A 56811-nucleotide genomic window follows, 5' to 3' on the forward strand; every position below is an offset into this window, starting at 1 on the left:
GCTCGACGGCCCAGTCATGGCTGGGCGTGCGGCGTATCGGCCGGAGATCCGGGCCGCGCGACCGGCCGGCGAAGGCGCCAACGGGAACCGGGGTGTAGGGTGGGCGGAAGATCGTCGTTCCCGTCTCCGCGATGGACCTGCCAAGCGTCTCCGCCAGCACGCCGATCGCCGGCACGTTGGCGGTGCGGCCTTGGTCGGTCGCCATGCCGAGCGTGGTATAGCGCTTGACCTGCTCGACGGCACGGTAGCCTTCCTGCGCGGCGAGCCTGACATCCTTGACGGTGACGTCGTTCTGCAGATCCAGCCAGGCGCGGCCCCTGGTTTCCGCGACATGCCAGAGCGCCGTCACCCGGGCAGGTTCGTCCTCGGCCTGCGGCAGGTCCGGCCCGGGCCCGTCCAGGTCGAGCGCCGAGAGCGCCGCCTCCCGGCCCGCACGCAGCGCCGCCGCCAGGGTGAGATCGCCGGCGGCGGCGCCCGCGACCGTCATGCCGGGCGGCAGGTCCGGACCCGGCACGAAGGCGGCAATGTCGTCGCGCCAGACCGGGCGTCCCCGGTGATGGCAGGTCAGGTGGACGTTGGGGTTCCAGCCGCCGGAGACGGCGAGACAATCGGCCTCGATCCGCCGGCCGTCCGCCAGGCGGACCTCCTTCAGGGCATGACGTCCCCTGGTCTCGACCACCCTCCCGCCACGCACGGCTTCCACGCCCGGCAGTTCCAGCGGCGCATTGCAGTCGCGCGCGTCGATCACCGCCGCGACCTCGACGCCCTGTTCGCGAAGGTCGGATGCCGTGCGCCAGCCATCATCGTTGCTGGTGAAGACCGCCACGCGCCGGCCGGGCGCGACGCCGTAGCGGTTGAGATAGGCCCGCACCGCGCCGGCCAGCATGACGCCGGGACGGTCGTTGTCGCCGAAGGCGATGGCCCGTTCGGTCGCACCGGCGGCGAGCACCGCACGGCGCGCGCGGATGCGCCAGAACACCTGCCGCGGCGCGGCCCCCGGATCAGGCAGGTGGTCTGTCATGCGCTGAAGCGCGCCATAGCCGCCATGATCGAAGGCGCCGATGACGGTCGTCCGCGCCATGACGCGGACATTTTCCATCGCGGACAGTTCGCCGGCTGTGGCGGCGGCCCATTCGGCCCCGGCGCGTCGGTCCACCTCGAGCGTCTCCGCGTTGAGCCGGCCGCCGAGACGGAAGTCCTCGTCCGCCAGGATCACCCGCCGGCCGGCGCGGGCGGCGGTCAGCGCCGTCATCAGCCCCGCCGGTCCGGACCCGATCACCAGCAGATCGCAGTGCAGGAAGCCCTTGTCGTAGCTGTCCGGGTCCGCATGTCCGGAAAGGCGTCCCAGACCAGCCGCGTGGCGGATCGCCGGCTCGTAGACCTTCTCCCAGAAGCGCCGCGGCCACATGAAGGTCTTGTAGTAGAAGCCGGCGGTCAGGAACGGCGCCAGCAGGTCGTTGACCGCCAGCAGATCGCGTTTCAGAGACCCGCGGTGGTTCTGGCTTCGGGCCTCCAGCCCCTCGAACAGTTCCGCGACCGTCGCCCTTGTGTTGGGTTCACGCCGGGCGCCGGCGCGCAATTCCACCAGCGCGTTCGGTTCCTCCGATCCGGCGGCGAAGACGCCGCGCGGGCGATGATACTTGAACGACCGGCCGACAAGCCGCACGCCATTGGCCAGCAGCGCCGAGGCAAGCGTGTCCCCCGGATGTCCTTCGAAGGATCGGCCCTCGAAGGTGAAGGAGAGCGTCGCGCTGCGGTCAATCAGCCCGTCATGCAGGCGGAAAGGCTGGCTCATGCGCCCCGGCCTCTGGCGCGGGCGACGTCGCGGGCCAGCTCGACGCGCCTGATCTCGTGGGTGAGCGTGTCGCGCGTGACCACCAGCCAGGAGCGGTCGCCGTGCTCGTGATACCAGAGCTCCCGGTGCACGCCCGCCGGATTGTCGCGCAGGTAGAGCCAGTCGTGGAAACGGTCCATGACGTCTTCGGCCTCCGGGTCCGGCCGTTCGATCAGACCGACGTCGCCCAGATAGACGAACTCCGCAATATCGCGGGGCCCGAGCAGCGGATGGTCGATGATCATCGCGCCGGCCTCAGTGCAGGTTGGGCTGCGGGCCGGCGCCGCGCTCATCGATCAGTGCGCCCGTCCGGAAACGATCCAGCCGCATGGCGGCAGCCACGGGATGCGGGTCGCCTGTCGCCATCAGGTGCGCGAAGCACCAGCCGCTCGCCGGCGTCGCCTTGAAGCCGCCATAGCACCAGCCGCCGTTGAAGAAGAGCCCCTCCACCGGCGTGCGGTCGATGACGGGGGAGCCGTCCATGCTCATGTCCACCACCCCGCCCCACATGCGCAGCACGCGCGCCCGTCCGATGGCTGGCATCATCGCCATGCCGCCCTCGCAGACGTCCTCGACCACCGGCAGATTGCCGCGCTGGGCATAGGTGTTGTAGCCGTCCAGGTCGCCGCCGAAGACCAGCCCGCCCTTGTCGGACTGGGAGACGTAGAAATGGCCGGCGCCATAGGTGACGACGCCGGGCAGGACCGGTTTGAGCCCCTCGGTGACGAACGCCTGCAGGACGTGGCTCTCGATGGGCAGACGCAGCCCCGCCAGCGCCATGACCCGGGAGGAGGAGCCGGCGACGGCGACGCCCACACGGCGCGCCCGGATCGGCCCCCGCGTGGTCTCGACGCCGCGGCAGACGCCGCCCTCGATCAGGAAGCCGGTGACCTCGCAGTTCTGCACGATGTCCACGCCGCGGCGGTCGGCGGCGCGGGCATAGCCCCAGGCGACGGCGTCATGGCGGGCGGTGCCGCCGCGCGGCTGCCAGAGCCCGCCGGTGATCGGAAAGCGCGCGTTGTCGAAGTCGAGGAAGGGGCACATGCGCCGGACTCCGTCGCGGTCCAGCAGCACGGCATCCGCGCCGGACATGATCATGGCGTTGCCGCGGCGCGCATAGGCGTCGCGCTGGGCGTCGCTGTGGCAGAGGTTGAGCACCCCGCGCTGGGAAACCATCGCGTTGAAGTTGAGCTCCTGCTCCAGCCCCTCCCAGAGCTTCATCGACCATTCGTAGAAGGGCTGGTTACCGGGCAGCAGATAGTTGGAGCGGATGATCGTGGTGTTGCGGCCGATATTGCCGGAACCGAGCCAGCCCTTCTCCAGGACCGCGACGTTCGTCAGGCCGTGTTCCTTCGCCAGGTAGAAGGCGGTGGCCAGCCCGTGCCCGCCGCCGCCGACGACCACCGCGTCGTATTCCGCCTTCGGTTCGGGATCGCGCCAGGCCGGCTTCCAGCCCCGATGGCCGGTCAGCGCCTCCCTGACGATCCTGAACGCGGAATAGCCCATCCGCCGATCCCTCCCCATGCCCGCGCGGCATGATCGGCATCCTGAAGCGCCGGGCGCTGTCGGAAAAGAGACGAATTCGCGCCGGCGGACGACAGCCGGGACCGAAACCGGGTCAGGACGAGGCGGCGCCCTCACCCATCTGGGACTGCAGATAGTTCTGCATGCCCACCTTCTCGATCAGGCCGAGCTGTGTCTCGAGGAAGTCTATGTGGTCTTCCTCGGACTCCATGATGTCGGACAGCAGGTCCCGGCTGACATAGTCCTGTGCGCCCTCGCAGGCGGCGATGGCGGCCTTCAGATCGTCATGGCCGGACATCTCCAGCGCCAGATCGCCTTCGAGCACTTCCTTGACATTCTGGCCGATGCGCAGCTTGCCGAGATCCTGCAGGTTCGGCAGGCCCTCCAGGAACAGGATCCGCTCGATCAGCTTGTCGGCGTGCTTCATCTCGTCGATGGATTCGTCGTACTCGACGTCGCCGAGACGATGCATGCCCCAGTCCTTCAGCATGCGGCTGTGGAGGAAATACTGGTTGATGGCCGTCAGTTCGTTGAAAAGGATCTTGTTGAGGTGATCGATGATGTCGCGGTTGCCCTTCATGACCCGCCCTTCTTTTTCTCTGGTTCGGTCTCGGGCCGTGGCCTTGGCTGCGCACGGTCCGCCGCCTCGGCCTGCGCCTTCAGCGCCTGACCCTGCGTGCGGATTTCCCGCGCGGCGGCAAACCAGTGAAACATCTGGCGGCTGGCGAACACAACGCTATTCCGCCGCCATCAACGTCGCATCGCCTGCGCCGTTGAGCTCCGCATCCATCATCTCCACGATCGTCGACACGCAACGGCCGCAGCGGACCTCGCAGCCCAGATGCGGGTGGAGATCCTCGGCGCAGTCCACCCCCTGGCGGATGGCGCCGGTCACCTGATCATCGGAAAGGGCGTTGCAGATACACACATACATACTTCGTCGACTCCCCAGCAGACCTCACCATTTACCTGCAACTGCGAATGACTGTCAATCGCGTGCTCTCTGACAAATGCGGCCGAAGTCGACAAATTTCAATATTGATAATCATTATTAATTATTGAGACCATCGGCGGTCGGCGTTCCCAGCCGGCGCTTGCGAGAATCAGCGCCACGGTCCCAAATGGCCTCATGGAAGAGAACGAAACGAAACCATCGGTCAGTGCCGCGCTGGCCCGGCGAGTGCTGCTGCAACGCCAGGGTCTCGCCGATGCGCCGGGACGGAAGATCGATGCGGGCGGCGTTCGGGAACTGATCGAGCGCATGGGCTTCGTCCAGGTGGACAGCATCAGCACCGTCGAGCGCGCCCACCACATGATCCTGTTCGCCCGCAGCCAGACCTACCGGCCGGACCTGCTGCACCGCCTGCTGGAGCGCGAGCGGCACCTGTTCGAGAACTGGACCCACGACGCCGCCGTCATCCCCACCCGATTCTATCCCGTCTGGCGACGCAAGTTCGCCCGCGACCGGGATCGTCTGGTCGAACGCTGGCGGACCTGGCGCCGCGAAGGCTTCGAGGAGCGGCTGGACGACGTGCTGGCCCATGTCGAACGGAACGGGCCGGTCATGGCGCGTGAGATGACGACGGAGAAGCGGCCCGGCGGCGCGTGGTGGGACTGGCATCCCTCAAAGACCGCGCTGGAATATCTCTGGCGCACCGGCGACCTGGCGATCTGTCACCGCCGCGGCTTCCAGAAGGCCTACGACCTGAGCGAACGGGTCATCCCGGCCGAGCACCGCGCCGACGCGCCGGATCACGATAGCTGGGTCGACTGGCTCTGCCGCGGGGCGCTGGAGCGGCTCGGCGTCGCAACGCCGGGTGAACTCGCCCAGTTCTGGGGCCTGGCTTCGGTCGAGGAGGCGAAGACCTGGGCCTCGGGCCCGGCGGGCCGCGGCTTCCCGCGCGTGATGGTCAACGCCGTCGACGGCAGCCGCCCCCGGGAGGCGCTGGCCGACCCGGCGATCCTGGATATGCACGCCGACGACATCGCATTGCCGCCGCGCCTGCGCATACTCAGCCCTTTCGATCCCGTGCTGCGCGACCGCAGGCGCGCACTGCGGCTGTTCGGCTTCGACTACCGCATCGAGGTCTTCGTACCGGCTGCGAAGCGCCGCTACGGCTACTACGTCTTTCCCATGCTGGAGGGAGACCGTCTGGTCGGCCGCATCGACATGAAGCGCGAGGACGGCGCGCTCGCCGTCCGCCAAATCTGGTGGGAGCCGGGTGTCCGGGCCTCGAGCGGCCGGCGCCAGCGGCTGGAGGCGGAACTGGATCGCGTCCGCCGCTTTATCGGCGCCGACCGCATTGTCTTCGCGCCCGGGAGCGACAGCCCCGGCTGAGCCGCCATCTCAGGGCGGCCAATTGCGGCGAGCCCGCCCGCACATGACCCCGACTTCGCCTCAATTCGGCACGGCTTCGCCCCATTGCCGTAGTGCCATGGTGCCCGCACGAGGACAAACGATGGAGGTGGGCCATGCGGATCGGGTTTCGAGAATTTCTGCGGCAGGGGATGCGGGCGGCGCTGCTCGCGGTGGTCGCCGCACCGGCGCTGGCCCAGACGCCGGGCGGCGGGCTGGTCGCGCTGAACGATGTGGCCTCGGGCAGTCTGCTGCTCCGGACGGACGAGCCCGGCCGCTATGTCCGCGCGCCGCTGGTCTCCTCCAGCTTCGATATCGACGTCTCCGGCCCGGTCGTCCGGGCCACCGTCACCCAACGGTTCCGGAACGTGTCGGACAAATGGGTGGACGGCCGCTACGCCTTCCCCCTGCCCGACGAATCCGCTGTCGACAGCCTGAAGATGCGGATCGGCGACCGCTTCATCGAGGGCGTGGTCAAGGAGCGGGAACAGGCGCGCCGTGACTATGAGCAAGCCCGCGCCGAAGGCCGCAAGGCCGCCCTGGTGGAGCAGCAGCGCCCGAACCTTTTCACCAACGACGTGGCCAATATCGGCCCCGGCGACGTTGTGGTGGTGGAGATCGCCTGGCTGCAGACCCTGGCGCCGACCGACGGCGCGTTCGAACTGCGCCTGCCGCTGGTGGTCGCCCCGCGCTACAATCCGAAGCCGGTCGTTCATGCCGTCGATTTCGGTCCCGGCGGCTGGGCGATCAGCGATCCCGTGCCGGACAGGGACGCCATCGAATCGCCCCTCGCCGATCCGCGCGAACAGCCGGAAGGGACCATCCACAATCCCGTCATCATTTCGGTCGACCTGCAGGCCGGATTCCCGCTGGGCGCGGTCGAAAGCCGCCACCACGATGTGACGGTCGCCCGGGACGGCGGCGAAGCCGCGACGGTCAAGCTGGACGGCGCCGTGCCGGCGGACCGCGATTTCGTGCTGCGCTGGACGCCGGATGTCGGCGCGTCGCCCCACGCCGCCCTGTTCCGGGAAAGCGCCGGCGGCCGCGACTACTACCTCGCCCTGTTGACGCCGCCCGAACCCGCAGCGGTGACGGACGCGCCCGCGCGCGACGTGATCTTCGTGCAGGACGTCTCCGGCTCGATGGACGGCGAATCGATCCGCCAGGCCCGGGAAGGGCTGGCGCAGGCGTTGCGCCGGCTGGAGGCCGAGGACCGCTTCAACATCGTCTTCTTCAACGACCGCATGTGGCGCTACGCGCCCGACATGGTGCCGGCGACGCCCGGCAATATCGCGAAGACGCTCTCGGCGGTCGAAACCATGCGCGCCGACGGCGGCACGGAGATGCTGCCGGCCCTGGAGGAGGCGCTGGCCGACGCCACGCCCGGCGAGACGGACCGGCTGCGCCAGGTGATCTTCCTGACCGACGGCGCGGTGGGCAACGAGGCGCAGATGCTGCAGGCCATCACGGCCGGCCTGGGGCGGTCCCGGCTGTTCACGGTCGGCATCGGCTCCGCGCCCAACAGCTATTTCATGACCCGGGCGGCGGAACTCGGCCGCGGCTCGGTGGTCTATGTCGACGACCTGACCGCGGTGGCCGGCCAGATGGCGGCGCTGTTCGCGAAGATCGAGAACCCGGTGCTGACGGATCTCCGGGCCACGCTGCCCGGCGGCGCGGGCGACCTCTCTCCCGATCCCCTGCCCGATCTCTACGCGGGCGACCCGGTCGTCTTCGCCTTCCACACGCCGGAAGGCGAGGCGGGCGCGGTGACGCTCACCGCCGGCCGCGGCGCCAACGCCTTCGAATGGCGGATCGACCTGGCGCAGGCCGCGCCCCGAGCCGGTATCGCGAAGCTGTGGGCGCGCAAGCACATCCGCAAGCTGGAGGCGCTGGCCTCAAGCCAGGTGGGCTGGGAGATGGGCCGAGAGAAGCTGGACGCGGCGATCCTGCAGACGGCGCTGGATCATCACCTTGTCAGCCGCCTGACCTCGCTGGTCGCCGTCGACGTCACCCCCAGCCGTCCTGACGGCGTGGAATCGACCGCCATCGAAGTGCCGCTCAACCTGCCTGCCGGCTGGAACCCGGAGCGTTTCCTCGACGCCCCGGCCCCGGCCCCGCAACTTCGCAAGGCGGCCCTGCCGCAGGCGGAACTTGCCCGGCTCAGCACCGCCGCCGCGCCCCCGCCCTCCGGCGCGCCGGTTCCCCGCGGCTCGCTCGACTGGCGGGCCCGGGTGCTGGCCGGGCTTCTTCTTCTCCTGATGGCCATCGCCGGCTGGCGGCTGCATCGCCGCTGGCCGGGCGGCCGGACAGCCTGATGACCGGGGGCCGCATGAACCTGCGGCGCTGGCTGGCGCGGAGCGCGGTGCTGGCGTCTGCCATCGGCGGCCTCTGGCTCGCCGGCGAGGGCGCGTGGATGGCCGCCAAGGCGGAACTGGGACAGGTATTGCTGCAGCGCGCCTGGGACGGGAACCGGGACGCGCCCTGGTCCGGCGCCGACATGCGTCCGGTGGCGCGGCTCTCGGCGCCGGCGCTCGGCGTCGAGGCGATCGTGCTCGACAGCGCCTCGGGCGAGGCCATGGCCTGGGGACCGGGTCATGTGCGCGGCACCGCCCTGCCGGGCGCGCCGGGACTGGCCGCGATCGCCGGACACCGCGATTCCCACCTTGCCTTTCTCGGCGATCTCGGACCGGGATCGGAGGTCGTCATCGAACGCGGCGGCGAGACCCACCGCTTCCGCGTCACCGGCGCCGAGGTCGTCGACAGCCGGACCTGGCGCTTCCCCACCGACCGGAGCGGTCGGCCGCGGCTGGCGCTGTCCACCTGCTGGCCGCTGGACGCACAGACGCCGGGGCCGCTCCGGCTGATCGTCCATGCCGAGGACATCCGCGCCTGAGCTACCCCATCGCCAACCCGTTCGCCCTCCTCTAGTCTCCCCCGATCAACGCCAATCACCTGGGGAGGAACGACACATGGCGCTGGAACATCCGGTCATCCTGACGGGCTCGGCTTCGGGCATCGGCGACGCCACGGCGAAGCGGCTGCTGGACCGCGGCTGCAAGGTCATTTCCGTCGACATCAAGGAGCCGAAGCAGAAGGTCGCCGAGCACCATCACTGCGACATGGGCGACCCCGCGGCGATTGATGCGCTGGTGAAGAAGCTCGACGGCACCTATTCGTCGCTGCTGAACGTGGCGGGCGTGCCCGAGTCCGTCGGCGGCGACACCTGCATGGCGATCAACTTCTTCGGCCTGCGCATGCTGACCGACGCGCTGTTCGACCGCATCGCCGACCAGGGCACCGTGGTCAGCGTCTCCTCCATCGCCGGCAACAACTGGCGCAAGCGCCGCGGCCCGCTGAGCGAGTTGCTGGCGACCGAGGGCTTCGAAACCGGCATGGACTGGTGGCGCAAGAACAAGGACGCGGTCGGCACCGACCCCTATACCTTTTCCAAGGAAGCGGTCGTGGTCTACACCATGGCGCTGGCCGGCCGCGGTCTGACGCGCGGCATCCGCGTCAACGACGTCGGGCCCGGCCCGGTGGACACGCCGCTGCTGCCCGCCTTCACCGAGTTCGCCGGCGCCGAGACCATGAAGACCATGATCGGCATGGCCGGCCGCGCCGCCCAGCCGCAGGACATCGCCGAAGCGCTGGTGGTCCTCGCCGAGGGCGAAATGGGCTGGGTCAACGGCCATCACCTGATCGTCGACGGCGGCATGTCGGCGGGCTTCTCGGCGGGCTGGCAGACCGCCGGCAAATGATGGGCGCCAAGGGCGCCGGCGCCACCGCCATCGCCAAGGCGAGCCGGACGAAGATCCGCATCCGCGGCCAGGATCTCTGCGACGACCTGATCGGCAAGGTGGACTTCACCACCTTCTTCTTCCTGCACCTGACCGGCGAGATGCCGAACGAGAATCAGGTCTTCTTCCTCGACGCCATGCTGGTGGCGCTGGCCGAGCACGGCCTGACCCCCAGCGCCCAGGCCGCGCGCATGACCCTGCAGGCCGGTCCCGACGCCATGCAGGGCGCGGTCGCCGCCGGCATCCTGGGCTGCGGCTCGGTGATACTGGGCTCGGCGGAGAGCTGCGGGCGGTTCCTCTCTCGGGGAGTCGCCCGGGTCCGCGCGGGGGAGACCAATGACGAGGTCGCCCGCGCCATGGTTCAGGGCCTGCGCGATCAGAAGAAGTTCCTGCCCGGCTTCGGCCACCCGCTGCACCGGCCGGTCGACCCGCGCGCGGTCAAGCTGCTGGCGCTGGCCGACGAGAAGGGCGCGGCGGGCGATCACGTCGCGTTCCTGAAGGCCGTGGCCGGCGTCGCCGACGAGATCTACGGCCGCGAGATGGTCATGAACGTCAACGGTCCCCTGCCGGCGATCCTGCTGGACCTCGACTTCCCCGAGGCGGCGCTGAAGGGCATTTCCATCCTCTGCCGCACGGCCGGGCTGATCGGCCATTGCGTCGAGGAACTGGAGCGGCCCATCGGCTTCCGGCTGGCGCATCTGGGCGACGCCGGCACCGTCTATGACGGACCGAACCCGCCCGAGGACCTCTGAGGACGGCGGCAATGGGCGGCAAGGTCCTCATCGCCGGAGCGAGCGGCATCGTCGGCGGCGCGGCGGTGCGCCACTTCTCGGCCCTGCCGGACTGGGAGGTGGTGGCGCTGTCGCGGCGCGCGCCGGACTACGAACATTCGGCCCAACACCTCTCCCTCGACCTGATGGACGCGGAAGCCTGCGAGAAGGCGGCCGCGGAGCGCTTCGGCGACGTCACGCACCTGGTCTATGCAGCGCTCTACGAGAAGGAGGACGTGATCGCCGGCTGGCGCGATCCGGAGCAGATGGCGGTCAACGACCGGATGCTTCGCAACCTGCTCGGACCGCTGGAGCGCGAAGCGAAGGGCCTGCGGCACGTCTCCCTGATGCAGGGGGCGAAGGCCTATGGCGTGCACGTCCACCATCTGGAAAGCCCGGCGAAGGAACGCTGGCCGCGCGACCCCCACGACAACTTCTACTGGCTGCAGGAAGACTATCTGAAGGAACGCCAACAGGCCGGCCACGGCTGGACCTGGACGATATGGCGGCCGCATCTGGTCACCGGCTTCTCGCCCGGCAGCCCGATCAACATGCTGTTCGCCATGGGCGCCTACGCGGCCATCTGCCGGGAGGAAGGCCGGCCGATGGAATTCTCCGGCGGGCCGCCCTTCATCCAGCAGATGTCGGATTCCCGGCTGATCGCGCGCGGCTTCGAATGGGCCGCCGACAACCCTGCGGCGGCGAACCAGCACTTCAACATCGCCAATGGCGATATCGTCATCTGGCAGCATCTCTACCCGGCCATCGCGCGGCATTTCGGCGTCGAGCTGGCCCCGCCGCGCCCCTTCCCGCTGGCCGAGGCCATGCCGGCGAAGGAAGATATCTGGCGCCGGATCGTCGAGACGCACGGGCTGAAACCGCTCGGCCTTGCCGAGACCGTTGGCCCGTCGTGGCTGTTCGCGGACTTCGTGCTGGGCTTCGGCAAGAAGCCCTCGGCGACGGTGCTGTCGACGATCAAACTGCAGCAGGCCGGCTTTCACGACTGCATGGACAGCGAGGACGCCATGATCGAGTGGTTCCGCGACCTGCAGGCGCGGCGGATACTGCCGGAGTAGTGGCGGGGCAAAGAGAATGCGGCGTCCTGGGCTTTACCCCAGGACCCAGTTTTTTTGGTTCGCTGGGCCCTTGGATCAAGTCCAAGGGCGCCATGGTCGAACAGGAGGCAGCGATGAACGAGAACCGGCCGATGCGGGAGACGGACGCGGACAATCCCTACGCGTCGGGCTGCGGCTTCCAGGACGGGGTCTACAAGCCGATCCACGAGGTCACGGTGAGCGTGCTCGACTGGGGCTTCAACAAGTCCGACGTCACCTATGACGTCGTTCACGTGAAGGACGGCGCGTTCTTCCGCCTGGGCCATCACCTCGACCGTTTCCGGGCCTCGATGAAGGGGCTGCGCATGTCGATACCCTACGGCCGCGAGGAGATCGCGGAAATCCTCAGCGAGTGCGTGCGCAAGGCGGGGCTGCGCAACGCCTATGTCGCCATGGTCACCACCCGCGGCGTGCCGGCGCCGGGGACGCCGCGCAAGCCGAGCCTGATCGAGAACCGCTTCATCGCCTACGCCGTTCCATGGGTCGACGTGATCTCGCCGGAGGTGCAGGAGCGCGGCGCGCACCTGATCATCGCCCGGACGCCGCGCATCCCCTCGGCCTCGGTCGATCCGACGATCAAGAACTACCACTGGGGCGACATGATCCGGGCGCTGTTCGAAGCCGAGGACGCGGGCGCCGACACCGCCGTGCTGCTCGACAGGGAAGGCCACGTCACCGAGGGGCCGGGCTTCAACGTCTTCGCCGTGATCGATGGCGTGGTGATCAGCCCGGACCGCGGCGCGCTGGAAGGGATCACGCGGCGCTCGGTCCTCGATCTCTGCGCCGAGCTCGGCATCCCCGCCGAGATCCGGGCGCTCACGGCGGACGAGCTGCGCGAGGCCGACGAGGTCTTCACCTCGACCACGGCCGGCGGGGTAATGCCCTGCAGCCGCGTCGACGGCCGCATCATGGGCAATGACCGCCCCGGTCCGATCTCGCTGAAGCTGAAGGAAGAATACTGGCGCCGCCACGGCGAGGGCTGGGACACGACGCCGGTGGCGTACTGAGAGACCTCCAGGGCCGGCGCCCTTGGACTTGATCCAAGGGCCCAGCCAACCAAAAATCTGGGTCCTGGGGTCAAGCCCCAGGACGCCGCACTCGTGAACGCGTTGGCCTCACCCCAGCCACGTCTTCAGGCGCGCGGCCGCTTCCTCCATCTCCTCCGTCGAACCGGCGAAGGAGAAGCGGACATAGCGGTGGCCGCGCGGCGGGTCGAAGTCGATGCCGGGCGTCGCGGCGACGCCGGTCTCGGCCAGCATCCGCTTGCAGAACTCCGCCGAGTCGTTGGTGAGCCCGGCCACGTCGGCGTAGATGTAGAAGGCGCCGTCCGCCGGCGCCAGGCGGTCGAATCCGGCCCTGGGCAGTTCCCGCAGCAGCACCTCCCGGTTGGCGCGGTAGCGCGCGACGTTCGCCTCCAGTTCTTCGGCGCAATCGAAGGCGGCGATCGCGGCCCTCTGGGAGTGCGCCGGCGGCGAGATGAAGTGGTTCTGCGCCAGGCACTCGACGGAGCGGTGCAGGTCCTCGGGCACCACCATCCAGCCCAGCCGCCAGCCGGTCATGGAGAAGTATTTCGAGAACGAGTTGATGACGATGACCCGGTCGGAGAGCGCCGCCGCGGTCACCGCCCGGCCGTGATAGGTGATGCCGTGATAGATCTCGTCGACGATCAGCCGCGTCTCCCGCCCGTCGCACCAGGCGATCAGGGCGCGCAGATCGTCGGCGCCCAGCATCGTGCCGGTCGGATTGGCCGGCGTCGCCACCAGCAGCGCGTCGAGCCGGCCCGGCACCCCGTCCAGTATCTCCGGCGTCGGCTGAAAGCGCGTCTCCGGCCCCACGGGCACGCCGACGGCCTCGACGTCCAGCGAGGTCAGGATATTGCGGTAGGCGGGATAGCCGGGTTCGGCCAGCGCCAGCCGGTCGCCGGCGTCCATGCAGGCGAGGAAGGAGAGCAGGAAGGCGCCCGACGAGCCGGTGGTCACCGCGATCCGCTCCGCCGGCACCCGGACGCCGTAATAGTCGCGGTAGTGGCGCGCGATCCGGGTGCGCAGCTCCGGCATGCCGAGCGCGTCCGTATAGCCCAGCCGCTCCTTCCGGAGCGCGGTCGTCGCCGCTTCGATCACGCCCTTCGGCGCCTGCGTCGAGGGCTGCCCCACCTCCAGGTGCAGCACGTCCTTGCCCTCGGCCTCGCGCCGGGCCGCGGCCTTCATGACCTCCATCACGTAGAAGGGCGGCACCGCGCCGCGCTTTGACACTTTCATGCCCAATTCCACTTACATAAGGTGAACGAGACGCCGCCGTCCCGCCCCGCGGGCGGCGCGCCGGCCAATTCGTGGGAGCAAAAAGGCGTGCGATATCCACGCCGCATCATCGCGGCCGCCCTGATCTGCATGGTCACCCTCATCTCCGGTCCCGCCGCCGCGCAGGACCGCGGCCTCGCCCTCGTGCGCGACGCGGAAATAGAGCATATCCTCTCGATCTACGCCAAGCCGCTGTTCCAGGCCGCGAATCTCCAGGCCGGGGCGGTCAAGGTCTATCTGGTGCACGACGACAGCATCAACGCCTTCGTCGCCGGCGGACAGCGCATCTTCGTCTTCACCGGCCTGATCCTGCGCACGCGCAGTCCCGGCGAGCTCATCGGCGTGATGGCGCACGAGACCGGCCATATCCGCGGCGGACACCTGTCGCGCACCCGCGACGCCATCGCCAATTCGCAGACCATCGCCATCCTGGCAACGCTGCTGGGCGGCATCGCGGCCGCAGCCTCCGGCGACGGCAACGCCGCCGGGGCCGGCATACTGGGCGGTCAGGGCGCAGGCCAGCAGATGTTCCTCAGCTATTCGCGCACCCAGGAATCGGCGGCCGACCAGGCCGCGATCGACCTGATGGAGCGAGCCGGCTGGTCGCCGCGCGGACTGATGACCTTCATGGAGGTTCTCGACCAGGAAGAGCTGATGATGGGTCTGCGGGGCAACCCCTACATGCGCAGCCATCCGCTGGGCTACGAGCGCATCCAGGCCGTCGAGCACATGGTCCGGAACTCACCGGTCGTCGACAAGCCCTATCCGCCGGAGCTGGTCCACGCCCACGAGATGATCAAGGCGAAGCTGTTCGGCTTCACCAAACCGCCGGCCGAGACCTTCCGGGAGTTCCCGGTTTCCGACAATTCCGACCCGGCGCGCTACGCCCGGACAGTGGCGCTGATGCGCCAGGCTCGCACCGACGAGGCGCTGGCGGAACTGCAGCCACTGCTGGAGGCAAAGCCGGACAACCCCTATTTCCACGAACTGAAGGGGCAGATCCTGCTGGAAGGCGGCCGCGTGGAGGAGAGCCTGCCGCCGCTGCGCCGCGCCGCCGAGGCGACCGGTCACGGCGCGATCAAGGTCATGCTGGGCCAGGCCCTGCTTGCCCGCAAGCTCGAGACGACCGACGCGGAAGCGGTGGAGATGCTCGAGGGGCTGGTGCGCGAGGACCCGGAGTTTCCGGGCGCCTGGCAGCAGCTCGCCGTGGCCTATGGCCGCCAGGGCGACATCGGCAAGTCGATGCTCGCCAGCGCCGAGCAATATTATCACTCCGGTCAGCCGAAATACGCGCGCGAGCAGATCGACCGGGCGCTCAGGACGTTGAAACCCGGCACGCCCGAGCATTTCCGCGCCCAGGACCTCGACAGCGCGATCCGGGCGCTCAACGGGTAGCGCGCGGCCCCCGACAACCGGTTTCACGCCCATGTGGCTTGTCCGGGCCCCGGCGCTCGGGCATGCAGGGTGCTGCATTCAAGGAGCCTTACATGTTGCGATCCCTCTGCGCCGCGCTCGCGCTGTGCCTCGTCCTGCCCTTCACGTCAGAGGCGGCGGATTCCGATCCTGCCGCCGGCCTGAGCCGGGCCGAGATCGAAACCATCGTCCGCGAATACCTGATCGAACATCCGCAGGTGATCGTGGAAGCCCTGCAGAAGATGCAGGAACGCGAGGAGATGGCGCAGGCCGAGCGGACGCGCCGCATGATCATCGCCCACGCCGACCGGCTGGACGATCCGACGGGGCGCTTCGTCGCCGGCAACCCGGAGGGCGACGTCACCATCGTGGAGTTCTTCGACTACCGCTGCGGCTACTGCAAGCGGGTGATGCCGACGCTGTTCGACGAGGTCGAGCGCGACGGCAATGTCCGCCTGGTGTTCAAGGAGTTCCCGGTGCTGGGCGACGATTCGGTGCTGGCGGCCCGTGCCGGCATCGCCGCGGCGGCCCAGGGCCGCTACCGCGACATGCACATGGCCCTGATGCAGACCCGCGGCGGGCTGACCGAGACGAAGATCATGTCGATCGCCGGCGATCTGGGCCTCGATACGGCAGAGCTCAAGCGGCAGATGTTCAGTTCCGCGACCGAGGCCGAGATTTCCGCCAACTACGAACTCGCGCAGATGCTGGGCATCCGCGGCACGCCCGGCTTCGTCATCGGGACGGAGGTGGTGCCCGGGGCCATCAGCCCCGAGCAGTTCCGTCAGTTCATCGACGCGGCGCGGAAATCGAGCGGCTGACGATCTCGACCCGGCGCGCGCCGGCGCTTTCCAGGATTTCGCGGCGGCGGTCATCGTCGACCTTGCGCCATTCGGCGATCTCCGCGCGGCTGCGGTAGCAGCCGAGACAGTAGTCGCGTCCGGGGTTCAGCTTGCAGACCGAGATGCAGGGCGAAGGGATGGCTGGCGTGTCGTCGCTCATGTCCGACCGTTGACCACGGTCCGGCGGCGACTTCAAGTCAATTTGACGTCCAGTCGCCAACGCGGGCGCCCTTGGCGTAACGGACCTCCAGATCCTCCAGCATGGCGAACTGGTCGTGATGATCGACCGAGGTGGCGATGATCTCCGTCCCCTGATCGCGCCAGGTCTTCAGCAGGGTACGCACCAGGAAGCGCCCGTCCTTCTGTCCGATCAGTCCCTTCAGCCGGTCGGCGGCGACCTCGATATAGGCCGAGGGCTCCGATGGCGCGAGGCCGGCGCTGTCGAGGGCGACCTCGCCCTTCAGGAAGGCGTAGAAATCGGGCACCGCTATCCGCCATTCATGGGCCGAGGGACTGTCCAGGAAGACATCGCCCTTCCCGGCGAGCGTACCGCCGAGCGGCGCCTCCGGACGCAGGATCAGGCGTCCCGGCGAGACCTCCGCGCGGCCGATCAGCCTGCCGATCGCCTTCTGCATGTCCGGCTCGCGCAGCGCTTCGGCGCGAACCGACGCCATCACTCTCAATGAAACGCCGCGCCACAGCTTCCAGTCGCGATGCTGCGCCAGCGCCTGTCCGATCACGGCCAGTTCCAGCTCCCTTGCGAGGGCATTGTCGCCGCCGAGCGTGAGCAAAACGTCGCTGTCGACCGGACGGCCATCGACCAGCGGATGCGCCCGGACCTGGCGGATCGCCACCGCCTGTCTTTTGAGGCTGAGAATCGGCCGGGTCTCGACCGCCATCGTTCCGGCCTTGATCGCCTGGCGCACGGCATCCGCCAGCGCCGCCGTCTCCGAGCGGGCCTCGTCGTACCGGCGGCCGAGCCCGAAGCGCCGGAAGCCCGAGGCAAGTCGGCCGCGAAGACCGCGCGCGCCATGGCTGAGGGTCGCACGCACGGCGTCGGCGGGGAGATCGGCGCCGTCCGCCTCGATCTGTTCGGCGGCGAAGGCGTCCCGATCCTTCACCAGGCCGGCGTCCAGCGCCGCGCCGGAAATCTCGTGAAGCATCTTCTCGGCGTCGGCGTCGCGGCCGTGGAGGATGCCGTAGAGGGCGTTGTCGAGCCGCGCGGTGCGCCGCGCGCCGCTGCGCCGGGCGTGATCCTCCACGACGCGGCTCATGCGTCCGTCGGCTTCCGCGTCCAGCCCGCCGTGAACCGAGAACATGGTGACGGACCCGTCGCCGTCCTTCAGCGTCAGCGCCGCTTCGTCGAGAAAGCCGTCGCGGTCGGCCTGTCCGTCCGGACGCGCCACCGCCTCGTCGTGTTCCCACCACTCGGCCTCGCCCGAAAGACGGTAGACGAAAAGCACCACGCCGCCCGGTTCCTCGCGGCCCGCGGGCCGGCCGACCAGCATGTACTCGCCGCCATGGCCGTCGCCACAGACCTGCGGCTCGTCGCCGCCCTGGCGGATGCCCAGCGCCACCCGCGCCATGGCTTCGGCAACCGGCGGCGGAAAGGCCCGGTCGAGCGGCTTGCGCCAGAGCTCCACCGCCGAAGCGCCGAACAGCGCCTCCACTTCGCCCGAGAGCTCGCGGATATGGTCCTCGGCGGAGAGCTTCAACGTGACCGAGGGTTTGCCCAGCCGAACATGGGGGTTTGCATTCATCCTGCCGACCTGTACCGGTATTGCGTCCGCCCCGATACTGGGCGGTAACATTGTACGATCCGTTAACCGGAGGGGAGGCCGGCACGACATGTCAGAGATCCGTATCGTCACCGAGGGACTGCGGTTCCCCGAAGGCCCCATCGCCCTGCCCGACGGCGACGTGCTGGTCGTGGAGATCGCCGCCGGCCGGCTGACCCGCTGCCACCCGGACGGTTCGACGACCGTCGTCGCAGAGCCCGGCGGCGGCCCCAACGGCGCCGCGATGGGCCCCGACGGCAAGTGCTATGTGTGCAACAATGGCGGCTTCCGCATCTTCGAACGCGACGGTCGCATCATTCCCCTGGATCAGCCGGACGACTATTCCGGCGGCCGGATCGAGCGCATCGACATCGAGACCGGCGAAGTCGAGGTGCTCTACACCCATTGCGACGGCGTGGCGTTGAAGGGGCCGAACGACATCGTCTTCGACAAGACCGGCGGCTTCTGGTTCACCGATCATGGCAAGATGCGCAAGCGCGAACGGGACACCACGGGGGTCTACTACGCCCTGCCCGACGGATCGAGGATCGTGGAGGCGATCTTTCCCTCCGACGGACCGAACGGGGTCGGGCTGTCGCCCAACGAGGACGAACTCTATGTGGCGGAGACCCACACCGGCCGCGTCTGGGCCTATACGCTGAGCGGTCCCGGCGAGATCGCCGGCGGCCGGCGTCCCGTGCGCGGACCGCAGGGCCGGCTGCTGGTCGGGCTGCCCGGCCACCAGCTTCTGGATTCGCTCGCCGTCGACAGCGCCGGCAATGTCTGCGTGGCGACCATCCACAATGGCGGCATCACCGTCGTGCCGCCCGACGGCAGCCATGTCAGCCACGTGCCCATGCCCGACGAGATCACGACCAATATCTGCTTCGGCGGCGCGGATCTGAAAACGGCCTTCATCACGCTGAGCTCGACCGGCCGGCTGGCTGCGGTGGAATGGGCCCGGCCGGGCCTGGCGCTGAACTTCCTGAACAAGTAGCCGGCCCCGCCGTCAGCGCGGCCGGGCGCGGCCCCCGCCGTAGGCGGTGACGCCGTCCGCCACGTCGCCGATGACCGCGGCGCCCGCGCCGACCGTCGCCCAGTCGCCGATCCGCGCGCCGGGCCGGGCGGCGACACCGGCGCCCACCAGTGCGCCCTCCCCCACCGTGACATTGCCGGCGAGGCGCGCGCCGACGGCGATGTGGGCGAAGTCGCCGATGACGACGCCATGGCTGGCGCTGGCGGACGTATTGAGGATCGCGTGGCGGCCGATGCGCGCCTCCGCCTGCACCACCGCGCCGGGATGAACGACGGCGCCTTCGGCCAGTTCGGCGCTGGGCGAAACCCAGGCGAAGGGATGAACCAGCGTGGCGAAGGGGCGGCCCTCGAAGCGGCCGGCGATGTCGCGGCGGCGGGCGTTGTCGCCCACGCCGATTACCAGCGCCGTGTTGCGGTCCAGGTCCGACACGGCATCGAGGCCACCGGAGCGGACCGGTGCGCCCAGCACATCGGTGTCCCACAGCGTGCGGTCATCGTCGAACAGGCAGACGACCTCCAGGCCCAGGGCCCGCGCCGTCTCCAGGCACTCCCGGGCGTGTCCGCCGGCGCCGATGATCGCGATCTGATGCATGGCCCGCCCTCTCCGCCGTTCAGCGCCTCATGATACCGGCAAGGCCGCGAGTCGAAAGCGTCGAGTCAGAACAGCCGCTCAAGCGCGGGGCGAAGGTCGCCATAGGTGACGTGGGTCTGGGACGGGCCGTCCTCGGCGACGAACAGGTAAGTAACCTCGCCATTGCGGTCGAAGAGGAAGACCGCCGGAACGCCACGGACGTCGCCGAAGGTGGAGAGCGTCTCCCCGTCGCCCTCGATCAGCCGGAAGCGCGGCGCGGTCTGTTCGATGAAGCGCGCGCGCTGCTCCGGGCTGGATCGGCCGCCGAAGTCCTCATGCACGTTCACGCCGACGACCAGCAGGCCCTTGCCGGCATAGAGATCTTGGATGCGGTTGAAATGAGCGAATTCGTTGCGGCAGGGCGGACACCAGCTCGCCCAGAACGTCACCAGCACCGGACGGTCCTCGATATCCGCCTCCGCCAGGGCGGGGCCGTCAATACCGGGGAGGCCGGCCAGGGTGCGCACGGCGTCGCGCGCCGGCAGACGCACTTCGGCGTGAACCGCCGTCGGCATCGCCAGCATCGCCGTGGATGCGACAAGGAATCGACGTCGGCTCAGCATGTAATCCCGCTACCACGGGGGGTCACAAAAAAGCAATAGCGCCGCGCACGGCTCAGCGCGCCACGACCTCGGGATTGTGAATGACGTCGAAATTGACGGAATTGGCGATGAAACACACCCGGTGGGCCGTGCCGTGCAGGCGCCTGGCGTGCTCCAGCCTGGCCGCGTCGGCGATGACCACCCGCGGCTCGAGCACCACTTCGGTGAAGCGGCCGCCGCTCTTGCCGTCTTCGACCATCGTGCCGCGCGCGTCGTCGCTGTAGTCCAGAACTTCGATGCGGGCGCGGGCGCAGCAGGCAAGATAGCTCAGCATGTGACAGCTCGACAGGGCGGCGACGAGCATGTCCTCGGGGTTCCAGAGCTCGGGAACGCCCAGAAAGGCCGGATCGGACGACGTCGTCAGCGACGGCTTTCCGGGCGCGGCGATACGGTGGGTCCGGTCATAATCCTCGTAGGACCGGAAACCGGCCGCCGCGCCCGTCCAGCGCAGTTCGATGCGATAGTCGTGCCGTCCGTTCGCACTCAACGGATCAACGCCTCCAGAAGGGCTTGCGGCTTTCGCGCCAGGCCGCCTCGCGGTCGATGCCGACGTCCGCCAGCAGGCGGTCGTCCAGCTTGGCGAGCTGCGAGCGCTCGGACTGGCGCTGATGCCAGAGCGAGAGAGTGTTGCCACGCCGCAGCACGCCGTCAACCAGCGAGCTCAGAGGGTTGTGGTGGACGGCGGGTCCAGCGGTTTCAATGATCTTCGCCATCTTAACTACTCCAGTCAGTTCGCGCCGACGTCTTCGGCGCAGGGCTCATCTAGGGGCGTCAAGGGGTACTGACAAACGACAGTTTCTCAGGGTATGTATGAGAAAATCTATTACGGAAGAATCGCCATGGCCCGCCGTTTACCGCCGCTTAACGCAATTCGCGCCTTCGAGGCCGCGGCCCGTCATTTAAGTTTCACGAGGGCATCGGAAGAGCTGAACGTAACCCCGGCGGCGATCAGCCATCAGGTCAAGGGACTGGAGGACTGGTTCGGGTTGAAGCTGTTCAAGCGCCGCAACCGCGAGATCCTGATGACGGAGGCCGGGCAGATGCTGCTGCCGGGCGTGCGGGACGCGCTCGACCTGCTGGAATCGACGACCCAGCGCCTGTCGGCCAGCGACGGCGGCTCGGAATTGCGCATCACCTGCATGCCCTCCTTCGCCTCCAAATGGCTGGTGCCGCGCCTGTCGCACTTCCGGACCCTTTACCCCGACATCGACGTACTGCTGTCGACCGAAGAGCGGATGGTCGATCTGGATGTCGAACCCTTCGACATCGGCATCCGTTCGGGCTGGGGCCAGTATCCCGGCCTGACGGTCTACCGGCTGTTCGACGACGCGGTCTTCCCGGTCTGCAGCCCGGCCCTGCTCAACAGCGACAAGCCCCTTCGCCGTCCCCAGGATCTGGCGGGACACGTGCTGCTGCACGACGACTATCCCGTGGGCTGGACGGAATGGCTGGCGGCGGCCGGGGTCAGCGGCGTCGACCCGAAGCGCGGCCCCACCTTCGACAACTCGGCCATGCTGCTGCAGGCGGCCGCCGAGGGCCTGGGCGTTGCGATGGCGCGCCACGCGCTGGCCTATGCCGACCTGCTGGCGGGCCGTCTCGTCCGGCCGTTCTCGATCACCCTGGCGTCCGACTTCGCCTATTACCTGGTGCACGTGCCGCGGGTGGCCGAGCAGCCCAAGGTGGCAGCGTTCCGGGACTGGCTGATCGCCGAGGCCGACGCCTACCGCGCCCAGCAGGACGCCGGCTGAACCCGGCTCTCAATCCCGCAACAGCAGGTCGGGCACTGGCGGGTCGAAACCGGCATTGACCGTCATCCTGTCCAGCGCCCGGACCGTCGCATAGGGCAGATAGCCGGCGGCCCGGCCCTTTTCGTAGACCCGTGCGATATTGGCGGCGGTTTCGGGATATTCGACCAGCAGCACCGGCTTGCCGGCGGCGCGCGCCAGGTCCAGGTGCTTCTTTGCCCAGTCGAAGGAGTCCCGGGCATTTGGCGTGTCGGGACCGTCCAGACCGAAGAACAGATCCTCCTTGGCCTGGGCGTCGATGGTCCGGCGATAGGCCTCGTTGGCCAGCAGATCCTCGGCGTTCTGGGGCACGATCAGGAAACCGGGCTCGCGACTGCGGGCATGCCGAGCCAGAGCGCGGACGAAGGCGACCATCTCCGCCTCGGCGGTCTTCCGGCCCTTTTCCTGGAAGTACCAGTAGGCATCGACGATATCGAGGTAGACCCCGTCGAAGCCGAAGTCGATGATCCGGTCGAGATAGGCCCCGGGTCCGCCGAAGATGAGGCGCTGCCAGTCCTCATGCCAGAACCGGACCTTGTAGTTGCCGGCCCAGTCGGGGTTCTCCGCCTCCAGCCATGATGGCGGTTTCCGCGACCATGCCGGCTTCCAGTAGTAGCGGTAGTCCTCGGCCTCCCCGATCGACAGATAGGCGAGCACGATGCGCCGGCCGCCATCGGGCTTGCGCTTCATCAGGGCCACGTCCTCGGGCGACAGCGCCCGGGCGCCGCTGCCGTCGCGGGAATAGTCCACGACCGCCAGGTCGAACCCGCTGGCCGCGACCAGCGCCGGATCCGGCCCCGACAGCCAGTAGGTCATCGACCGCGCTTCGGCGATGTCAGCGGCCCGCGCCACGCCCGGGCCCATAGCTGCAACCGCCGCAATCAACAGCAACCGGTACAATACTACCAATGTTGTCATCCGCCGGCTCCGTTATCGTTCTGTTTACTGCCACGCCGCTATAGATCGGCATAGCCAATCGCCTCGCAAAGGTTTCGAGGGCAAGGAGTACGCCATGAGCGAGCCTGCGACCAAGGTCGACGAGAAGAAGACGAAGGATCATCAGATCATCCACGTCCCCAACACGCTGCGCGCCAAGGTGGGCTCGGGCAGCGGCGTCGACCCGGATCTGATCAAGAAGGCCCAGGACGCCATCGACGAGATGGCGGAGGAGTTTCGCGTCTGGGCCGAGAAGGACATCATGAAGGTCCAGGAGATGGTGGCGGACACGCCGAACCAGACCGGCGATCTCGACAAGCACTATGACCGCATCTTCGGCGTCGTCCATGACCTGAAGGGCCAGGGCGGCACCTTCGGCTATACCCTGCTGACCAGCGTCGGCGACAATCTCTGCCACTTCATCGACAATCTCTCCGCTCCGTCCGTGGATGACCTGACGGTGATCGCGCCGCATGTCGAGGCGCTGCGGGCGATCCTGAAGCACGACGTACGCGGCAGCGACGACCCCATCGGCGTGGAGATCGTCGACAGCCTGCACAAGCTGACCCAGCGCCGCCGCTGACGGCCGCGCCAGCGGCGCCTCGCCACGTCCGCGTGGCCTGTGTCACATTGCCGTTCGACGTCAATCCGTTATTGTGATTTCCACAACCAGCGCGCTTGTTCGCGCGCGGGAAGCGGAACGCCGGCTGCGGCCCGCCGCGGCGCAAGGCCAACACGACGCCGAGAAGGAACGGTATCATGGACTACGGCCAGATCTTCTCCGATGCCGTGCGGCAGCTCCATGACGAGCGTCGCTACAGGATCTTCACCGAGCTGGAGCGTCACCTGGGCGAATTTCCCCGGGCGACCAATCACTCCCGCGACGGCCGGCCCGGCGTCACCGTCTGGTGCTCGAACGACTATCTGTGCATGGGCCAGCACCCGAAGGTGGTGGAGGCCATGAAGGCGGCGGTCGACCGCATGGGCGCGGGCGCCGGCGGCACCCGCAACATCTCCGGCACGCATCACGCCATCGTCGAGCTCGAGAAGGAGCTGGCCGACCTTCACGGCAAGCAACGGGCGCTGGTGCTGACGTCGGGCTTCGTCGCCAACGAGGCAGCGATCTCGACGATCGCGCGCTTCCTGCCCGGCTGTGTGATCTACTCCGACGAGCTCAACCACGCCTCCATGATCGCCGGCATCCGCCATTCCGGGGCAGAGAAGAAGATCTTCCGCCACAACGACATCGATCATCTCCGCGAACTGCTGCAGGAAACCGATCCGGCGCGGCCGAAGCTGATCATCTTCGAAAGCGTCTACTCGATGGACGGCGACATCGCGCCGCTGGCGAAGTTCTGCGACCTGGCCGACGAGTTCGGCGCCATGACCTATCTGGACGAGGTCCATGCCGTGGGCATGTACGGCCCGCACGGCGCCGGCGTCGCCGAGCGCGACGGCGTGATGGACCGAATCGACATCATCCAGGGCACGCTGGCCAAGGCCTTCGGGGTGATCGGCGGCTATATCGCCGCATCGGCCGATCTGGTGGATACCGTGCGCTCCTACGCGCCCGGCTTCATCTTCACCACCGCCCTGCCGCCGGGGATCGCCGCGGCGGCGACCGCCAGCATCCGCCATCTCCGCACCAGCGACGCGGAGCGCGAGAAGCAGCAGGAGCGGGCGGCGACGCTGAAGGCGCGGCTGGCCGCGGCGGGACTGCCGGTGATGCCCTCGGTGACGCACATCGTGCCGGTGCTGGTCGGCGAGCCGGCGCTGTGCAAACAGGCCACCGACATGCTGCTGGACGACTACGGCATCTACATCCAGCCCATCAATTTTCCGACGGTCCCGAGGGGCACGGAACGGCTGCGGATCACGCCGGGTCCCGGCCATGACGACGCCATGATGGATCAACTGGTCGATGCGCTGCTGATGGTGTGGGAACGCCTCGGCCTGCAGCTTCAGCCCAAGGCCGACGCGGCGGAGTAGCCCTTCAGGCGGCGCCGACGTCGAAACTCGGCCCGCCGAAACCCGCCTCCACGGGAATGTCGATCATGCGCCGGTCGCCGCGCCGGTAGACGTGCGGCGTGACCACCACCGGCGGGTTGCGCCGGGCGTGCTCCAGTGCGTCGGCCACACTCTCCGTCCGCGCCAGCCGGACCAGGTTGAGCCGCGTGGCGAACACCATCGTGACCTGCCCGGCTTCCGCCTGGCGGATGGCCTCCCCGGGCCGGACCCAGACGCTGTCGACGGCCTCGGTGCCGTCATGGCTGGCCAAAGCCGACTGGGCCTCCGGCATTTCCGCGATGAAGAATGGCGTGTCGAAGCGTTTCGGCAGCACCGGCGGGGTGATCCAGTGGGCGAACGGCACCAGACTCCGCAGCGGAAAGCGCAGATCCTCGCGCTCGGCCATCTCCCCCATGGTGACGCGATTGGCTTCCAGGTCCGCCGCATAGCGGTCCTTCAGCTGCCCGCTTCGCGCCGCGCCAAGGGCGCTGCCATCGGCCTCCAGCGCCAGCAGCACGCCGATCTCCTCGAAGGCTTCACGGATCGCCGCCACGCGGAAGCCGAGGGCGATGTCGTCCAGCGGTTCGGCGTCCAGTGCGCGAGAGCGGGCCCGCACATCCGAATCCTCGGGATCGACCTTGCCGCCGGGAAAGACCATCGCACCGGAGGCGAAGTCGATCTCGTGATGGCGGCGGACCATGAAGACCTCCAGCCCCTCGACCCCGTCGCGGATCAGCAGGAGGCTGCTCGCCGGCTTGGGCTTCACATGGTCGAACTTGCCGCTCAGGTCGGGACCGGACATCCACACTCCCCCGTTTCATGTCAGGTGCGGGGAGGCTATCGCATATCCGCCGCGCCGGGTGAAACGCTGTTTCGGCGCGGGGCCCATGACTTCCCGGCGATCTGGCATGTACCGTGCTACGTAGGGGTCTACGGCGGCGGAATCGTGACCGGGGAATGGGAAACATCTCATCTTGTGATATCCGCCTACCGCGCCAGCATGTCTAGACTGGTAACGGGCGTCATCGCGGGTCCGGCGGCAGCCGGGCCCATCGTCGCAGAAGCAGGAGGACATCCCTCGTGAAACGGTTCCTAATCATCGTCGCGGCCATTCTGGTCATTCTTATCGCCGCCGTGGTCGCGCTGCCATTCGTCGTGCCCAAGAGCGCCATGGTCGACTACGTGGTCGCCAAGATGGAGGAGGCGACGGGCCGGAAGGTCACCGTCGGCGGCGAGCCCGAGTTCTCGGTCTTTCCGGACGTCACCCTGTCGATCAACCAGGTCTCGCTTTCCAATTTCGAAGGCGGCTCGACCGAGAACATGGCCGAGATTCGCTCCGCCGATATCAAGGTCGACCTGATGGCGGCGCTCTCCGGCGAGGTGGTCGTCCGCCGCTTCGTGCTGGTCGAGCCTGTGATCGTCATCGAGAAGAACGCCGAAGGCCGTTTCAACTTCGATTTCGGGGGTGCCACGGCCGCCGCCGGCGACGGCGAGAAGCTGGAGCGCAGCGGCGAATCGGGCGGCGGCGACCTGGTGCTCTCGCTGGACGATTTCCGGATGGAGAACGCGACGGTGGTCTACATCGACGCCCAGACCGGTGAGCGCCACGACATCAGCGGTCTGAACACGACGATGTCCCTGCCCTCCATGTCCGGTCCCTTCGACATGACCGCGGACGCCGAATGGCGCGGGCGAAGGGTCAACATCGTGGCCCATGTCGACGACCCGTCGGCGATCACGGCGGGCCGTCAGACGGCGATCAACGCCGAGGTTTCCAGCGACGACCTGTTCTCCATCGCCTTCAACGGCGCCGCCACGGCCGGCGCCGCGCCGGAGGCCGCCGGCCGTGGCACGGTTTCCGTCGCCAATGTGGCGGAACTGCTCGCCTGGGCGGACATCGTCCTGGGTCCCGACGTCAGGCTGCCCGGCACCCTGTCGCTGGAAGGCGACATGACGGCCTCGCCGACGCGCCTGGCCATCGCCGAGGCCGCCATTCTCTTCGACAAGAACCGCATCGAGGGCTCGATCGCCGCCGAACTCTCCGGCCAGCGCCCGGCGGTCACCGCCGAGCTCACGGCCGGCGACCTGGATTTCCGCGCCTACCTGCCCGAGGGCGGCGGCGCGGCGGCGTCGGGGGGCAACGGCGCGGCCCCGGCGGGAAGCTCCGACTGGTCCGACGACCCCATCGATCTGAGCGCGCTCGGCGCAGCGGACGTGGACCTGTCGCTCAAGGCCAGTTCGATCACGACGGGTATGCTGGATGTCGGCGCCACGGACATCGCCGTGACCGGCCGCGGCAACAGCGCCGAAGTGACGCTGCGCCAGCTCGCGCTCTACGAGGGCAACGCCACCGGCGGCGCGAAGATCGACCTGCGCGGCGCAGAGCCCGGCATGTCGGTGAAGCTGGAACTCGCCGGCGTGCAGGCGCGCCCGGCGCTGCAGCAGTTCGCCGATTTCGGCGACTTCCTCGGCACGGTGAACGCGGACTTCGATCTCACCACCCGCGGCAATACCGAGCGCAAGCTGGTCTCGGCGCTGAACGGCGCGGGCCGGATCACGGTCACCGACGGCGCGATCATCGGCTACAATCTCGCCGCGGCGGTGCGCAATGTCTCCACCGGCGGGCTCGACATGACCTACGACAAGTCGGAGAAGACCGACTTCGCGGAGCTGTCGGGCAGCTTCACGGCGAAGAACGGCCTGATCCACAATCCGGACCTGGCCATGAATGCGCCGCTGCTCCGGGTCACGGGATCGGGCGACATCGCCCTGCCGCCGCGCACCATCGACTACCGCGCCGTGCCGAAAGTGGTGGCCAGCCTGGCCGGTCAGGGCGGCGGCGACGACCGCGGCATCTCGGTACCGATCCTGATCAGGGGCTCCTGGGACGATCCCTCGGTGCAGCCGGACATGGAAGGCATCGTCAGGGGCGTTCTGGAATCGCCGGTGGATGCAGCCAAGGGCGTGGCGGACACGGTCAAGAACGTCGGCGAAGGCGGCGCGGGCGCGGTCAAGGGCGTGCTCGACAGCGTGACCGGCGGCAGCGGTTCGGAGAAGGGCGATGACCCCGTCTCCGGCGCCACGAAGAAACTGAAGGGCCTGTTCGGCGACTGAGGCAGGGCAACGACAACAAGAAATCGGAGAAGCCATTCAATGACGGAAATGGAAGCATCGAACATCGGTGAGTTCCTGACGGCCTACTTCATCGAGTACGGCCTCGCGGTAATCGGCGTGGTGATCATCCTGATCGCCGGCTACTTCGCCTCCAACTGGGTCGCGCGGCTGGTGCGGGCCGGCCTGATGCGCACCGGCAAGATGGACCCGATGGTCGCGCGCTTCACGGCGACCATCGCCCGCTACGGCGTCCTGGCCTTCGCGGTCATCGCCGCGCTCGACCAGTTCGGCGTGGAGACCACCAGCTTCGTCGCCGTGCTCGCCGCCGCCGGCTTCGCCATCGGCCTGGCCTTCCAGGGCACGCTGGGCAACCTGTCAGCGGGCGTGATGATCCTCATCTTCAAGCCGTTTCGGCAGGGCGATTTCATCGAGGGCGGCGGCACCTCCGGCACCGTCGAAGACGTGCATCTGTTCATGACCGAGCTGAAAACGCCCGACAACGTGCAGATCATCATGCCCAACGGTCAGCTGTGGAACACCGCGATCAAGAACTACAGCTTCCATCCCACGCGGCGGCTCGACCTGCTGCTCGGGATCGGCTACGGCGCGGACATCGGCGCCGCGATCGACGCGATCAGGGAGATGGCGAACGCCGACGAGCGCGTCCATCCCGATCCCGCCCCCATGGTGGTGGTTTCGAATCTGGGTGAGAGCTCGGTGGATCTGACCATCCGGCTGTGGTGCAACGCCACCGACTACTGGGGTCTGAAGTGGGAATTCACCCGCGCGCTGAAGGAGAAGATGGACGAGCTGGGCGTCGAGATTCCGTTCCCGCAGCGCACCGTCCACATGGTGAAGGACGCGGCGGACTGACCCACCTGCCGCCGCTCAGAGTACGAAGTCGCCCAGGTGTTCGGCGATTTCGTCCTCGAGGCGGCGGTTGAGGTCGCGCCCCATCTGCTCGACGAATTCCACCAGCACGACATCGCGTTCGTTCAGGGTCAGGTCGTCGCGGACCGTCTGGGAGCGCTCGACGACCGCGTGGGCGAAACCGCGGCCGCGCGCGTTGGCGACGTCGATGCGGACCTCGATACGGCCGGCGAACCGGCTGCCCTGCTGGGTCTTGAACAGCGCCTGCAGGGACTTGTCCGTCGCCAGATCGGTTTCCGTGATCGACGCGTCCAGGATGGCATAGGTCGCCTGCCCGCCCGATCCGGCGGCCCGGAGCCTGTCGCGGGCCCAGTTGGCCGCGACCCGGGCCGGCGGCGTCGGCAGCAGATGCTCGATGTTGGGCGGCTGTCCCGGGGCGACGAAGGGCTGGCGGACGTCCAGCGCCGCGGCGTCCAGCCGGATCGGCGGCAGGTGCCGGAAGGTGACCTGGGGCACCGGTTGCTCGAACGGCTCCGGTGCAGTGCCGCCTTCGCAGGCGGCCACGGCCAGGCCGCCGGACAGGACCAGAAAACCGCGCCTCGTCAGGTTCATTCCGTCTCTCCCAGCAACTCCCCGGCGGAGAAATCATAGGCCCGCGCACAGAACTGGCAGGTGACGGTGACCTTACCCGATTCGTCGGCGAGGTTCCTGATCTCCTCTTCGGGGAAGCGCCGCACAACGGTCACCACCCGATCCGCCGAACAGGTGCATCGGTCCTGCAGCGGCTGCACGTCGTGCAGCCAGACGCCATCCTCATGGAACAGCCGGTAGAGCAGTTCCGGCGCCGTCAGGGACTGGTCCAGCAGTTCCTGCGGCTTCACCGTCCGGGCCAGAACCTGGGCCGTGTTCCAGTCCTCGGCCGCCTTGTCCTCGTCGGGGTCCTTCGGCAGGGACTGCAGCATCAGACCGCCGACCCGCCAGGCGCCATCCGGGCCGCGCGTCGATACCGCCCGGAACAGGGTCGGAAGCTGTTCGGACTGCTGGAAATAGTGCTCGGCGCAGCTCGGCAGATCGTCCCCCAGAAGCTCCACAAGACCCTGGTAGCGCTGACGGTCGCCCTCCCGGTCGATGGTGAGCGCCAGACTGCCCCGCCCCAGCAGGCTCGCGGCGGGACTGGCCTCGGCGGCTTCGCCCTCCTGCTGGCGCAGCCTGACATAGCCGCGCAGGTCGCCGCGGTCCCGATAGTCGCAGACCAGCATGTTCGCCGGGCCGTCGCCTTCCGCCTGGAAGGTGAAGATGCCGTCGAAGTCCAGTGCGCTGCCGATCATCGCCGACAGCGCCAGCGCCTCGCCCAGCAGGGCCGCCGGCGCGGGCGGCAGGTCGTGGCGGTTCAGGATGGCGTCCGCGACCGGCCCGAGACGCACGAGCCGGCCGCGGATCTCTCGGCCGTTGAGGTGGAAAGGCTGGATCAGGTCGTCGTCGAGAGACACCAATTGAGAATGCCCTTCTGTGCGTGGACGCGGTTCTCCGCCTGGGCGAAGACGACGGATTGTGGACCGTCGATCACCTCCGGCGTGACCTCCTCACCGCGGTGGGCGGGCAGGCAGTGCATGAATATGGCGTCGGGCCTGGCCGCCGCCATCAGCGCGCTGTCGACCTGGAAGGGCGCCAGGCGATTGTGCCGGTCGGCGGCGTCGTCGCCCATCGAGACCCAGGTGTCGGTGACGACGCAGTCCGCGCCGTCCACCGCCGCCCTGGGGTCGTTCGTCAGGATCACGTCTCCGCCATTGTCGCGGGCCCACCGCAGCACCTTCGGATCGGGCTCCAGACCCACCGGGCAGGCCAGGCGCAGGCGATAGCCGAAGCGCGCGGCGCCTTCGATCCAGCTGTTGGCCATGTTGTTGCCGTCGCCGCACCAGGCCACGATCTGACCGCGGGAGGGCCCGCGATGCTCCTCCAGCGTCAGCACGTCGGTGACGAGCTGGCAGGGATGGCCGGAATCGGACAGGCCGTTGATCACCGGCACGGTCGCGTGTTCGGCCAGTTCCGTCAGGTTCTGCTGGGCGTAGGTGCGCAGCATGATGGCGTCGCAATAGCCGGAAAGCACGCGCGCGGTATCGGCGATGGTCTCGCCGCGGCCGAGCTGGAGATCGCCGGCGTTGAGGATCACGGTCTCGCCGCCGAGTTGACGCATGGCGGCGTCGAACGACACCCGCGTGCGCGTCGAAGGCTTTTCGAAGATCATCACCAGCAGACGGCCGTCCATCGGCCGGTCGTCATCGGGCGCCGCCTTCGGTCTGCCCTGCCGGGCCGCCTTGCGGCGGCCCGAGTCCTCCAGCACCGCCCGAAGCTCGGCCTCGGGCGTCTCCGCGATGGAGAGGAAATGCGCGCCCTGGATCATGACGCGGAATCCTTGGCCACCAGATCCCGGCAGGCGCCCTCGATCATCTCAAGGGACTCGTCGACCTCTGCGTCGGTCACCACCAGCGGCGGCAGGATGCGGACGACATTGTCGCCGGCCGGCACGGTCAGCAGCTGCCGCGCCCTGAGCGCCGCCGCCACGTCGCCATTGGTCATGGCGCATTCCAGGCCCAGCATCAGGCCCGTCCCGCGCGTACCCCTGATTACCGTCGGATAGCTGTCGGCGATGGCGGCGAGGCCTTGCTTCAGGCGGCTGGAGACCACGTTGACGCGCTCCAGGAAACCCTCGGCCAGCACCTCATCGATAACCGCATTGCCCACGGCCATGGCCAGCAGATTGCCGCCATAGGTCGTACCGTGGCTGCCGGCCGTCATGCCTTTCGCCGCCTCCTCGGTGGCCAGGAAGGCGCCCAGAGGGAAACCGCCGCCGATGCCCTTGGCCACGCCCATGACATCGGGCGCGATGTCGGTCCACTGGTGCGCGAACAGCTTGCCCGTCCGGCCCATGCCGCACTGGACCTCGTCCATCAGCAGCAGGATGCCGTGCTTGTCGCAGAGCTTGCGCAGGCCGGTCAGGAAGGCGCGCTCGCCGACGCGGACGCCGCCCTCGCCCTGCACCGGCTCCACCAGGATCGCAGCGGTGTTCGGGCCGATCAGCTTCTCGGTCGCCGCCAGGTCGCCGAAGGGCGCCTGGTCGAAGCCGTCCACGACAGGGCCGAAGCCGTCGAGGATCTTCTTCTGGCCGCCGGCCGCCATGGTGGCGAGCGTGCGGCCGTGGAAGGCGCCCTCGAAGGTGATGACGCGGTAGCGTTCGGGGTTGCCGTTGGCGCTGTGATACTTCCGGGCGGTCTTGATGCAGCCCTCCATCGCCTCGGCGCCGGAGTTGCAGAAGAACACGGTGTCGGCAAAGCAGTTGTCGACCAGCTTCTTCGCCAGCCGCTTCTGGCCCTCGATCTCGTAGAGATTGGAAGTGTGCCAGAGCTTGCCCGCCTGATCGGTCAGCGCCTTGACCAGCGCCGGATGGCTGTGGCCCAGCAGGCTGACGGCGATGCCGCTGCCGAAGTCGAGGAATCGTCGGCCGTCCGCCGTGAAGAGGGCAGCGCCCTCGCCCCGCTCGAAGGAAATTCCAATCCGGGCATAGGTGGGCATTACGGCTTCGATCATTCTCGCCTCCAACGGCGGTTCTGCTGTGTCGATACAGACTATGGTGGGTTTGGAGTACCTGTTCACCGCCCGCGGGACTGGCCTGAGCGGGAAAAGGCGGGGGTGTATCGGGCGCTTGCCCTACGGTCAAGCCTTGAGGTTGTAGCCTCGTCGGACCAGGGCGTAGGCCCAGACCGCCAGAACGGCGTCGATCGCGAACAGCACGGCGGCGCCGAGGCCCAGGGGCGCGTCCCCCTGGCCGACCAGCGCGTGGCGGAAACCGTCGATGGCGTAGAAGAACGGATTCACGTGTGCAATCGCCTGTGCGAATTCGGGCAGTCGTTCGATCGAATAGAATGTGCCGGAAAGAAAGGCAAGCGGCGTGATCACGAAGTTCGTGATGAAGGCCAGATGATCGAACTTGTCGGCCCAGAGCCCGGTCAGGAGGCCGATGAGCCCCATCATCAGCGAGGCCAGCAGCACGAACAGCACCGACCAGCCGATCGAATGGATCGGCAGTTCGACGAAGAACGACATGGCGACGATCACCGACACGGCGACGGCGAAGCCCCGGGTCACGGCCGCCGCGGCCATGGCGGAGACCATCTCCGCGGGGCTGAGCGGCGGCATCAGCAGATCGACGATATTGCCCTGGATCTTGGCGATCAGCAGCGCCGACGACGAGTTGGCGAAGGCGTTCTGGGTCACCGCCATCATCGCCAGGCCGGGCGCCAGGAAGACCTCGAAGGGCACGCCGCCCACCGGTCCGCGCATGTCGCCGAGCGCCAGGTTGAAGATGGCGAGGAACAGCAGCGTCGTGATGATCGGCGCGAAGACGGTCTGCCCCGCAACCTTGACGAAGCGGTGGACCTCCTTCGAGTAGAGGGTCCAGAGACCGATCCAGTTGACGCGTCCGATGTCCTGGGGCTTGGGCTGCATGACGGTTCCCGGAGGGGCGGCCCGGGGCCGCGCGTGGGTGACGAAGCCCTTCACCTAGAGAGCGGGCGGCGATTGGGCAAGCCCTGGCTTCGCCGCATCTCACTCGCCGCGGCGGGTGTCTAGCCCTTCGACTGCAGGCCCGAGATGGTGACCGTCGGCGAGAGCACGTCGGGATCGATGCGGACCTCGATGATCGACGGGCCGTTCTGCTTCAGCGCCGTCTCCAGCGCCGGCCTGAAGTCCTCTGTCTTCTCGACGACCGCGCCGTGGCAGCCATAGGCCCGCGCGAGGTCGGCGAAATTCGGGTTCTTCAGCAAGGTCGCGATCTCGCGGCCGGTGTAGTCGCGCTCCTGGTGCATGCGGATGGTGCCGTACATGGCGTTGTTGATCACCAGGAAGACGATCGGCAGGTCGTACTGGGCGGCGGTCGCGAACTCCTGGCCGTTCATCATGAAGCAGCCGTCGCCTGAGAAGCTGATGACGTGGCGGTCGGGGTGCACCAGCTTCGCCGCCACCGCCGAGGGCACGCCATAGCCCATGGAGCCGGACGTCGGCGCGAGCTGCGTGCGGTAACGCTTGTAGCGCATGAAGCGGTGCAGCCAGACGGTGCAGTTGCCGCCGCCATTGGCGTAGATCGTGTCCTCGGGCAGGTTCTCCGACATCCAGTTGACGATATCGGCCATCTGCACGTCGCCCGACATCGGCACCGGCGTGGTGAATTCCAGGAAGCGCTGGTGCGCCGCCTTCGCCACGCCCCTGTCCTTGCGCACGACGATGTTCTCGATGGTGCCGGCGAAGCCCGCCGGTGTCGCCACGAGTCCGAGGTCCGCCTGGTAGACCCGGCCGATCTCCTCCGGGTCCGGATGGACATGCACCAGCCGCTGCACGGGGCGCGGAATGGCCAGGTAGGAATAACGCCCGCTGGTCATCTCGCCCATGCGGGCGCCGACGACGATGACCAGATCGGCGGTCTTGATCCGCTCGACCAGATCCGGGTCGGGCGCAATGCCGGCGCAACCGGCATAGGCCGGACCGCGGTTGTCGACGAAATCCTGGCAGCGGAAGGAGGTCATCAGCGGGATGTCGTTGGCCTCGGCGAATTTCGAGATCTTCCGCCCCGTCTCCTCCGACCAGCGCCCGCCGCCGACGATGATCACCGGCCGTTCGGCCGCCGCGACCATCGCCTCGAAGCGGGTGATGTCCTCGCCAACCGGTGCGTAGTCCGGCGCGTGGAAGGGCGTGCCCAGCGCACCTTCGGCGTGATCGCGCAGCATGTCCTCGGGCAGCGAGACCGCCACCGGTCCGGGCCGGCCGCCGGCGGCGGTATGGAAGGCGTGGCTGACGAACTCGGTGGCGCGGCCGGCGTCCTGCAGTTCGCCCGTCCACTTGGTGACCTGGCTGAGGAAGCGGCGGTAGTCGAGTTCCTGAAAGGCCTCGCGCTCGGTCTGGTCGCGGGCGACCTGGCCGATGAAAAGGATGACCGGCGAGGAATCCTGATGCGCGATGTGCAGCCCCGGCGTCGCGTTGGTCGCGCCGGGGCCCCGGGTGACGAAGGCGATGCCGGGCTTGCCGGTCAGCTTGGCGTAGGCGTCGGCCATCATCGTGACCCCGCCCTCCTGACGGCAGGTGATCAGGCGGATGTCGGGCCGGTCGTGCAGGGCGTCCAGCGCCGCGAGATAGCTCTCGCCCGGCACGCAGAAGGCCAGGTCCGCGCCGTGATGGGCCAGCGCGTCGACCAGAAGCTGCCCGCCCGTGCGCTGATTGGTGTTCGTGGTCATCCCCGCCTCTCCGCCAAGCCTCCGAAGCCCAGCGACGCTACGGCCCGGCCGATCCGCGCGCAAGACCGGCGCGTAAGCAAGATTGACCGGACCGCGCCTGCTGATAGGTTTGGCGGCCGGGGAGAAATCAGGGACAGACCGATGGGATTCTTCAATTTCGAGCCGCTCACGCTGCCGCCCGAGGCCGAGGCCCTGCGCGGCGAGGTGCGCGAGTTCATCAAGGAAAACACCGCCCACATGAAGCCCGTGGACCGGGCCTTCAACTGGATGGGCCGGGACCGCGACTTCTCGCGCAAGCTGGGTCAGCGCGGCTGGATCGGCATGACCTGGCCGAAGAAATACGGCGGCCACGAGCGTACCTTCCTGGAGCGCTATGTCGTCATGGAGGAACTGCTGGCCGCGGGTGCACCGGTGGCCTCCCACTGGGTCGCCGACCGCCAGAGCGGGCCGATGATCCTGTCCGTCGGCACCGAGGAGCAGCGCGAATTCTTCCTGCCGAAGATCGCCGCCGGCGAATTCAGCTTCTGCATCGGCATGTCGGAGCCTGATTCGGGCTCCGACCTCGCCGCCACGCGTTCGCGGGCGACGAAGGTCGACGGCGGCTGGCATCTGAACGGCACCAAGGTCTGGACGTCCGGCGCACACACCGCCGACTGGATGATCGGGCTGTTCCGTTCCGACCCCAACCCGGAAAGCAAGCACCAGGGTCTGACCCAGTTCCTGATCGACACGAAGTCGGAAGGCCTGTCGATCCGGCCGATCATCAACCTGGCCGGCGAGCACCATTTCAACGAATGCGTCTTCGAGGACGTCTTCGTTCCCGACGAGCGGCTGATCGGCAAGGAAGGCGACGGCTGGCACCAGGTGACCAGCGAACTCGCCTTCGAGCGCAGCGGCCCCGAACGCTATCTCTCCTGCATCCAGCTCATCTACGAGATGCTGGCCGTGGCGCAGCACCGCGGCGACCCGGCGCTGACCGAGGAACTGGGCCGCATGACCGCGCACGTCATGACGCTCCGGCGCATGTCGCTGGCGGTCGCCGGCAAGCTGCAGCGCGGCGAGAACCCGGCGCTGGAGGCGAGCGTGGTCAAGGACGTCGGCGGCGTCTTCGAGCAGTCCATCCCGGAAATCGCCCAGCGCCTGATCGACGAGGAACCGACGCTGCAGGACGGCACGGACTTCCAGGAGGTGCTCGCCTTCCTGATGCAGGAAGCGCCCAGCTTCTCCCTGCGTGGCGGCACCCGCGAAATCCTGCGCGGCATCATCGCCCGGGGGCTCGGCCTCAGATGAGCGAACTGCGGAACATCCTGACCGACAGCGTCAACGGCCTCTTCGGCGACCGGGTGACGAAGGAACTGCTGACGCAGTTCGATGCCGACGGCAATGACGGCGGCCTGTGGGACGAGGTCGAGGCGCAGGGCCTGACCCGGCCGCTGGTCTCCGAGGAGAATGGCGGCGTCGGCGGCGAATGGCGCGATGCGCATGTGCTGCTCTACGCCAGCGGCTATCACTGCGCGCCGGTGCCCATGGGTGAGACGATCCTGGCGACCTGGCTGGCCGAGAAGGCCGGCCTGCCGGTGCCGGACGGCGTCTCTACCATCATCGACGGCCGCGACACGCTGCAGCTGGCGGGCGGCAAGCTCTCCGGCGCTGCCGGCCGCGTACCCTGGGCGCGGAAGGCCGGTCATGCCGTCTTCGTCGCCGAGGACGAGGGCGGGCCCAAGATCGGTCTGCTCGACCTGTCGCAGGCGAAGATCTCGGAAGGCGAGAACGTCGCCAAGGAGCCGCGCGACGACGTCACCGTCGACGGTGTGTCGGTCGAGATCGCCCCCCTGCCCAACGACATGCCGGCCGACGGCGTGCTGCTCTACGGCGCCATGATCCGCGCTGCGCAGCTTGCCGGCGCGTTGGAGAAGGTGCTGCAGCAGGCGGTGCAGTACGCCAGCGAGCGCACCCAGTTCGGCCGCCCGATCGGCAAGTTCCAGGCGATCCAGCAGGAGCTGGCGAAGACCGCCGGCGAGGCCGCGGCCTCCGGCGTCATCGCCGAAGCGCCCTTCGCGGCGCTGGACGAGGGCCAGCCGGCCGAGTTCCTGATCGCGGCGGCGAAGGCGCGCGCATCGGAGGCAGCCGGGCTCGCGGCCTCGGTCGGACATCAGACGCATGGCGCCATCGGCTTCACCTACGAGCACAGCCTGCACTTCGCCACGCGCCGGCTGTGGTCGTGGCGGTCCGAGTTCGGCGGCCAGCGCTTCTGGTGGCGCCGGCTGGGCGAGCGGTCGGTCGGACGCGGTCCGGACATGTTCTGGCCGGACATCACGGGATAGTCGCATGAGCAACCACGAACTGGTGCGCGTCGAGCGCGAGGCGCGTGACGGCGGCCCGATCGCACGGCTGATCCTCAACCGGCCGGGCAAGCTGAACGCCATGTCGCGGCAGATGAACCGCGAGCTGCGAGAGGCGGCCCGCGAGCTGTCGCAGGATCAGGACCTGCGCGCCGTCGTCCTGCAGGCGGCGGGCGATCGCGCCTTCGTCGGCGGCGCGGACATCGGCGAGATGTCGCAGATGGACGGCCCTTCGGCGCGTGAGTTCATCACCAACCTGCATCTGGCCATCGACGAGGTGCGCCGCCTGCCGGTGCCGGTGATCGGCCGCATCCACGGCTATTGCCTGGGCGCGGGGCTGGAGCTGGTGGCGGCCTGCGACTTCCGCGTTGCCAGCGACAACGCGAAATTCGGCATGCCCGAGGTCCGCGTGGGCCTGCCCAGCGTCATCGAGGCGGTGCTGCTGCCCCATGTCATGGGCTGGGGCAAGGCGGCCGAAATACTGCTTACCGGTGACATGATCGATGCCGAAGACGCGCGTCTCTGCGGACTGGTGCAGAAGGTCACGACTAAGGACAGGCTGGACGAGCAGGTCGACGCCTGGCTCGGCTCCATCCTCGCTTCCGGCCCGAAGGCCGTCCGTCAGCAGAAGAAGCTGATCCGGTCATGGGAGAACATGCCCATCGACGCCGCGATCCGCGCCGCCATCGATGCCTTCGAGGAGGCCAATCAGGGCCCCGAACCGCGCGAATACCTGTCGAAGGCGCTCAGGTAACTCCTTCACAGCCCGCCTTCGCCTTCGCCGTCATCCCCGCCTTGTGCGGGGGTCCGGCAGGAGCCTGATGCGGGTTGCTGCCCGATCCGCCTTCAAGTCAGACCGGATGCCCGCACAGGGCGGGCAAGACGCCATTGACCGGATACTCAATCCGCCCCTTCGGCGCCGCGCAGGCGGCGGACGAGGCGGCGGCGGCCTTCGCCGATGTCGATCAGCATGCCCAGCAGCGCCGGCACGACGAACAGCACCAGCACCGACGCGGTGGCCAGGCCGAAGACGATGGTGATCGCCATCGGGATCAGGAACTGGGCCTGCAGGCTGGTCTCGAACATCAGCGGCGTCAGCCCGACGATGGTGGTGATCGAGGTGAGCGTGACCGCGCGGAGGCGGTCGCCGGCGCCTGAGACAATGGCTTCCATTGCGCCCTCGCCCTCGGCCACGCGGTCGTCGATGGCGGCGACGAGGATGATCGAGTTGTTGACCAGGATGCCGGCCAGGCCGATCAGCGCCACCAGCGACAGAATGGACAGGTCGTAACCCAGCAGCAGGTGGCCGAGAACCGCGCCGATCAGGCCGAAGGGAATGATGGACATGACGATGATCGGGCGGCTGTAGGAGGCGAAGACCCAGGCCAGGATGATGTAGATCGCGGCGAGGCCGACCGCGGCGCCCACCTTCATGTCGCCAAAGGTCTGCTGTTGTTCCTCGGCCTTGCCGGCGAAGCGGTAGTCGACGCCGTACTGCCGGGCGATGCGGTCGAGCGGTCCGTTCTCGAGCGCGCTGAGGATGGCCCCGGCGCCGGCGACGGTCTCGTCGATCTCGGCATACACCCCGACTTCCCGGTGGCCGTCATTGCGCCGGATGCGGGCAAAGCCGGCGTCCTCGCGGAAGCGGACCACCTCCTCCAGCGGCGTCTCGGCGCCGGAGGGACTACGGATGTACATGGTCCGGATCGCGGCCTCGGTCGCGGCCTCGTCGGGCAGCTGCACGCGGACCGTGACCTCCTCGTCGCCGCGCGCGAAGCGTTTGGCGATCGCGCCCTGGAACGCATCCCGGACCTGGCGGGCCACGGTTTCGGTGGTATAGCCGAGCGCCCGCCCCCGGGCGGTCAGTTCCAGGATCAGCTCCTGCTTGCCATAGGGCAGGTCGTCCTCGACGTCGCTCACGCCGGCGAAACGGTCCAGTTCCTCCTTCACCGCCTGGGCCGCCCGTTTGAGGCTCTGCACGTCGCCGCCGAACAGGCGGATGTCCAGTTCGCGCCCGGGCGGGCCGGCGGCCGGCTGCTGCATCGAAAAGCGCTTCAGGCCGGGGACCGGCCGGAACTCCTCGCGCCAGGCCTCGACCACCTCGGCGGTGCGGACGTCGCGGCTGTCGGACGGCGCCAGTTCCACCTGGATGCCGCCCAGATTGTCGCCCGGCACACTCTCGAAGGAGCGGCCCTGGCTGCGGCCCACCCGCTGGAAGGCGATCCTGACCAGGCCGCCCTCGCCATCGGTCAGGCGCTGCTCGGCGCGGCCCAGCGCATCGACCAGTTCGTCCAGCGCCGCCAGCGCGTCCTCGCGCGGGGTGCCGGCGGCCATCTCGATATTGCCCTCGATGGTGTCGGACTCGGGGCTGGGGAAGAAGTTGAAGCCGACGCGGCCACTGCCGACCAGGCCGATGGAGAGGATCAGCGCGGCGACAATGGCGCCGATGGTGACATAGCGGTAGTCCACGGCGCGCTGCACCGCCGCCGTGAAGGGTCCATCCCGCAGCCGGTCGAACCCCGCATCGAAACGCTCGCGGAATCGCCCGTACCAGCCTGCGCGGCGGCTGTCGCCGTGCAGCGCCTCGCGCAGATGTCCGGGCAGCACGAAGAAGCACTCGATCAGGCTGGCGACGAGGACTGAAACGACGACCAGCGGAATGGCGACGATGATCTGACCGATGACGTCGCCGATCATGAACAGCGGCATGAAGGCGGCGATGGTGGTCAGCGCCGCCGCGGTCACCGGCGCCAGCATGCGCAGCGCGCCCTTCTCCGCCGCTTCCAGCGCACCGTGGCCGCGCCGCCGCAGGGTGGCGGCGTGCTCGCCGACCACGATGGCATCGTCGACGATGATGCCGAGCGTCATGATCAGTGCGAACAGGCTGACCATGTTGATGCTCTGCCCGGTCAGCAGCATGACCGCGGCGGTGGCGAAGATCGCGACGGGGATGCCCATCGCGACCCAGAAGGCGACGCGCGCCGACAGGAAGATGAACAGCACCACCAGCACCAGAACCAGCCCGCCCAGGCCGTTGTTGACCAGCAGGCTGATGCGGTCCTCGATCAGGGCGGCAGCGACGCTGTATTCGGTGATCTGGACCGTAGGCGGCAGGGTCGGCCGGATGTCGGCGACATAGTCCTCCACGATCGCCGCCGCCTCCAGCGCGTCGGTCGTGGTCGCGCGCTTGACGATCATCTCGATCGCCAGGTCGTCGCCCAGCCGCCCCACGGGCTGGTTGTCGTCGAAGCCTTCCGTCACCCGGGCGACGTCGCGCAGCAGGATCGACTGCCCCCCGGCGGTCGCGCGCAATTCGATCTCGCCGAAGCCGGGCGCGGTCTTCCGCTCGCCCAGGGCGCGCACCTGCTTCTGGGAGGCGCCGCCCAGTTCCCCGGACGGCAGGTCGACGGACGTTGCCGCGATCCGCTGGGCGATGTCGCCGATGGTCATGTCCAGCCGGCGCAGCGCCTGCGGTGGCACCTTCACCTGGACCTCCTCGTCGCGCATGCCGAAGAAGTCGATCTTGTCGACACCCCGGGCCAGCAGGTCGTCGCGGATACGCTTTGCGACGGTCTTCAGCTCGGCCTCGCTGACATCGCCGCTGATCACCAGCCGCGAAATCTCGTCATAACGCACCACGCGCTTGACCAGCGGTTCTTCCGAATCCTCGGGCAGGGTCGTCACCCCGGCGACGGCGGCGTCCACGTCGGAAAGCGCCGACTGCATGTCGGTGCCGGCCTGGAACTCCACGACGATGGTCGCCGCGCCTTCGCTGGAGTAGGAGTTGACCTCCTTCACCCCGTCGAGGAAACGCACCTCCGGCTCCACCGCCGAAACGATGTTGGAATCGACGTCCTCGGCGCTGGCGCCCGGCCAGACGATGGAGACGGTGACGAAGTCCAGGCCGGTATCGGGGAAGAACTGCGTGTTCAGCCGGTCGAGCGCGAAGATGCCGCCGATCAGCATCAGCGCCATAAGCAGGTTCGCCGCGTTGCGGTGGCGAACGAAGATCGAGACGAGCTGGGCGGGGTTCATCGGCCGCTCGCGGCTTCGGCCCCGTCATCGCCGCCGGCGGCCGCGTCGCGCACCCGCACGCCGGGCGCCATCTCGTTGAACCGGGTCAGCACCACCCGGGCGCCGCCTTCCAGTTCGCCGTCGACGATCACATCGTCGCCCTGCCGCGCCAGCACCTCGACGTCTCGGCGGACCAGGCGGCCCTCCTCGATGACGAAGACGCGATTGTCGTCGTGGACCGCGACGGCCGGCAGGCGGATCGTGTCCGGGAAGCGCCGGTCGGGCAGCTCGATCTCGACGAAGGCGCCGGGACGGATCGGCAGATCCAGGCCGTCGGCGGCCAGCAGGGCGTAGAAGGTCACGCCGCCGGAACCCGGATCGATCTCGGAAGTGATGCGGGAGATCACGGCCTCGTAGGTCAGACGCTCCGGCCCCATTTTCCAGGTCACGGTGGCAGGCCGGCCATCCAGCCCGCCGTCGGCGAGCAGACGCCCGTACTGGGCGTCCGAGAGGTGCCCGCGGGCCTCCAGCGAGTCGGCAGCGACCAGGTGGGCGACGCGGTCGCTGGGGCCGAGCAGGGACCCGACCTGCGCCGAAACCTGGGAAAGGAAACCGTCGAAGGGCGCGCGCAGCTCCGTCCGCGTCAGGTCGCGCTCGGCGCGGGCGAGCGAGACCTGCAGTCGCTCGAGCGCGGCCTGTTGCTGCTGCATGCGCGCCTGCTCGGCCTCGATCGCCGCCTCGCGCTGGGTGACCTTCTGCTGCTGCGTCTGATACTCGATCCGGGCGTTGCCGAGCGACTGGTCGGAAATCGTGCCCTTCTGGTTCAGACGCTCGAAACGCTGCACGTCCTGCGCCTTGATCTCGAGGATCGAGCGGTCCTCGATGAGGGCTGAGCGCTCGGAGGCGAGCCGCGCGCGGGCCTCGGCGACGCGCGCCCGGGTCTCGGCGATCTGCGCCTTCAGTTCGTCGACGGCGGCGACGTAGTCGAACGGGTCGATGCGGAGCAGCAGATCGCCCTGACGCACCGTTCCGCCATTGCGAAAATAATCGCCGACCTCCACGACCTCGCCCTGGACAAGGGCCCGCATGTCGGCCTCCCGGCCCGCTGCGATTTCTCCGAACGCGGTGATGACCGGGAAATTGTCGCTGCGTTCGGCCGCCATGGTCGAAACCGAATAGACCGTCTCGCCGCGTTCCGCCGGCGTCAGCGTGGAGCGGGTCATGAACAGCGCCACGGCGCCGGCGACGCCCGCCAGGATCAGCGCGATCAGGCCGACATAGTTCACCATCCGCCGACGGCGGCCAGAGCGCACGCCGCCGGGCGCTTCCGGCGCGCCGGAGACGCGGAGGAGGTCGCCGTCGCGCGCCGTCGGCCTAGTCTCGGTCCATTCGCTCTTGCTGGAATCGGGCGCCACTTGCTTTACGTTCCCGTCAATCACGCCGCAGATATGGATGCGGCGCAGATGTGAAACAACGACCCGGTACGCAACAGTTCGTAACTGAACCGGACCCTATCATCGCCCGGCCCGGATAACTAACGTGACGCCATGAACAGCCAGACTGACAACGCCATCGAGATTCTCGAGCGGCTCGTGGGCTTCGATACCACCAGCCGGGATTCCAATCTGCCCCTGATCGACTGGACCCGCGATTACCTGGGCGGCCTGGGCATCGAAAGCCGCAAGGTGATGAGCGAGGACGGCCGAAAGGCCAACCTGGTCGCCACCATCGGCGGGGATGGTGACGGCGGAGTCGTGCTCTCCGGCCATACCGACGTGGTGCCGGTTGACGGCCAGGACTGGCGTACCGACCCCTTCCGCCTCACCCGCAAGGGCGACCGTCTCTATGGCCGCGGCGCCTCCGACATGAAGGGCTTCATCGCCTGCGCGCTGGCCGCCGCGCCCCGCCTGAAGGAGAACCGGCTGTCGCGGCCCGTCCACTTCGCCTTCTCTCACGACGAGGAGGTCGGCTGCCTGGGCGTCGGCGGCATCATCGACCACTTCGCCACCACCGATCTGAGGCCCGCCATGTGCCTGGTCGGCGAGCCGACCATGATGCGCGTCGTCAACGCCCAGAAGGGCTGCACGGTCTTCCACACCACCCTGAAGGGCAGGGAAGTGCATTCCTCCCAGATCGACCGGGGCGTCAACACCGTCTACTACGGCGCCGAACTGGTCAGCTTCATCGCCGGCCTGGCCGAGGAACGGATGCAGCGCCCCGCCCCGGCGTTCGATCCGCCCTACACGACCGTCCATGTCGGCCTGATGCATGGCGGCACGGCGGTCAACATCGTGCCCAATCACTGCGAGATCCGCTGGGAATACCGCGCCGTCCCCGGCGACGACGGCGCCGACATCCGCGAACGCGTGCAGGCCTTCATCGAGGAAAACCTGTTGCCGCGCATGCGCAAGGGCTTCCCGGAAGCATCGGTGGAAACGATCGTCAAGGCCGACGTGCCGGGCCTCGCGCCCGAGCCGGACGGCGCGGCGGAAACGCTGTTCAAGCGCCTGGCCGGCCGCAACGACACCGAAGCCGTGTCCTATGGCACCGAGGGCGGAATCTTCCAGGAGGCCGGCATGTCGACGGTGATCTGCGGCCCCGGCGACATCGGCGTCGCCCACCAGCCGAACGAGTTCGTGGACGTCGACCAGATCAGCCGCTGCATGGACCTGATGGACCGCCTGGTCGCTCATCTGGCCGACTGACCAGCCCGGTTTCCGCCCCGAAGGCTCGTCGGTTACCGGCGTTCGGGCGTCGTATTGAGGGGTTACATCTGCCTAATCCGCAGGCACAATGTCATGATTCGGTAAAGGTGGCAGAAGACCGCTGCGCGCAGAAGCCCGACCCAACAGAAACGGAGGGGGGAACATGAGCGATTCCACAGCCGACGCCATTCGGGCGCCGGAAGGACCGGCCGACATCATCGATACAGAGTACGAGATCGGCCAACACAACATTCAGACGAAGGTCGGACCGTTCGGTCTGGACATCCACAATCCGGTCTTTCTTGTCTCGGGACTTGTGATCGTCGCCTTTGTGGTGCTGACGCTGGCCTTCCAGAACAGCCTCGCCCCGGCCTTCGAGAGCCTGAGAGCCTGGCTGACCTCGACGCTGGACTGGTTCTTCCTGCTTTCGGCGAACATCTTCGTGATCCTCTGCGTCGTGCTGATCTTCACCCCGCTGGGCAAGGTCCGCCTGGGCGGCAAGGATTCCAAGCCAGACTATTCTTATCTCGGCTGGTTCTCGATGCTGTTCGCTGCCGGGATGGGCATCGGCCTGATGTTCTACGGCGTCTCCGAACCTATCTCGCATTTCAGTTCGTCGATGGGCGGAACGGCGGTCGGCGACGCCGGCGCACGCACCGACTGGGCGCCGCTGGGCGCCGCGGCCGGCGATCAGCAGGCCGCGCTTTCGCTGGGCATGGCGGCGACCATCTTCCACTGGGGTCTGCACCCCTGGGCGATCTACGCCATCGTCGCGCTGGCGCTGGCGCTGTTCAGCTACAACAAGGGCCTGCCGCTCACCATCCGCTCGATCTTCTATCCGATCTTCGGGGAGCGGGTCTGGGGCTGGACCGGTCACGTCATCGACATCCTGGCGGTCTTCGCCACGCTGTTCGGCCTCGCCACGTCGCTGGGTCTCGGCGCCACGCAGGCCAATGCCGGTCTCGACTTCCTGTTCGGCATCACGACATCGGCCGGCGCGCAGGTCGTCCTGATCCTGCTGATTACCGCGGCGGCGCTGGTGTCGGTGCTCGCCGGCCTGGACAAGGGCGTCAAGCGGTTGTCGGAGATCAACATGCTGCTGGCGATCCTGCTGCTGGGCTTCGTCGTCATCGTGGGGCCGACCCTGGCCATCTTCACCGGCTTCTTCACCAATCTCGGCGCCTATGTCACCGAGCTGGCGCCCCTGTCGAACCCGTTCGGGCGTGAGGACGCGAACTTCAGCCAGGGCTGGACCGCCTTCTACTGGGCCTGGTGGATTTCCTGGTCGCCGTTCGTCGGCATGTTCATCGCCCGGGTCAGCCGCGGCCGCACCGTGCGCGAATTCATGGTCTGCGTGCTGCTGATCCCGTCGATCGTGTCGGTGTTCTGGATGACCGCCTTCGGCGGCACCGCAATCCACCAGATCGTCGATCAGGGCTACACCGCGGTGCAGGAAGCCAGCCTGGAGATCAAGCTGTTCGAGATGCTGGGCGCGCTGCCGCTCGCCGAGATCACCTCGCTGGTCGCGATCATCCTGGTGATCGTGTTCTTCGTGACCTCGTCGGACTCCGGTTCGCTGGTCATCGACACGATCACGGCAGGGGGCAAGGTCAACGCCCCGGTCTCCCAGCGCGTGTTCTGGTGCATCTTCGAGGGCCTGGTGGCGATCGCGTTGCTGCTGGGCGGCGGCCTCGCCGCGCTGCAGGCCATGGCGGTGTCGACGGGCTTCCCGTTCACCATCGTCCTGCTGCTGGCATGCTTCGCCATCGTCAAGGGGCTCAGGTCCGAGCCCAGATAGACGCGCACCGAAGCACTTCACCTCTGCAAGGGGTCGGAGCGCCGCTCCGGCCCCTTTCTTTTTTCCGCTGACGTCACCAGCGCAGGTCGACGTCGAGGGCAAGCTCGGCGTAGACGGCAAAGTGGTCGGAACCTGTCGGCGGCCCGATGTCGACGCGGCGGACACCGAGGCCGGGGCCCAGCCAGACATGGTCGATCGCCAGACCGGCGGCGGCGAAGGTCGAGAACCAGGTGCTGTGCGGCGGCCCGCCGGCGAAGGCGTCGGCCAGCCCGCCAGCCTCCAGCGACTTGTGATAGACGGCGTTCCACGGCGTCAGGTTGAAATCCCCGATCATCGCGACCCGTCCGCTGACGGCGCGTTCTTCACCCGCCATGCCCGCCTGCATGGCGGCGGCCATGATCTGCCGGTCCCGGAGCCGGTGGTAGTCGGCCGACAGGGGCGGCGGCGGATGCAGCACCAGCAGCGCCATGCACTTGTCGGCGTCGAGCTTGCCGCAGAGCCGGATCTCGAGCGTGCGGCCGGAAGGGCCCCCGGCATGCTCGTGGATGCGGAAATCACGGATCGGCGTGCGGCTGAGGATGACGGCGCCGAACACGCCGGGCTCCCCCACCGAGTACGGGTACTCGGGGAAGGTCCGGCGGATGTCGGCGATGTTCCAGGCGAAGACCTCCGTCAGCGCCAGCAGGTCGGGCTGCCGGGCGCGGACGAAGGCGCGGAACTCGAACAGGTCCACCGTGCGCCTGGCCGTATTGTAGAAGACGATCGAGACCTCATGCGCCGCCATCGCCGGCGGCGCCGGGGGCGACTGCAGCGCCGCCGTCGCGACCGGAAAGCCGTTGAGCAGCACCGCCGCCGCCAGCACCGCCGAAGTGCGGCGGCTGCCCAGCAGCAGCGCGAGAACGCACAAGGCGGCGCAGACGATCAGAAGCTGAAGCCGCAGGCTCGCCAGAACGTCGAAGTACCAGATTTCGGCGAAGACGAAACTGCCCGCCGTCGCCAGGAGCACGATCACCGCGATCCCAAAGCCGAGCCGCCTCATGGCCGGCGCCCTCCGTCAGGCGGGTCTCCGGCGCGGCGCGGCCTTCTGCCGGCCCCGCGTTCGCCCGCCGTCACATGTTCGGGTAATTCGGTCCGCCGCCACCCTCCGGCGTCACCCAGACGATGTTCTGGGTGATGTCCTTGATATCGCAGGTCTTGCAGTGCACGCAGTTCTGCGCGTTGATCTGCAGCCGCGGATTGGAACCGTCGTCGTCGCGGACGATCTCGTAGACCCCGGCCGGGCAATAGCGTTGCTCCGGCGCGTCATAGTATTTCAGGTTGTGCTCCACCGGCACGCTGTCGTCCTTCAGCGTCAGATGGATCGGCTGGTCTTCCTCGTGATTCGTGTTCGACAGGTAGACCGAGGACGGCTTGTCGAACGTCAGGACGCCGTCGTACTTCGGATAGTCGATCGGCCTGGCGTCGGACTTCTTCTTCAGCACCTCGTTGTCCTTGTGGCCGTGGCTGAAGGTCCAGGGCACGTTGCCCCGGAAGATCAGCTGCTCGACGCCGGTATAGAGCATGCCGCCGATCAGACCCCACTTGGCGAAGCTCGGACGGACATTCCGGGCCTGGTGAAGCTCCTTGTAGACCCAGCTCTCACGATAGGCTTCCGGATAGGCCTCCAGCACCCTGGCCGGCTCGCCGCCCTCGCCCGCCGCCTGCAGCGCCTCGAAGGCGGCTTCAGCGGCCATCATGCCGGTCTTGATCGCGGTGTGGCTGCCCTTGATCTTGGGCACGTTCATGAAGCCGGCGGCACAGCCGATCAGCGCGCCGCCCGGGAAGGCGAGGTCGGGCACGCACTGCAGGCCGCCCTCGTTGAGCGCGCGGGCGCCGTAGGAGATGCGCTTGCCGCCTTCCAGATAGTGCCGGATATCGGGATGGGTCTTGTAGCGCTGGAACTCGTCATAGGGCGACAGATACGGGTTGGTGTAGTCCAGCCCGATGACGAAACCGATCGCCACCTGGTTGTCCTCCAGGTGGTACATGAACGATCCGCCATAGGTTCCGCGGTCCAACGGCCAGCCGGTGGTATGGACGACCAGGCCCTCCTGGTGCTTCTCCGGGTCGATCTCCCAGAGTTCCTTGATCCCGATGCCGTAGGTCTGCTGCTCGCAGCTTTCCTGCAGGCTGAACCTGTTCATCAGTTCGCGGGTCAGCGAGCCGCGGCAGCCTTCGGCGAAGAAGGTGTACCTGGCGTGGAGTTCGATGCCGGGGGTGTAGCTGTCCTTCTGCTCGCCGTCGCGGCCGATGCCCATGTCGCCCGTGGCCACGCCCTTCACCGAGCCGTCTTCGTGATAGAGCACCTCGGCGGCGGCGAAGCCCGGATAGATCTCGACACCCATCGCCTCGGCCTGCTCGCCCAGCCAGCGGCAGACATTGCCCAGGCTGACGATGTAGTTGCCGTGGTTCTGCATGGGCGGCGGCAGCAGCTTGACCGGCACGCTGATGCTGCTCGGTTCGGTCAGCAGCAGGAACTTCTCGGCGCTGACGGGCACGTTCAGCGGTGCGCCCCGCTCCTGCCAGTCCGGGAACAGCTCGCCGATGCCTTTCGGATCCACCACGGCGCCGGAAAGGATGTGCGCGCCGATCTCGGAACCCTTTTCGAGCACGCAGACCGCGATCTCGTTGCCGGCTTCCTCGGCCATCTGCTTCAGCCGGATGGCCGCCGCAAGCCCCGAAGGTCCGCCGCCGACAACGACGACATCATATTCCATTGAATCGCGTTCCATCCCCAACTCCCTGGCAGAGCCGCCGATGGCGCTGTACCGGCGACCTTCATCACAGTAATGACAGTTCCCACAATTTCAAACGCACGGCAATGGCGGGCGGATCAGCCGTCCGGCGGTGCCATCCGACGCCGAAACGCCTTAGAATGGGGCCTATGGACGACCGGGAAGCCCGATTCAAGTCTGACCTCGCAGCGCTGCAGTTCTACGTCGACGCCGGCGTGGACGTGGCGATCGAGGCCGAGCCTCACGACCGCCTGGCCCCGCCGCCCGCGCCGGCGCCGCAGGTCGAGGACGTCCGGCCGGCCCGTGTCGTAACCGCCGGGACGCCGCGGCAGACCCCGGCGTCGGAGATCGACAGCGACCGCCGGGCGGTGGCCAGTGCGCAGCAGATCGCCCCGGCCTGCGAGACGCTGGAAGACCTCAGGGCCGCGCTGGAGCAATTCGAGGGACTGGCCATCCGCCAGACCGCGACGCAACTCGTCTTCGCCGACGGCAATCCGGAAGCCGAGATCATGATCATCGGCGAGGCCCCGGGACGCGAGGAGGACCGGCAGGGCAAGCCCTTCATCGGCGAGGCGGGACGGCTGCTGGACCGGATGCTGGGCGCGATCGGACTGGACCGGGATTCGGTCTACATCACCAACACGATTCTGTGGCGCCCGCCCGGTAACCGCAAGCCGAACCCCGCCGAGATCCAGGCCATGCTGCCCTTCCTGAAGCGCCATATCGAACTGGTCCGCCCGAAGGTCATGGTGCTGGCAGGCGGCACGGCGCTGTCGGCCCTCTATGACGTGGAGGCGCGGATCACCCGCGAACGCGGCAAGTGGCGGGTCTACGAGGCGAGTTTCGGCCCGGCGCCCGTCCTGCCGATCTTCCATCCCGCCTATCTGCTGCGCAATCCGGCGGCCAAGAAGGAAAGCTGGTCCGATCTGCTGGCCCTGCAGGCGAAATGCGCGGAACTGGGGATCGCCGGCCTGACGTGACCGGTCCTGCCCTCGACGGCCCGAAAACGGCGCGTCATGTTTTCCTGTGGCCAGTGCCCAGCCGGTCTTGGTAACAATACTGCAACATTGCGCCCGTTCAGGGGGAGGTGCGGCCATCAGGTCCCCGGTTTGATGAAATACAATTCCGGCGGGTTCACCGTATTGCTGGAAAGATTCGGGGATGCCGACGCGTTCATTCTCTCCCGATGGGGAGTCCGGATGGCGGTCGCCGGGGGACTGCTGCTCTGGATCGCCGCCATCCCTGTCCTGGACAGGCTGATCGGCCTCGACGATACGGAGCAGGGCGCGGTCGAGAACCTGCAACTGGTCATCCTGAGCGCGGCGGGCGCGCTCTGGCTGCTTGCGGCGGCCCGTCCCCGCCCCGAATTTGCAGAAACATTCCGCGCCCTCGCCCTCGGCGTCGCGGCGGCTTGCATCGCCGGACTGGGACGTGAGGTCACCTGGGGCGAGATCTGGGACTGGCCCGCCGACGCGGTGCTGGCCGCCCATCTGGTCAGCTGGCCTGCCGCCGCCGCCCTGATCCTGGCCGCCTTCTATCGCTGGCTGTGCCGGGAACCCTCGAGACTGGAAGGGCTTCGCAGGGCGTTTGCCTCGATGGAGTTCGAATTCCTGATCATCGGCGTGGGCTGCTTCCTGGCCGCGGACCTGCTCTTCGAGAAGGAACTGCTGCAACTCCATCACGACAAGGTGCTCGAGGAGGCGATCGAACTGTTCGCCTATGCGCTCTGGTTGGCCGGCGCCCTCCATGCCACGCTTCGCGGGCGGAGACGCGGCCGGCGCGGCAGCGCCGCGGCGCGTTAGCAGGTTTGCGCGGGCTCTCTTGAGCCGGCGGCGCGGACGGTGCACCATCCCGGACCGGCATCCTGGGGAGGAATGAAGATGACCGATCGCTACGCCGAGTTCAGCACCTTCGAGGTCGACTATCCGGCCGAACGCGTGCTGCGGCTCACCATCAACAACCCGAAGTCCATGAACTCGCTGGACCAGACGGGCCACAATCACCTGACCTATGTCTGGAACGAGGTCGACAAGGACCCGGATATCTCGGCGGTGATCCTGACCGGCAAGGGCAAGGCGTTCTCGGCGGGCGGCGACTTCAAGATGATCGACGCGATGGTGAAGGACTATCACGCCCGCGTCCGCTCCTGGAAGGAAGCCAAGGACCTCGTCTACAACATCATCAACTGCGGCAAGCCCATCGTCTCCGCAATCAACGGCGTCGCCGTCGGCGCGGGGCTGGTGTCGGCGCTGCTGGCCGACATCTCCATCGCGGCGAAGAACGCCAAGATCGTCGACGGCCACACGCGCCTCGGCGTCGCCGCGGGCGACCACGCGGTGATCAACTGGCCCCTGCTCTGCGGCATGGCCAAGGCCAAGTACCATCTGATGCTGTGCGAGCCGATGACCGGCGAGGAGGCCGAGCGCATGGGTCTCGTCTCCCTGGCCGTGGAGCCGGAAGAACTGGAGGCCAAGGCGCTGGAAGTGGCGACGCGGCTGGCCAACGGCGCGCCCTCGGCGCTGCGCTTCACCAAGTACGCGCTGAACAACTGGTACCGGATGGCCGGCCCCTCCTTCGACGCCTCGGTGGCTCTGGAGATGCTGGGCTTCACCTCGCCCGAGGTCGTCGAGGGACTGAATTCCCACCTGGAGAAGCGCGCACCGGTCTTCGATCCGAAGAGCGACGCCTGAAAAAGGAGAGCACGCGATGGACAGGAATGCATTCGAGGCGGGCCTCGCCCGCGACGGCTTCGACAATGCCGGGGTCAAGGAAATGCCGCCCGGCTGTCACAACGACGCGCATGCCCACGACTTCGAGGTGCGGGCGCTGGTGCTGGAAGGTCATATCAAGGTCGTCTGCGCCGGCGAGACCCGGGAGTGCGGGCCAGGCGACGTGCTGACCATGGCCGCCGGCCGGGAGCATACGGAAGACGTCGGCGCCGACGGCCTGAAGTTCATCGTCGGCCGCAAGTACGGCTGAGGGATCATGAAAGGCGCGTTCGAGGATATCGAGGTCGGCGAGGCCCGGGAGACGGCGAGCCGGACGGTGACGAAGGCGGAGATCCTCGCCTTCGCCGAGGAGTTCGATCCCCAGATCTTCCACCTGGACGAGGAGGCTGCGAAACAGACCGTCTTCCGCGGTCTTTGCGCCAGCGGCTGGCACACGGCCTCGCTGATGATGCGGCTGCAGATGGACGCCTGGAAGTCGAACTATTCCATGGGCTCGCCGGGGTTCGACGACCTGCGCTGGCTGAAGCCGCTCCGCCCCGGCGATACGATCCACGTCCGCGCCACCTGCATCGACAAGACGCCGTCGCGCTCGAAGCCCGACCGGGGCTCCGCCCGCTGGAAGACCGAGGTGGTCAACCAGAAGGGCGAAGTGGTGCTCGACGCCGAACTGATCGGCATCTACCGCAAGCGCGGCGCCAACTGAAACGAGCGTTTCGCCGCCGCCGGGCAGCCGTTATCATCGCCGGAAACCGGATCAACGCGGGAGGGCGACATGGGCCAGTGGATCAAGCTTAAGGCCTCGGACGGCCATGAATTCGACGCCTGGCGGGCCGCGCCCGCCGGCACGCCGAAAGGCGCGGTCGTGGTGATCCAGGAGATCTTCGGCGTCAACGCGCACATCCGCGACGTCGCCGAGGGCTACGCGGCGGAAGGCTACCTGGCCATCGCGCCGGCGATCTACGACCGGATCGAGCCCGGCCTGGAATGCGGCTACACGCCCGAGGAAATCGCCAAGGCCCGCGAATGGCGCGCCGCCTGCGACCTGGACAAGGTGCTGCTGGACATCGAGGCCGCGGTGGACGAGGCGTCGAAGGCGGGCAGGGTCGGCATGGTCGGCTATTGCTGGGGCGGCTCGCTGGTCTACATCGCCTGCTGCCGGATGGGCGACAAGGTCGCCGCCGGCTCGGGCTATTACGGCGGCCAGATCATGCCGCACATCACCGAGGAGGTGAAAGCGCCGCTGATCCTGCACTTCGGCGAGAACGACAAGTCGATCCCGGTGCAGGACGTGCGCAACATCGCCGAGTCCCATCCGGAAGTCGGCGTGCACCTCTACAAGGACACCGGCCACGGCTTCAACTGCGACCACCGCGCCGACTATCACGCCGAGAACGCCCGGGTCGCCAGGGAGCTGACGCTGAAGCATTTCGCCGAGCACGTCGACGCCTGACGGCCCCCGCGCCTCGCGTCCATTACGTGTCGGCGGCGACAGACATCCGATCCTGACGTGTGCACCATTCGGTAACTACGGGGCGGGATGATGCCGTTCGCGGGTCGGGGAACGGCGCGGCGAGGCGCGGATTGTCTGAGCACATACATGCCAGGGAGATGGCGGCGAACCAGGTGATCTTCCGCGAGGGAGAGGCCGGCGACGACGCCTACATCCTGGAGAGCGGACGGATCGAGATATCCATGGGCGAGGGCGATGCGCAACGCGTGATCGCCGTGCTGGAGCCGGGCGAGATCTTCGGCGAAATGGCCCTGATCGCCAACGCCCCGCGTTCGGCCACCGCCACAACGATCGAGCCCTGCACATTGCTGGTGCTGCGCCGCAACCGCCTGATGAAGCCGATCGAGACCGCCGATCCGATCATGCGGCTGACCATCCAGATGATGGTGGAGCGGCTCAACGACGCCTCCCGCTGGAAAGCCGGCCAGCCGCTGATCAGCCAGGGCAGCGAGGCCCAGCGCCGGGCCTTCGCCGAGGTGCGCGAACTGGCGCTCCGGCGCGTGCGCACCGAACGCGAGCTGCGCCGCGCCATCGAGAAGGACGAGCTGACGCTCCACTACCAGCCGATCGTCGGGATCGCCGACGGCAGTCTGGCCGGCTACGAGGCGCTGATGCGCTGGCACCACCCCGAGCAGGGTTTCGTGCCCCCCGCGCGCTTCATCCCCCTGGCCGAGGAAAGCGGCATGGTGGTGCAGATGGGGCGCTGGGCGCTGGAGCGCGGCCTGCAGGAACACGCCGCGATCGTCGCGGTCTACCGCACCGTCCATCCCGGCCAGCCGCCGCCCTTCATCAGCATCAACGTCTCCGCCGCCCAGTTGCACGATCTTTCGGAAATCGACCGCTTCGCCGGCATCATCGAGGCCACGGGCGTCGAGCCGGATCAGATCAAGCTGGAGATCACGGAAAGCCTGATGGCCGACGACCCCGAGCATGCCGCGGAGGCCCTCGGCCGGCTCAAGGATCTCGGCGTCACGCTGGCCATCGACGATTTCGGCACCGGATACTCCAGCCTCAGCTATCTCCATCGCTTCCCGCTGGACACGCTGAAGATCGACCGCTCCTTCGTCAGCCGCATGGACCATGACATGGCCAGCCGGCTGCTGGTGCGCGCGATCGTCGACCTCGCCGCCGATCTCGGCCTGCAGACCGTGGCCGAAGGCGTCGAGACCGAGGCGGAATACGCCGAGCTTGCCGAACTCGGCTGCGACTTCGGCCAGGGCTATCTCATGGCGCGGCCGTGCCCGGCGTCGGACCTGCGCGGTATGCTGGCGCAAGCGGGGCCGGACTGGCGCGGCTGGGGCACGGCTCAGGTTTCCTCGGCATAGGCCGCCAGCCCGGCGGCGAGATGATCGATCAGCGCCCGCACGGCCGGGCTGTTGCGCAGCCGCTCGTGCGTCGCCAGCCAGATCTCCAGCTCCAGGTCCAGCACGCCCGGCAGCACCGGCACGAGCTCGGAGTCGCGGGCGGCCAGCGGCGCCTGGCAGCCACCGATACCGTAGCCCGCGCGCAGCATGGCGAGCTGGGCGGTCTCGGAATCGGTGCGAAAGGCGAAGGTCTCGGCGGAGACCGGCACGCCCTTCGCCGCCATCAGCTGCAGGATGCGCGGGTTGCGGTCATAGCCGATCAACCGGTGCCCGGCGATGTCGCCGATGCCGGCCGGCAGGCCATGGCGGGCGATGTAGCTTCGATGCGCGTAGAGCCCCAGCCGGACCGTCGCCGCACGCCGCGCGACCACTGCGAGCTGTTCGGGGCGCACGGTCCGGACGGCGACGTCCGCCTCCCGCGTCAGCAGGTTCAGCGGCTCGTTGGTCGAGACCAGTTCGATCTCGATCCCCGGATGGCGCTCGGCGAAGAGGGTAAGCATGGGCGGCAGCACCGCCTCGGCCATCACCGCCGGGGCCGTCAGCCGTACCGGTCCAGCGATCGCGCTCTCCGAACCGCCCGCCGAGCGTTTCAGCGCCGAGGCGGCGGCGGCCATCGCCTCGGCATTCGGCGCCAGGCGGAGCGCCAGCGGCGTCGGTCTCATGCCGGCGCGGGACCGCGTGAACAGCGCGCCGCCCAGTTCCGCTTCCAGCGCGTCGATGTGGCGGCCGACGCTGGGCTGCGACAGCCCCAGCGCCCGCGCCGCGCCAGAGAGCCCGCCTTCCTTCAGGACTGCAAGAAAGCTCTGCAGGTGATTCCAGTCGAATTCCGCTTTCATACGAAAATGAATAGATAACTCACGGATTCAGTCAATTTCCATTCGTCATGATCGCGCGCACCTTTCCGTCAGACCTTCGGGAACGCGAAAGGAGCGAGTCATGACGAGAACCATCCTGATCATCGGAGCCACCGGCGGCGCGGGCCGCGCCGTGGCGGAAGCCGCCCTCGCCCGCGGCCATGATGTCCGCGCCCTGCAACGCCGGCCCGAGGCGGCCGAACTCGACCGCCGCATCGAGATCCGCCGGGGCGACGCGATGAACGCCGATGACGTCATCGAGGCCGCCGACGGCGTCGACTACGTCTTCCATGGCGCCAATCCGCCGGGCTACCGGCACTGGGACAGGCTGGTGGAGCCCATGGCCATGAACGCCGCCATGGCGGCGAAGGCCGCCGGCGCGCGGCTCCTGGTGCCGGGCAATGTCTACAATTTCGGTCCCGACCAGTTCCCGCTCATCCGCGAGGATGCGCCCCAGAACCCGGTCTCCGCCAAGGGCGCGGTGCGCAAGGCGATGGAGCAGGCAGTGAAGGCCAGCGGCGCACGGGTGACCATCCTGCATGCGGGCGACTATTTCGGCGCGCAGGCGCCGGCGTCCTGGTTCTCCAACGTGATGGCGAAGCCCGGGCGCGCGCCCCGGCACATCTACTGGCCCGGCGACCGGACAAGCGGTCACGCCTTTGCGTACCTCCCGGACTATGCGGAGGCGTTCATGCGCCTGATCGAACAGGAGAACCGCATGGCGCCCGTTGAGGACCTCCACTTTGCCGGCCATTACCTCGACCCGGGCATTCGCCTGGCCGAGATTGCGACCCGCGCTGCCGGCCTCGAGTCGCGGAAGATCAAGTCCTTCCCGTGGTGGGCGGTGCGCCTGGCCGCGCCATTCGTGCCGCTGTGCCGGGAACTCCTCGAAATGCGCTATCTCTGGTTCACCGACGTGCGGCTGGACAACACCCGGCTGGAGGCCCTGATCGGGCCGGAGCCGCGCACCGCGATCGCCGCGGCGGTCGAGGAAACCATGGGCCGGATGGGCTGCCTTCCGCATGCCGGCACTTGGAGCGGGGCCGAGCCATCCCTATTCTCCGGGTAGCCACCTTCCCGCCTCAGGAGTTTTTCCGCATGTCCGACCTTTCGCAGACCGACGAGCTGTTCTTCGCCCGCGCCGGGCTCGACCGCGCGAAGACCGAACGGCAGGTATCGGAGGCGCTGCAGGGGATGGACGACGGCGAGCTGTATCTGGAGTACAGCCAGTCGGAAATGCTGGCCTTCGATGACGGTCGCCTCCGCAACGCCAGCTTCGACACGGCCCAGGGCTTCGGGTTGCGTTCGGTCGCCGAGGAGGCGCAGGGCTACGCCCATGCCTCCGACCTGTCGGAGGAAGCCATCGGGCGCGCCATCGGGACTGTGCAGGCCGTGCGCCGCGGCCATTCCGGCTCCATGGCCGACGGCCCTGCCGGCACCAACCGCCTGCTCTACGGCGACGAGAACCCCATCGGCTCGCCCAGCTTCGCGGAGAAGGTGAAGCTGCTGCAGGAGATCGACGCCTATGCCCGGTCGAAGGACCAGCGCGTGCAGCAGGTCACCTGTTCCCTCGCCGGTTCCTGGAAGGCGGTGCAGATCATCCGCGCCGACGGCCAGCGCGCCGCCGATATCCGTCCGCTGGTGCGCCTCAACGTCTCCGTCGTCGTCGGCGACGGCGACCGTCAGGAGACGGGCTCCGCGGGGACAGGCGGCCGGACCGGCTTCGAAGCCTATC

General features: G+C 68.2%; 54 protein-coding genes (2 of these 54 cut by a window edge). 29 read left to right on the top strand and 25 right to left on the bottom strand.

Annotated elements, in window-relative coordinates; genetic code table 11:
* The 5 genes from TEF_17855 to TEF_17875 all read right to left on the bottom strand — a co-directional run.
* Positions 1 to 1795, bottom strand: the 5' portion of a protein-coding gene (locus tag TEF_17855; GenBank protein ID ANK82448.1) for a sarcosine oxidase subunit alpha. It extends 1145 nt beyond the left edge of the window; the window shows 1795 of its 2940 coding nt (coding positions 1-1795); the start codon lies at positions 1793 to 1795; its stop codon lies beyond the left edge, outside the window.
* Positions 1792 to 2079 (bottom strand): sarcosine oxidase subunit delta, encoded by a 288-nt coding sequence (locus TEF_17860; GenBank protein ID ANK83582.1) that lies wholly within the window; start codon positions 2077 to 2079, stop codon positions 1792 to 1794. Before TEF_17860 ends, TEF_17855 begins: the two co-directional genes overlap by 4 nt.
* A gap of 10 nt (positions 2080 to 2089) precedes the next feature.
* Complete coding sequence (locus TEF_17865) at positions 2090 to 3340, bottom strand: sarcosine oxidase subunit beta (GenBank protein ANK82449.1); 1251 nt, start codon at positions 3338 to 3340, stop codon at positions 2090 to 2092.
* A 112-nt stretch (positions 3341 to 3452) separates the two neighbouring features.
* Positions 3453 to 3938, bottom strand: coding sequence for a bacterioferritin (locus tag TEF_17870; GenBank protein ANK82450.1), 486 nt, complete (start codon positions 3936 to 3938; stop codon positions 3453 to 3455).
* 156 nt (positions 3939 to 4094) lie between these two features.
* Complete coding sequence (locus tag TEF_17875) at positions 4095 to 4292, bottom strand: hypothetical protein (GenBank protein ID ANK82451.1); 198 nt, start codon at positions 4290 to 4292, stop codon at positions 4095 to 4097.
* 195 nt (positions 4293 to 4487) lie between these two features.
* On the opposite strand from TEF_17875, the gene TEF_17880 reads away from it, so the two are divergent.
* The 7 genes from TEF_17880 to TEF_17910 all read left to right on the top strand — a co-directional run bounded on the left by TEF_17880 (position 4488) and on the right by TEF_17910 (position 12403).
* Positions 4488 to 5696: a hypothetical protein gene (locus TEF_17880; GenBank protein ID ANK82452.1), complete on the top strand. Its 1209-nt coding sequence runs from the start codon at positions 4488 to 4490 to the stop codon at positions 5694 to 5696.
* A gap of 170 nt (positions 5697 to 5866) precedes the next feature.
* Positions 5867 to 8029: a marine proteobacterial sortase target protein gene (locus TEF_17885; protein ID ANK82453.1), complete on the top strand. Its 2163-nt coding sequence runs from the start codon at positions 5867 to 5869 to the stop codon at positions 8027 to 8029.
* 14 nt (positions 8030 to 8043) lie between these two features.
* Positions 8044 to 8607 (top strand): hypothetical protein, encoded by a 564-nt coding sequence (locus TEF_17890; GenBank protein ID ANK83583.1) that lies wholly within the window; start codon positions 8044 to 8046, stop codon positions 8605 to 8607.
* Positions 8608 to 8683: 76 nt separating this feature from the next.
* Complete coding sequence (locus TEF_17895) at positions 8684 to 9472, top strand: hypothetical protein (GenBank protein ANK82454.1); 789 nt, start codon at positions 8684 to 8686, stop codon at positions 9470 to 9472.
* Positions 9469 to 10263 (top strand): citryl-CoA lyase, encoded by a 795-nt coding sequence (locus tag TEF_17900; protein ANK82455.1) that lies wholly within the window; start codon positions 9469 to 9471, stop codon positions 10261 to 10263. Before TEF_17895 ends, TEF_17900 begins: the two co-directional genes overlap by 4 nt.
* 11 nt (positions 10264 to 10274) lie before the next feature.
* Positions 10275 to 11357: a hypothetical protein gene (locus tag TEF_17905; protein ID ANK82456.1), complete on the top strand. Its 1083-nt coding sequence runs from the start codon at positions 10275 to 10277 to the stop codon at positions 11355 to 11357.
* A 131-nt stretch (positions 11358 to 11488) separates the two neighbouring features.
* On the top strand, positions 11489 to 12403 hold the full coding sequence (locus tag TEF_17910; protein ID ANK83584.1) for a branched-chain amino acid--2-keto-4-methylthiobutyrate aminotransferase: 915 nt from the start codon (positions 11489 to 11491) through the stop codon (positions 12401 to 12403).
* Positions 12404 to 12511: 108 nt separating this feature from the next.
* Here the strand turns inward: TEF_17910 and TEF_17915 are convergent, their stop codons facing one another.
* On the bottom strand, positions 12512 to 13654 hold the full coding sequence (locus TEF_17915; protein ID ANK82457.1) for a 1-aminocyclopropane-1-carboxylate deaminase: 1143 nt from the start codon (positions 13652 to 13654) through the stop codon (positions 12512 to 12514).
* Positions 13655 to 13783: 129 nt separating this feature from the next.
* Here TEF_17915 and TEF_17920 point away from each other — a divergent pair, with 129 nt between their 5' ends.
* A complete protein-coding gene (locus TEF_17920) occupies positions 13784 to 15088 on the top strand; it encodes a hypothetical protein (protein ANK83585.1) in 1305 nt (434 codons plus the stop codon).
* A 62-nt stretch (positions 15089 to 15150) separates the two neighbouring features.
* On the top strand, positions 15151 to 15927 hold the full coding sequence (locus TEF_17925) for a hypothetical protein (protein ID ANK82458.1): 777 nt from the start codon (positions 15151 to 15153) through the stop codon (positions 15925 to 15927).
* Here the strand turns inward: TEF_17925 and TEF_17930 are convergent.
* Positions 15896 to 16108 (bottom strand): hypothetical protein, encoded by a 213-nt coding sequence (locus TEF_17930; GenBank protein ID ANK83586.1) that lies wholly within the window; start codon positions 16106 to 16108, stop codon positions 15896 to 15898. The two genes, TEF_17925 and TEF_17930, sit on opposite strands and share 32 nt — an antisense overlap.
* Positions 16109 to 16145: 37 nt before the next feature.
* On the bottom strand, positions 16146 to 17663 hold the full coding sequence (locus TEF_17935; protein ANK82459.1) for a hypothetical protein: 1518 nt from the start codon (positions 17661 to 17663) through the stop codon (positions 16146 to 16148).
* Between the two features lie 133 nt (positions 17664 to 17796).
* On the opposite strand from TEF_17935, the gene TEF_17940 reads away from it, so the two are divergent.
* Positions 17797 to 18723 (top strand): gluconolaconase, encoded by a 927-nt coding sequence (locus TEF_17940; GenBank protein ANK82460.1) that lies wholly within the window; start codon positions 17797 to 17799, stop codon positions 18721 to 18723.
* Positions 18724 to 18735: 12 nt separating this feature from the next.
* Here TEF_17940 and TEF_17945 read toward each other — a convergent pair whose 3' ends face one another.
* The 4 genes from TEF_17945 to TEF_17960 form a co-directional block, all read right to left on the bottom strand.
* A complete protein-coding gene (locus tag TEF_17945) occupies positions 18736 to 19353 on the bottom strand; it encodes a hypothetical protein (protein ANK82461.1) in 618 nt (205 codons plus the stop codon).
* Positions 19354 to 19418: 65 nt separating this feature from the next.
* A complete protein-coding gene (locus tag TEF_17950; protein ID ANK82462.1) occupies positions 19419 to 19916 on the bottom strand; it encodes a hypothetical protein in 498 nt (165 codons plus the stop codon).
* 91 nt (positions 19917 to 20007) lie between these two features.
* Positions 20008 to 20481, bottom strand: a complete 474-nt coding sequence (locus tag TEF_17955; protein ID ANK82463.1) for a peroxiredoxin — start codon at positions 20479 to 20481, stop codon at positions 20008 to 20010.
* Between the two features lie 4 nt (positions 20482 to 20485).
* Positions 20486 to 20707, bottom strand: a complete 222-nt coding sequence (locus TEF_17960) for a hypothetical protein (GenBank protein ANK82464.1) — start codon at positions 20705 to 20707, stop codon at positions 20486 to 20488.
* 126 nt (positions 20708 to 20833) lie between these two features.
* Between TEF_17960 and TEF_17965 the strand changes: the two genes are divergently transcribed.
* Entirely contained in the window at positions 20834 to 21742 is a 909-nt protein-coding gene (locus TEF_17965) for a transcriptional regulator (protein ANK83587.1), read from the top strand.
* Positions 21743 to 21751: 9 nt separating this feature from the next.
* Here the strand turns inward: TEF_17965 and TEF_17970 are convergent, their stop codons facing one another.
* Positions 21752 to 22642, bottom strand: coding sequence for a hypothetical protein (locus TEF_17970; protein ANK82465.1), 891 nt, complete (start codon positions 22640 to 22642; stop codon positions 21752 to 21754).
* Between the two features lie 148 nt (positions 22643 to 22790).
* On the opposite strand from TEF_17970, the gene TEF_17975 reads away from it, so the two are divergent.
* Both TEF_17975 and TEF_17980 read left to right on the top strand, forming a co-directional pair.
* On the top strand, positions 22791 to 23297 hold the full coding sequence (locus TEF_17975) for a hypothetical protein (protein ANK82466.1): 507 nt from the start codon (positions 22791 to 22793) through the stop codon (positions 23295 to 23297).
* A gap of 176 nt (positions 23298 to 23473) precedes the next feature.
* A complete protein-coding gene (locus tag TEF_17980) occupies positions 23474 to 24703 on the top strand; it encodes a 5-aminolevulinic acid synthase (protein ID ANK83588.1) in 1230 nt (409 codons plus the stop codon).
* Positions 24704 to 24707: 4 nt separating this feature from the next.
* Here the strand turns inward: TEF_17980 and TEF_17985 are convergent, their stop codons facing one another.
* On the bottom strand, positions 24708 to 25523 hold the full coding sequence (locus tag TEF_17985) for a hypothetical protein (GenBank protein ANK82467.1): 816 nt from the start codon (positions 25521 to 25523) through the stop codon (positions 24708 to 24710).
* Between the two features lie 278 nt (positions 25524 to 25801).
* Here TEF_17985 and TEF_17990 point away from each other — a divergent pair, with 278 nt between their 5' ends.
* A complete protein-coding gene (locus tag TEF_17990; GenBank protein ID ANK82468.1) occupies positions 25802 to 27835 on the top strand; it encodes a hypothetical protein in 2034 nt (677 codons plus the stop codon).
* A 48-nt stretch (positions 27836 to 27883) separates the two neighbouring features.
* Positions 27884 to 28708, top strand: coding sequence for a hypothetical protein (locus TEF_17995; GenBank protein ID ANK83589.1), 825 nt, complete (start codon positions 27884 to 27886; stop codon positions 28706 to 28708).
* A 15-nt stretch (positions 28709 to 28723) separates the two neighbouring features.
* Here TEF_17995 and TEF_18000 read toward each other — a convergent pair whose 3' ends face one another.
* The 6 genes from TEF_18000 to TEF_18025 form a co-directional block, all read right to left on the bottom strand.
* Positions 28724 to 29317: a hypothetical protein gene (locus TEF_18000; protein ID ANK82469.1), complete on the bottom strand. Its 594-nt coding sequence runs from the start codon at positions 29315 to 29317 to the stop codon at positions 28724 to 28726.
* Entirely contained in the window at positions 29314 to 30198 is an 885-nt protein-coding gene (locus TEF_18005; GenBank protein ID ANK82470.1) for a hypothetical protein, read from the bottom strand. Before TEF_18005 ends, TEF_18000 begins: the two co-directional genes overlap by 4 nt.
* Complete coding sequence (locus TEF_18010; GenBank protein ID ANK82471.1) at positions 30174 to 31106, bottom strand: ornithine carbamoyltransferase; 933 nt, start codon at positions 31104 to 31106, stop codon at positions 30174 to 30176. The genes TEF_18005 and TEF_18010 overlap by 25 nt, the downstream gene beginning before the upstream one ends.
* Entirely contained in the window at positions 31103 to 32290 is a 1188-nt protein-coding gene (locus tag TEF_18015) for an acetylornithine transaminase (protein ID ANK82472.1), read from the bottom strand. Before TEF_18015 ends, TEF_18010 begins: the two co-directional genes overlap by 4 nt.
* A 126-nt stretch (positions 32291 to 32416) precedes the next feature.
* Positions 32417 to 33208, bottom strand: coding sequence for a multidrug ABC transporter permease (locus tag TEF_18020; GenBank protein ID ANK83590.1), 792 nt, complete (start codon positions 33206 to 33208; stop codon positions 32417 to 32419).
* Positions 33209 to 33327: 119 nt separating this feature from the next.
* Positions 33328 to 34986 carry a thiamine pyrophosphate-binding protein gene (locus TEF_18025; GenBank protein ID ANK82473.1) on the bottom strand — a complete coding sequence of 553 codons (1659 nt, stop codon included), beginning with the start codon at positions 34984 to 34986 and terminating at the stop codon, positions 33328 to 33330.
* Positions 34987 to 35127: 141 nt separating this feature from the next.
* Here TEF_18025 and TEF_18030 point away from each other — a divergent pair, with 141 nt between their 5' ends.
* Genes TEF_18030 through TEF_18040 form a run of 3 tightly spaced genes read left to right on the top strand, consistent with a single transcriptional unit; the run spans position 35128 to position 38082 of the window.
* The gene (locus TEF_18030; GenBank protein ANK82474.1) at positions 35128 to 36276 is read left to right on the top strand and encodes an acyl-CoA dehydrogenase; all 1149 of its coding nucleotides are present in this window, start codon (positions 35128 to 35130) and stop codon (positions 36274 to 36276) included.
* Positions 36273 to 37310: a hypothetical protein gene (locus tag TEF_18035; protein ID ANK82475.1), complete on the top strand. Its 1038-nt coding sequence runs from the start codon at positions 36273 to 36275 to the stop codon at positions 37308 to 37310. The genes TEF_18030 and TEF_18035 overlap by 4 nt, the downstream gene beginning before the upstream one ends.
* A gap of 4 nt (positions 37311 to 37314) precedes the next feature.
* On the top strand, positions 37315 to 38082 hold the full coding sequence (locus TEF_18040) for a hypothetical protein (GenBank protein ANK82476.1): 768 nt from the start codon (positions 37315 to 37317) through the stop codon (positions 38080 to 38082).
* 146 nt (positions 38083 to 38228) lie between these two features.
* Here TEF_18040 and TEF_18045 read toward each other — a convergent pair whose 3' ends face one another.
* Entirely contained in the window at positions 38229 to 41363 is a 3135-nt protein-coding gene (locus TEF_18045; GenBank protein ANK82477.1) for a hypothetical protein, read from the bottom strand.
* On the bottom strand, positions 41360 to 42757 hold the full coding sequence (locus tag TEF_18050; GenBank protein ANK82478.1) for a hypothetical protein: 1398 nt from the start codon (positions 42755 to 42757) through the stop codon (positions 41360 to 41362). The genes TEF_18045 and TEF_18050 overlap by 4 nt, the downstream gene beginning before the upstream one ends.
* A gap of 132 nt (positions 42758 to 42889) precedes the next feature.
* On the opposite strand from TEF_18050, the gene TEF_18055 reads away from it, so the two are divergent.
* Both TEF_18055 and TEF_18060 read left to right on the top strand, forming a co-directional pair.
* The gene (locus tag TEF_18055; protein ANK82479.1) at positions 42890 to 44047 is read left to right on the top strand and encodes an acetylornithine deacetylase (ArgE); all 1158 of its coding nucleotides are present in this window, start codon (positions 42890 to 42892) and stop codon (positions 44045 to 44047) included.
* A 163-nt stretch (positions 44048 to 44210) separates the two neighbouring features.
* On the top strand, positions 44211 to 45845 hold the full coding sequence (locus tag TEF_18060; protein ANK82480.1) for a BCCT transporter: 1635 nt from the start codon (positions 44211 to 44213) through the stop codon (positions 45843 to 45845).
* 73 nt (positions 45846 to 45918) lie between these two features.
* On the opposite strand, the gene TEF_18065 is transcribed toward TEF_18060, so the two are convergent.
* Together TEF_18065 and TEF_18070 are read right to left on the bottom strand one after the other, a co-directional pair.
* Positions 45919 to 46857 (bottom strand): hypothetical protein, encoded by a 939-nt coding sequence (locus TEF_18065; GenBank protein ANK82481.1) that lies wholly within the window; start codon positions 46855 to 46857, stop codon positions 45919 to 45921.
* A 97-nt stretch (positions 46858 to 46954) separates the two neighbouring features.
* A complete protein-coding gene (locus TEF_18070; protein ID ANK82482.1) occupies positions 46955 to 48616 on the bottom strand; it encodes an electron transfer flavoprotein-ubiquinone oxidoreductase in 1662 nt (553 codons plus the stop codon).
* A 152-nt stretch (positions 48617 to 48768) separates the two neighbouring features.
* On the opposite strand from TEF_18070, the gene TEF_18075 reads away from it, so the two are divergent.
* The 7 genes from TEF_18075 (at position 48769) to TEF_18105 (ending at position 54183) form a co-directional block, all read left to right on the top strand.
* On the top strand, positions 48769 to 49599 hold the full coding sequence (locus tag TEF_18075) for a hypothetical protein (protein ID ANK82483.1): 831 nt from the start codon (positions 48769 to 48771) through the stop codon (positions 49597 to 49599).
* 219 nt (positions 49600 to 49818) lie between these two features.
* Positions 49819 to 50421, top strand: a complete 603-nt coding sequence (locus tag TEF_18080; GenBank protein ID ANK82484.1) for a hypothetical protein — start codon at positions 49819 to 49821, stop codon at positions 50419 to 50421.
* 78 nt (positions 50422 to 50499) lie between these two features.
* A complete protein-coding gene (locus tag TEF_18085; protein ANK83591.1) occupies positions 50500 to 51309 on the top strand; it encodes an enoyl-CoA hydratase in 810 nt (269 codons plus the stop codon).
* A 16-nt stretch (positions 51310 to 51325) separates the two neighbouring features.
* Positions 51326 to 51598 (top strand): hypothetical protein, encoded by a 273-nt coding sequence (locus TEF_18090; protein ANK82485.1) that lies wholly within the window; start codon positions 51326 to 51328, stop codon positions 51596 to 51598.
* A gap of 6 nt (positions 51599 to 51604) precedes the next feature.
* The gene (locus TEF_18095) at positions 51605 to 52051 is read left to right on the top strand and encodes an acyl dehydratase (GenBank protein ID ANK82486.1); all 447 of its coding nucleotides are present in this window, start codon (positions 51605 to 51607) and stop codon (positions 52049 to 52051) included.
* Between the two features lie 69 nt (positions 52052 to 52120).
* Entirely contained in the window at positions 52121 to 52798 is a 678-nt protein-coding gene (locus TEF_18100; protein ID ANK82487.1) for a hypothetical protein, read from the top strand.
* 158 nt (positions 52799 to 52956) lie between these two features.
* Positions 52957 to 54183, top strand: a complete 1227-nt coding sequence (locus tag TEF_18105; GenBank protein ANK82488.1) for a hypothetical protein — start codon at positions 52957 to 52959, stop codon at positions 54181 to 54183.
* On the opposite strand, the gene TEF_18110 is transcribed toward TEF_18105, so the two are convergent.
* Positions 54165 to 55058 carry a LysR family transcriptional regulator gene (locus tag TEF_18110; protein ANK82489.1) on the bottom strand — a complete coding sequence of 298 codons (894 nt, stop codon included), beginning with the start codon at positions 55056 to 55058 and terminating at the stop codon, positions 54165 to 54167. The two genes, TEF_18105 and TEF_18110, sit on opposite strands and share 19 nt — an antisense overlap.
* A gap of 100 nt (positions 55059 to 55158) precedes the next feature.
* Between TEF_18110 and TEF_18115 the strand changes: the two genes are divergently transcribed.
* Positions 55159 to 56145 (top strand): hypothetical protein, encoded by a 987-nt coding sequence (locus TEF_18115; protein ANK82490.1) that lies wholly within the window; start codon positions 55159 to 55161, stop codon positions 56143 to 56145.
* A gap of 29 nt (positions 56146 to 56174) precedes the next feature.
* Positions 56175 to 56811, top strand: partial view of a metalloprotease TldD gene (gene tldD / locus TEF_18120; protein ANK82491.1) — the beginning only. 794 nt of this gene lie beyond the right edge of the window; the window shows 637 of its 1431 coding nt (coding positions 1-637); the start codon lies at positions 56175 to 56177; the stop codon falls past the right edge of the window.

Source organism: Rhizobiales bacterium NRL2, from assembly GCA_001664005.1.
Classification (GTDB): Bacteria; Pseudomonadota; Alphaproteobacteria; order Minwuiales; family Minwuiaceae; genus Minwuia.

Excerpts from the sequence above, each read along its gene's own strand:
- TEF_17985 (ANK82467.1), bottom strand. The coding sequence starts at position 25,523 with ATGTCCGGTCCCGACCTGAGCGGCAAGTTCGACCATGTGAAGCCCAAG.
- TEF_17975 (ANK82466.1), top strand. The coding sequence starts at position 22,791 with ATGAGCGAGCCTGCGACCAAGGTCGACGAGAAGAAGACGAAGGATCAT.
- TEF_18060 (ANK82480.1), top strand. The coding sequence starts at position 44,211 with ATGAGCGATTCCACAGCCGACGCCATTCGGGCGCCGGAAGGACCGGCC.
- TEF_17885 (ANK82453.1), top strand. The coding sequence starts at position 5,867 with ATGCGGGCGGCGCTGCTCGCGGTGGTCGCCGCACCGGCGCTGGCCCAG.
- TEF_17965 (ANK83587.1), top strand. The coding sequence starts at position 20,834 with ATGGCCCGCCGTTTACCGCCGCTTAACGCAATTCGCGCCTTCGAGGCC.
- TEF_18055 (ANK82479.1), top strand. The coding sequence starts at position 42,890 with ATGAACAGCCAGACTGACAACGCCATCGAGATTCTCGAGCGGCTCGTG.
- TEF_17930 (ANK83586.1), bottom strand. The coding sequence starts at position 16,108 with ATGAGCGACGACACGCCAGCCATCCCTTCGCCCTGCATCTCGGTCTGC.
- TEF_18100 (ANK82487.1), top strand. The coding sequence starts at position 52,121 with ATGGGCCAGTGGATCAAGCTTAAGGCCTCGGACGGCCATGAATTCGAC.
- TEF_18030 (ANK82474.1), top strand. The coding sequence starts at position 35,128 with ATGGGATTCTTCAATTTCGAGCCGCTCACGCTGCCGCCCGAGGCCGAG.
- TEF_17875 (ANK82451.1), bottom strand. The coding sequence starts at position 4,292 with ATGTATGTGTGTATCTGCAACGCCCTTTCCGATGATCAGGTGACCGGC.
- TEF_17900 (ANK82455.1), top strand. The coding sequence starts at position 9,469 with ATGATGGGCGCCAAGGGCGCCGGCGCCACCGCCATCGCCAAGGCGAGC.
- TEF_17920 (ANK83585.1), top strand. The coding sequence starts at position 13,784 with ATGGTCACCCTCATCTCCGGTCCCGCCGCCGCGCAGGACCGCGGCCTC.
- TEF_18115 (ANK82490.1), top strand. The coding sequence starts at position 55,159 with ATGACGAGAACCATCCTGATCATCGGAGCCACCGGCGGCGCGGGCCGC.
- TEF_17945 (ANK82461.1), bottom strand. The coding sequence starts at position 19,353 with ATGCATCAGATCGCGATCATCGGCGCCGGCGGACACGCCCGGGAGTGC.
- TEF_17940 (ANK82460.1), top strand. The coding sequence starts at position 17,797 with ATGTCAGAGATCCGTATCGTCACCGAGGGACTGCGGTTCCCCGAAGGC.
- TEF_18095 (ANK82486.1), top strand. The coding sequence starts at position 51,605 with ATGAAAGGCGCGTTCGAGGATATCGAGGTCGGCGAGGCCCGGGAGACG.
- TEF_17915 (ANK82457.1), bottom strand. The coding sequence starts at position 13,654 with ATGAAAGTGTCAAAGCGCGGCGCGGTGCCGCCCTTCTACGTGATGGAG.
- TEF_18020 (ANK83590.1), bottom strand. The coding sequence starts at position 33,208 with ATGCAGCCCAAGCCCCAGGACATCGGACGCGTCAACTGGATCGGTCTC.
- TEF_17960 (ANK82464.1), bottom strand. The coding sequence starts at position 20,707 with ATGGCGAAGATCATTGAAACCGCTGGACCCGCCGTCCACCACAACCCT.
- TEF_18045 (ANK82477.1), bottom strand. The coding sequence starts at position 41,363 with ATGAACCCCGCCCAGCTCGTCTCGATCTTCGTTCGCCACCGCAACGCG.
- TEF_18090 (ANK82485.1), top strand. The coding sequence starts at position 51,326 with ATGGACAGGAATGCATTCGAGGCGGGCCTCGCCCGCGACGGCTTCGAC.
- TEF_17870 (ANK82450.1), bottom strand. The coding sequence starts at position 3,938 with ATGAAGGGCAACCGCGACATCATCGATCACCTCAACAAGATCCTTTTC.
- TEF_18015 (ANK82472.1), bottom strand. The coding sequence starts at position 32,290 with ATGATCGAAGCCGTAATGCCCACCTATGCCCGGATTGGAATTTCCTTC.
- TEF_17860 (ANK83582.1), bottom strand. The coding sequence starts at position 2,079 with ATGATCATCGACCATCCGCTGCTCGGGCCCCGCGATATTGCGGAGTTC.
- TEF_17895 (ANK82454.1), top strand. The coding sequence starts at position 8,684 with ATGGCGCTGGAACATCCGGTCATCCTGACGGGCTCGGCTTCGGGCATC.
- TEF_18110 (ANK82489.1), bottom strand. The coding sequence starts at position 55,058 with ATGAAAGCGGAATTCGACTGGAATCACCTGCAGAGCTTTCTTGCAGTC.
- TEF_17950 (ANK82462.1), bottom strand. The coding sequence starts at position 19,916 with ATGCTGGCGATGCCGACGGCGGTTCACGCCGAAGTGCGTCTGCCGGCG.
- TEF_17925 (ANK82458.1), top strand. The coding sequence starts at position 15,151 with ATGCAGGGTGCTGCATTCAAGGAGCCTTACATGTTGCGATCCCTCTGC.
- TEF_17890 (ANK83583.1), top strand. The coding sequence starts at position 8,044 with ATGAACCTGCGGCGCTGGCTGGCGCGGAGCGCGGTGCTGGCGTCTGCC.
- TEF_18080 (ANK82484.1), top strand. The coding sequence starts at position 49,819 with ATGGCGGTCGCCGGGGGACTGCTGCTCTGGATCGCCGCCATCCCTGTC.
- TEF_18000 (ANK82469.1), bottom strand. The coding sequence starts at position 29,317 with ATGAACCTGACGAGGCGCGGTTTTCTGGTCCTGTCCGGCGGCCTGGCC.
- TEF_17995 (ANK83589.1), top strand. The coding sequence starts at position 27,884 with ATGGAAGCATCGAACATCGGTGAGTTCCTGACGGCCTACTTCATCGAG.
- TEF_17980 (ANK83588.1), top strand. The coding sequence starts at position 23,474 with ATGGACTACGGCCAGATCTTCTCCGATGCCGTGCGGCAGCTCCATGAC.
- TEF_18075 (ANK82483.1), top strand. The coding sequence starts at position 48,769 with ATGGACGACCGGGAAGCCCGATTCAAGTCTGACCTCGCAGCGCTGCAG.
- TEF_17880 (ANK82452.1), top strand. The coding sequence starts at position 4,488 with ATGGAAGAGAACGAAACGAAACCATCGGTCAGTGCCGCGCTGGCCCGG.
- TEF_18010 (ANK82471.1), bottom strand. The coding sequence starts at position 31,106 with ATGATCCAGGGCGCGCATTTCCTCTCCATCGCGGAGACGCCCGAGGCC.
- TEF_18040 (ANK82476.1), top strand. The coding sequence starts at position 37,315 with ATGAGCAACCACGAACTGGTGCGCGTCGAGCGCGAGGCGCGTGACGGC.
- TEF_18085 (ANK83591.1), top strand. The coding sequence starts at position 50,500 with ATGACCGATCGCTACGCCGAGTTCAGCACCTTCGAGGTCGACTATCCG.
- TEF_18105 (ANK82488.1), top strand. The coding sequence starts at position 52,957 with ATGGCGGCGAACCAGGTGATCTTCCGCGAGGGAGAGGCCGGCGACGAC.
- TEF_17905 (ANK82456.1), top strand. The coding sequence starts at position 10,275 with ATGGGCGGCAAGGTCCTCATCGCCGGAGCGAGCGGCATCGTCGGCGGC.
- TEF_18035 (ANK82475.1), top strand. The coding sequence starts at position 36,273 with ATGAGCGAACTGCGGAACATCCTGACCGACAGCGTCAACGGCCTCTTC.
- TEF_17970 (ANK82465.1), bottom strand. The coding sequence starts at position 22,642 with ATGGGCCCGGGCGTGGCGCGGGCCGCTGACATCGCCGAAGCGCGGTCG.
- TEF_18070 (ANK82482.1), bottom strand. The coding sequence starts at position 48,616 with ATGGAACGCGATTCAATGGAATATGATGTCGTCGTTGTCGGCGGCGGA.
- TEF_18025 (ANK82473.1), bottom strand. The coding sequence starts at position 34,986 with ATGACCACGAACACCAATCAGCGCACGGGCGGGCAGCTTCTGGTCGAC.
- TEF_17865 (ANK82449.1), bottom strand. The coding sequence starts at position 3,340 with ATGGGCTATTCCGCGTTCAGGATCGTCAGGGAGGCGCTGACCGGCCAT.
- TEF_17910 (ANK83584.1), top strand. The coding sequence starts at position 11,489 with ATGCGGGAGACGGACGCGGACAATCCCTACGCGTCGGGCTGCGGCTTC.